The sequence below is a fragment of the Pseudomonas sp. PME37.24/025 genome, assembly GCF_055556615.1.
In genome coordinates, this window is record NZ_JBVHNK010000002.1 from 57,672 (window position 1) to 113,035 (window position 55,364).

53 protein-coding genes, 1 tRNA gene and 1 pseudogene (2 of these 55 cut by a window edge) are annotated in these 55,364 nt (G+C 59.3%); 35 read left to right on the forward strand and 20 right to left on the reverse strand.

The window, feature by feature from the left end; all coding sequences use genetic code 11:
- The 3 genes in view from pgaB to pgaD are tightly spaced (at most 1 nt apart) and all read left to right on the forward strand, a layout consistent with a single transcriptional unit that may run on beyond the window.
- On the forward strand, positions 1-50 hold the 3' end of the coding sequence (gene pgaB, locus ACZ3HH_RS03425) for a poly-beta-1,6-N-acetyl-D-glucosamine N-deacetylase PgaB (RefSeq protein WP_465802768.1). Its footprint begins 1,948 nt before the window's first position; the window shows 50 of its 1,998 coding nt (coding positions 1,949-1,998); its start codon lies off the left edge, out of view; it ends in the stop codon at positions 48-50.
- Between the two features lies 1 nt (position 51).
- Positions 52-1,410, forward strand: a complete 1,359-nt coding sequence (gene pgaC, locus ACZ3HH_RS03430) for a poly-beta-1,6-N-acetyl-D-glucosamine synthase (RefSeq protein ID WP_465802769.1) — start codon at positions 52-54, stop codon at positions 1,408-1,410.
- Positions 1,407-1,934 (forward strand): poly-beta-1,6-N-acetyl-D-glucosamine biosynthesis protein PgaD, encoded by a 528-nt coding sequence (pgaD, locus tag ACZ3HH_RS03435; RefSeq protein ID WP_465802770.1) that lies wholly within the window; start codon positions 1,407-1,409, stop codon positions 1,932-1,934. Before pgaC ends, pgaD begins: the two co-directional genes overlap by 4 nt.
- A gap of 155 nt (positions 1,935-2,089) precedes the next feature.
- Here pgaD and ACZ3HH_RS03440 read toward each other — a convergent pair whose 3' ends face one another.
- A complete protein-coding gene (locus tag ACZ3HH_RS03440; protein ID WP_465802771.1) occupies positions 2,090-3,619 on the reverse strand; it encodes an FAD-dependent oxidoreductase in 1,530 nt (509 codons plus the stop codon).
- Positions 3,620-3,758: 139 nt separating this feature from the next.
- Between ACZ3HH_RS03440 and ACZ3HH_RS03445 the strand changes: the two genes are divergently transcribed.
- The 5 genes from ACZ3HH_RS03445 to ACZ3HH_RS03465 all read left to right on the forward strand — a co-directional run bounded on the left by ACZ3HH_RS03445 (position 3,759) and on the right by ACZ3HH_RS03465 (position 7,662).
- Positions 3,759-4,319: a YbhB/YbcL family Raf kinase inhibitor-like protein gene (locus ACZ3HH_RS03445; protein ID WP_465802772.1), complete on the forward strand. Its 561-nt coding sequence runs from the start codon at positions 3,759-3,761 to the stop codon at positions 4,317-4,319.
- An 87-nt stretch (positions 4,320-4,406) separates the two neighbouring features.
- Positions 4,407-6,158: a vWA domain-containing protein gene (locus ACZ3HH_RS03450; RefSeq protein WP_465802773.1), complete on the forward strand. Its 1,752-nt coding sequence runs from the start codon at positions 4,407-4,409 to the stop codon at positions 6,156-6,158.
- 17 nt (positions 6,159-6,175) lie between these two features.
- Positions 6,176-6,757, forward strand: coding sequence for an RNA polymerase sigma factor (locus tag ACZ3HH_RS03455; protein ID WP_095054474.1), 582 nt, complete (start codon positions 6,176-6,178; stop codon positions 6,755-6,757).
- Entirely contained in the window at positions 6,754-7,374 is a 621-nt protein-coding gene (locus tag ACZ3HH_RS03460; protein WP_465802774.1) for a hypothetical protein, read from the forward strand. Before ACZ3HH_RS03455 ends, ACZ3HH_RS03460 begins: the two co-directional genes overlap by 4 nt.
- 21 nt (positions 7,375-7,395) lie before the next feature.
- On the forward strand, positions 7,396-7,662 hold the full coding sequence (locus ACZ3HH_RS03465) for a hypothetical protein (protein ID WP_465802775.1): 267 nt from the start codon (positions 7,396-7,398) through the stop codon (positions 7,660-7,662).
- 145 nt (positions 7,663-7,807) lie between these two features.
- On the opposite strand, the gene ACZ3HH_RS03470 is transcribed toward ACZ3HH_RS03465, so the two are convergent.
- A tRNA-Arg gene (locus ACZ3HH_RS03470) sits at positions 7,808-7,884 on the reverse strand.
- 349 nt (positions 7,885-8,233) lie between these two features.
- Here ACZ3HH_RS03470 and gabD point away from each other — a divergent pair.
- The 3 genes from gabD (at position 8,234) to ACZ3HH_RS03485 (ending at position 12,487) form a co-directional block, all read left to right on the forward strand.
- Complete coding sequence (gene gabD, locus ACZ3HH_RS03475) at positions 8,234-9,676, forward strand: NADP-dependent succinate-semialdehyde dehydrogenase (RefSeq protein ID WP_465802776.1); 1,443 nt, start codon at positions 8,234-8,236, stop codon at positions 9,674-9,676.
- Positions 9,677-9,860: 184 nt separating this feature from the next.
- On the forward strand, positions 9,861-11,138 hold the full coding sequence (gene gabT / locus ACZ3HH_RS03480) for a 4-aminobutyrate--2-oxoglutarate transaminase (RefSeq protein ID WP_008068635.1): 1,278 nt from the start codon (positions 9,861-9,863) through the stop codon (positions 11,136-11,138).
- Positions 11,139-11,272: 134 nt separating this feature from the next.
- Positions 11,273-12,487 (forward strand): HDOD domain-containing protein, encoded by a 1,215-nt coding sequence (locus ACZ3HH_RS03485; protein WP_465802777.1) that lies wholly within the window; start codon positions 11,273-11,275, stop codon positions 12,485-12,487.
- Between the two features lie 132 nt (positions 12,488-12,619).
- Here ACZ3HH_RS03485 and ACZ3HH_RS03490 read toward each other — a convergent pair whose 3' ends face one another.
- Entirely contained in the window at positions 12,620-13,609 is a 990-nt protein-coding gene (locus tag ACZ3HH_RS03490; protein ID WP_465802778.1) for a GGDEF domain-containing protein, read from the reverse strand.
- Between the two features lie 271 nt (positions 13,610-13,880).
- Positions 13,881-15,065, reverse strand: a complete 1,185-nt coding sequence (gene desA, locus ACZ3HH_RS03495; RefSeq protein WP_007899628.1) for a delta-9 fatty acid desaturase DesA — start codon at positions 15,063-15,065, stop codon at positions 13,881-13,883.
- Between the two features lie 147 nt (positions 15,066-15,212).
- On the opposite strand from desA, the gene ACZ3HH_RS03500 reads away from it, so the two are divergent.
- From ACZ3HH_RS03500 to ACZ3HH_RS03530, 7 genes and pseudogenes are all read left to right on the forward strand, one after another.
- Positions 15,213-15,377, forward strand: coding sequence for a hypothetical protein (locus ACZ3HH_RS03500; protein WP_465803405.1), 165 nt, complete (start codon positions 15,213-15,215; stop codon positions 15,375-15,377).
- Positions 15,371-15,578: pseudogene (locus ACZ3HH_RS03505) on the forward strand (hypothetical protein); the annotation flags it as partial. The gene ACZ3HH_RS03500 and the pseudogene ACZ3HH_RS03505, both read left to right, overlap by 7 nt.
- A 94-nt stretch (positions 15,579-15,672) precedes the next feature.
- Positions 15,673-15,855 carry a sulfur starvation response protein OscA gene (gene oscA, locus ACZ3HH_RS03510; protein ID WP_028943833.1) on the forward strand — a complete coding sequence of 61 codons (183 nt, stop codon included), beginning with the start codon at positions 15,673-15,675 and terminating at the stop codon, positions 15,853-15,855.
- A 92-nt stretch (positions 15,856-15,947) separates the two neighbouring features.
- Positions 15,948-16,961 (forward strand): sulfate ABC transporter substrate-binding protein, encoded by a 1,014-nt coding sequence (locus ACZ3HH_RS03515; protein WP_123719067.1) that lies wholly within the window; start codon positions 15,948-15,950, stop codon positions 16,959-16,961.
- 238 nt (positions 16,962-17,199) lie between these two features.
- Positions 17,200-18,018 (forward strand): sulfate ABC transporter permease subunit CysT, encoded by an 819-nt coding sequence (gene cysT, locus ACZ3HH_RS03520; RefSeq protein ID WP_033058556.1) that lies wholly within the window; start codon positions 17,200-17,202, stop codon positions 18,016-18,018.
- A 12-nt stretch (positions 18,019-18,030) separates the two neighbouring features.
- Positions 18,031-18,900, forward strand: a complete 870-nt coding sequence (gene cysW / locus ACZ3HH_RS03525) for a sulfate ABC transporter permease subunit CysW (protein WP_465802779.1) — start codon at positions 18,031-18,033, stop codon at positions 18,898-18,900.
- Between the two features lie 3 nt (positions 18,901-18,903).
- Positions 18,904-19,893: a sulfate/molybdate ABC transporter ATP-binding protein gene (locus ACZ3HH_RS03530; protein ID WP_007899637.1), complete on the forward strand. Its 990-nt coding sequence runs from the start codon at positions 18,904-18,906 to the stop codon at positions 19,891-19,893.
- Positions 19,894-19,982: 89 nt separating this feature from the next.
- Here ACZ3HH_RS03530 and ACZ3HH_RS03535 read toward each other — a convergent pair whose 3' ends face one another.
- A complete protein-coding gene (locus ACZ3HH_RS03535; RefSeq protein WP_465802780.1) occupies positions 19,983-20,501 on the reverse strand; it encodes an Mpo1 family 2-hydroxy fatty acid dioxygenase in 519 nt (172 codons plus the stop codon).
- A gap of 85 nt (positions 20,502-20,586) precedes the next feature.
- Here ACZ3HH_RS03535 and ACZ3HH_RS03540 point away from each other — a divergent pair, with 85 nt between their 5' ends.
- From ACZ3HH_RS03540 to ACZ3HH_RS03555, 4 genes are all read left to right on the forward strand, one after another.
- A complete protein-coding gene (locus ACZ3HH_RS03540; RefSeq protein ID WP_465802781.1) occupies positions 20,587-21,273 on the forward strand; it encodes a Crp/Fnr family transcriptional regulator in 687 nt (228 codons plus the stop codon).
- A gap of 119 nt (positions 21,274-21,392) precedes the next feature.
- Positions 21,393-21,758, forward strand: a complete 366-nt coding sequence (locus ACZ3HH_RS03545; RefSeq protein ID WP_218396824.1) for a response regulator — start codon at positions 21,393-21,395, stop codon at positions 21,756-21,758.
- 112 nt (positions 21,759-21,870) lie between these two features.
- The gene (locus tag ACZ3HH_RS03550) at positions 21,871-22,119 is read left to right on the forward strand and encodes a helix-turn-helix domain-containing protein (RefSeq protein WP_465802782.1); all 249 of its coding nucleotides are present in this window, start codon (positions 21,871-21,873) and stop codon (positions 22,117-22,119) included.
- Positions 22,112-23,344, forward strand: coding sequence for a type II toxin-antitoxin system HipA family toxin (locus ACZ3HH_RS03555; protein WP_465802783.1), 1,233 nt, complete (start codon positions 22,112-22,114; stop codon positions 23,342-23,344). Before ACZ3HH_RS03550 ends, ACZ3HH_RS03555 begins: the two co-directional genes overlap by 8 nt.
- A 127-nt stretch (positions 23,345-23,471) precedes the next feature.
- Here ACZ3HH_RS03555 and ACZ3HH_RS03560 read toward each other — a convergent pair whose 3' ends face one another.
- On the reverse strand, positions 23,472-24,476 hold the full coding sequence (locus ACZ3HH_RS03560) for an AraC family transcriptional regulator (protein WP_465802784.1): 1,005 nt from the start codon (positions 24,474-24,476) through the stop codon (positions 23,472-23,474).
- A gap of 100 nt (positions 24,477-24,576) precedes the next feature.
- Between ACZ3HH_RS03560 and ACZ3HH_RS03565 the strand changes: the two genes are divergently transcribed.
- The 8 genes from ACZ3HH_RS03565 (at position 24,577) to ACZ3HH_RS03600 (ending at position 32,370) form a co-directional block, all read left to right on the forward strand.
- Positions 24,577-25,650, forward strand: coding sequence for a fatty acid desaturase (locus ACZ3HH_RS03565; protein WP_465802785.1), 1,074 nt, complete (start codon positions 24,577-24,579; stop codon positions 25,648-25,650).
- 474 nt (positions 25,651-26,124) lie between these two features.
- A complete protein-coding gene (locus ACZ3HH_RS03570; protein ID WP_030131588.1) occupies positions 26,125-26,706 on the forward strand; it encodes an alpha/beta hydrolase in 582 nt (193 codons plus the stop codon).
- Positions 26,707-26,762: 56 nt separating this feature from the next.
- Complete coding sequence (locus ACZ3HH_RS03575) at positions 26,763-27,695, forward strand: sigma 54-interacting transcriptional regulator (RefSeq protein ID WP_465802786.1); 933 nt, start codon at positions 26,763-26,765, stop codon at positions 27,693-27,695.
- A 276-nt stretch (positions 27,696-27,971) separates the two neighbouring features.
- Positions 27,972-28,754, forward strand: a complete 783-nt coding sequence (locus tag ACZ3HH_RS03580; protein WP_465802787.1) for a MetQ/NlpA family ABC transporter substrate-binding protein — start codon at positions 27,972-27,974, stop codon at positions 28,752-28,754.
- Between the two features lie 653 nt (positions 28,755-29,407).
- Positions 29,408-30,073, forward strand: coding sequence for an amino acid ABC transporter permease (locus tag ACZ3HH_RS03585; RefSeq protein WP_465802788.1), 666 nt, complete (start codon positions 29,408-29,410; stop codon positions 30,071-30,073).
- Positions 30,054-30,713 carry an amino acid ABC transporter permease gene (locus ACZ3HH_RS03590; protein WP_465802789.1) on the forward strand — a complete coding sequence of 220 codons (660 nt, stop codon included), beginning with the start codon at positions 30,054-30,056 and terminating at the stop codon, positions 30,711-30,713. Before ACZ3HH_RS03585 ends, ACZ3HH_RS03590 begins: the two co-directional genes overlap by 20 nt.
- Complete coding sequence (locus tag ACZ3HH_RS03595; RefSeq protein WP_465802790.1) at positions 30,710-31,492, forward strand: amino acid ABC transporter ATP-binding protein; 783 nt, start codon at positions 30,710-30,712, stop codon at positions 31,490-31,492. The genes ACZ3HH_RS03590 and ACZ3HH_RS03595 overlap by 4 nt, the downstream gene beginning before the upstream one ends.
- Positions 31,489-32,370, forward strand: coding sequence for a transporter substrate-binding domain-containing protein (locus ACZ3HH_RS03600; protein WP_465802791.1), 882 nt, complete (start codon positions 31,489-31,491; stop codon positions 32,368-32,370). The genes ACZ3HH_RS03595 and ACZ3HH_RS03600 overlap by 4 nt, the downstream gene beginning before the upstream one ends.
- Positions 32,371-32,513: 143 nt before the next feature.
- On the opposite strand, the gene ACZ3HH_RS03605 is transcribed toward ACZ3HH_RS03600, so the two are convergent.
- On the reverse strand, positions 32,514-33,710 hold the full coding sequence (locus ACZ3HH_RS03605; RefSeq protein ID WP_465802792.1) for an AAA family ATPase: 1,197 nt from the start codon (positions 33,708-33,710) through the stop codon (positions 32,514-32,516).
- 270 nt (positions 33,711-33,980) lie between these two features.
- Here ACZ3HH_RS03605 and ACZ3HH_RS03610 point away from each other — a divergent pair, with 270 nt between their 5' ends.
- Genes ACZ3HH_RS03610 through ACZ3HH_RS03620 form a run of 3 tightly spaced genes read left to right on the forward strand, consistent with a single transcriptional unit; the run spans position 33,981 to position 39,195 of the window.
- The gene (locus ACZ3HH_RS03610) at positions 33,981-35,084 is read left to right on the forward strand and encodes an efflux RND transporter periplasmic adaptor subunit (protein ID WP_465802793.1); all 1,104 of its coding nucleotides are present in this window, start codon (positions 33,981-33,983) and stop codon (positions 35,082-35,084) included.
- Positions 35,081-36,148, forward strand: a complete 1,068-nt coding sequence (locus ACZ3HH_RS03615) for an efflux RND transporter periplasmic adaptor subunit (RefSeq protein ID WP_460143813.1) — start codon at positions 35,081-35,083, stop codon at positions 36,146-36,148. Before ACZ3HH_RS03610 ends, ACZ3HH_RS03615 begins: the two co-directional genes overlap by 4 nt.
- Positions 36,145-39,195 (forward strand): efflux RND transporter permease subunit, encoded by a 3,051-nt coding sequence (locus ACZ3HH_RS03620; protein WP_465802794.1) that lies wholly within the window; start codon positions 36,145-36,147, stop codon positions 39,193-39,195. Before ACZ3HH_RS03615 ends, ACZ3HH_RS03620 begins: the two co-directional genes overlap by 4 nt.
- Positions 39,196-39,307: 112 nt before the next feature.
- On the opposite strand, the gene ACZ3HH_RS03625 is transcribed toward ACZ3HH_RS03620, so the two are convergent.
- The 13 genes from ACZ3HH_RS03625 to ACZ3HH_RS03685 all read right to left on the reverse strand — a co-directional run bounded on the left by ACZ3HH_RS03625 (position 39,308) and on the right by ACZ3HH_RS03685 (position 52,891).
- On the reverse strand, positions 39,308-39,937 hold the full coding sequence (locus tag ACZ3HH_RS03625; protein ID WP_465802795.1) for a class I SAM-dependent methyltransferase: 630 nt from the start codon (positions 39,935-39,937) through the stop codon (positions 39,308-39,310).
- A 300-nt stretch (positions 39,938-40,237) separates the two neighbouring features.
- Entirely contained in the window at positions 40,238-40,594 is a 357-nt protein-coding gene (locus tag ACZ3HH_RS03630; RefSeq protein ID WP_465802796.1) for a DUF6124 family protein, read from the reverse strand.
- Positions 40,595-41,141: 547 nt separating this feature from the next.
- Entirely contained in the window at positions 41,142-41,786 is a 645-nt protein-coding gene (locus tag ACZ3HH_RS03635) for a methionine ABC transporter permease (protein WP_095054448.1), read from the reverse strand.
- Entirely contained in the window at positions 41,776-42,897 is a 1,122-nt protein-coding gene (locus ACZ3HH_RS03640; RefSeq protein ID WP_465802797.1) for a methionine ABC transporter ATP-binding protein, read from the reverse strand. The genes ACZ3HH_RS03635 and ACZ3HH_RS03640 overlap by 11 nt, the downstream gene beginning before the upstream one ends.
- 2 nt (positions 42,898-42,899) lie before the next feature.
- Positions 42,900-43,709: a MetQ/NlpA family ABC transporter substrate-binding protein gene (locus ACZ3HH_RS03645; protein WP_465802798.1), complete on the reverse strand. Its 810-nt coding sequence runs from the start codon at positions 43,707-43,709 to the stop codon at positions 42,900-42,902.
- Positions 43,710-43,837: 128 nt separating this feature from the next.
- Positions 43,838-45,196, reverse strand: coding sequence for an LLM class flavin-dependent oxidoreductase (locus ACZ3HH_RS03650; RefSeq protein ID WP_465802799.1), 1,359 nt, complete (start codon positions 45,194-45,196; stop codon positions 43,838-43,840).
- Positions 45,196-46,389, reverse strand: coding sequence for an SfnB family sulfur acquisition oxidoreductase (locus ACZ3HH_RS03655; RefSeq protein ID WP_465802800.1), 1,194 nt, complete (start codon positions 46,387-46,389; stop codon positions 45,196-45,198). The genes ACZ3HH_RS03650 and ACZ3HH_RS03655 overlap by 1 nt, the downstream gene beginning before the upstream one ends.
- Before the next feature lie 38 nt (positions 46,390-46,427).
- Complete coding sequence (locus ACZ3HH_RS03660; RefSeq protein WP_465802801.1) at positions 46,428-47,669, reverse strand: SfnB family sulfur acquisition oxidoreductase; 1,242 nt, start codon at positions 47,667-47,669, stop codon at positions 46,428-46,430.
- Positions 47,670-48,060: 391 nt separating this feature from the next.
- On the reverse strand, positions 48,061-48,819 hold the full coding sequence (locus ACZ3HH_RS03665; protein WP_465802802.1) for a hypothetical protein: 759 nt from the start codon (positions 48,817-48,819) through the stop codon (positions 48,061-48,063).
- 508 nt (positions 48,820-49,327) lie between these two features.
- Positions 49,328-50,077, reverse strand: a complete 750-nt coding sequence (tcyN, locus tag ACZ3HH_RS03670; RefSeq protein WP_008068688.1) for an L-cystine ABC transporter ATP-binding protein TcyN — start codon at positions 50,075-50,077, stop codon at positions 49,328-49,330.
- A 4-nt stretch (positions 50,078-50,081) separates the two neighbouring features.
- The gene (tcyL, locus tag ACZ3HH_RS03675; protein WP_007903115.1) at positions 50,082-50,747 is read right to left on the reverse strand and encodes a cystine ABC transporter permease; all 666 of its coding nucleotides are present in this window, start codon (positions 50,745-50,747) and stop codon (positions 50,082-50,084) included.
- Positions 50,747-51,541 carry a cystine ABC transporter substrate-binding protein gene (tcyJ, locus tag ACZ3HH_RS03680; RefSeq protein WP_007903114.1) on the reverse strand — a complete coding sequence of 265 codons (795 nt, stop codon included), beginning with the start codon at positions 51,539-51,541 and terminating at the stop codon, positions 50,747-50,749. Before tcyJ ends, tcyL begins: the two co-directional genes overlap by 1 nt.
- Before the next feature lie 351 nt (positions 51,542-51,892).
- Positions 51,893-52,891: a D-cysteine desulfhydrase gene (locus ACZ3HH_RS03685; RefSeq protein ID WP_465802803.1), complete on the reverse strand. Its 999-nt coding sequence runs from the start codon at positions 52,889-52,891 to the stop codon at positions 51,893-51,895.
- A gap of 190 nt (positions 52,892-53,081) precedes the next feature.
- Here ACZ3HH_RS03685 and epsC point away from each other — a divergent pair, with 190 nt between their 5' ends.
- Together epsC and betT are read left to right on the forward strand one after the other, a co-directional pair.
- Positions 53,082-54,008, forward strand: a complete 927-nt coding sequence (epsC, locus tag ACZ3HH_RS03690) for a serine O-acetyltransferase EpsC (RefSeq protein ID WP_008005160.1) — start codon at positions 53,082-53,084, stop codon at positions 54,006-54,008.
- A 425-nt stretch (positions 54,009-54,433) separates the two neighbouring features.
- A protein-coding gene (gene betT / locus ACZ3HH_RS03695) for a choline transporter BetT (RefSeq protein ID WP_465803388.1) crosses the window boundary here: on the forward strand, positions 54,434-55,364 show its 5' end (the start). Its footprint extends 1,025 nt past the window's final position; 931 of the gene's 1,956 nt are visible here — the first part of the coding sequence; it begins with the start codon at positions 54,434-54,436; the stop codon falls past the right edge of the window.

Below are 55,364 nucleotides of genomic sequence, written 5' to 3' on the forward strand. Positions count from 1 at the left end.
CGGACCTGAAAACCGTGCGGCCCGCGCTCTCCAACAAGTGGAATCCATAACATGCTGGACAGACTTTTAGCCCTGCTGGTTCTGGCGATCGTCCTTGGGGTTCCCCTCGGGCTGATCTTTCTGCTCACCGGGCAATTCCTGATGGACTTCGTGTTCTTCTATCCACTGTTCATGTCGGGACTGTGGATCGCCGGCGGCCTGTATTTTTGGCTGCATTGGGAGCGGCACTGGCCGTGGCAGGACAACACTTTGCCGCCACCGCTGGCCGGCGAGCCGCTGATCTCGATCCTGATCCCTTGCTACAACGAGGGCGACAACGCGGCTGATACCATCCACGCGGCGCTGGCCCAGCATTACCCGAACATCGAAGTGATCGCGATCAACGACGGCTCCAAGGACAACACCGCCGCGGTGCTCGATGCACTGGCGGCGCAGGATCCGCGTCTGCGGGTGCTGCACCTGGCGGAGAACCAGGGCAAGGCCGTGGCCCTGCGCATGGGCGCCATTGCGGCGCGCAGCGAGTACCTGGTGTGCATCGACGGTGACGCGTTGCTGGCGCCGAACACCGCGGCGTATCTGGTGGCGCCGATGCTCGACAATGCGCGACTGGGCGCCGTGACCGGCAACCCGCGAATCCGCACCCGTTCGACCTTGATCGGCCGCGTGCAGGTCGGCGAGTTCTCGTCGATCATCGGCCTGATCAAGCGCACCCAACGGGTGTTCGGGCGGATCTTTACCGTCTCCGGGGTGATTGTCGCCTTCCGTCGCACGGCGCTGAACCGGGTCGGCTACTGGAGCCCGGACATGATCACCGAAGACATCGACATCAGTTGGAAGCTGCAACTGGATCACTGGAGCATTTTCTACGAGCCCCGCGCGTTGTGCTGGATCCTCATGCCGGAAACCCTCGGCGGCCTGTGGAAGCAGCGTCTGCGCTGGGCTCAGGGCGGGGCCGAGGTGCTGTTCAAGAACATCCGTGGCATCTGGCAATACCGCCATCGTTACCTCTGGCCGCTGCTGTTCGAATATTGCCTGTCCACCGGTTGGGCGTTCACCTTTCTGCTGTCAGTGATTTTCTGGGGCGTTGGCAAGTTCGTCGAAATGCCGCCAGCCATTGCCGTTGATCACCTGATGCCGCCGGCGTTTACCGGGCTGCTGTTGGCAGTGGTGTGCCTGGTGCAATTCGCGGTCAGCATCCTGATCGACCGCCGTTATGAAAAGGGCCTCGGCAAGACCATGTTCTGGGTGGTCTGGTATCCGCTGGTGTTCTGGCTTATCAGCTTGTTCACCACCCTGGTCAGCTTCCCCAAAGTACTGTTCGGCCAACATCAGAAGCGTGCGCGCTGGGTCAGTCCGGACCGGGGCATCAAGCCGCTGAATGACGATGAAGAGGAGGAGGTCATCAAATGAAAATCATCAGAACCCGGCAGCGGCCCTTTCTGGTCGTGATCGATATTTTGCTCACCGTTCTCGCCTGGGTCGGTCTGCTGTATTTGCTGGCGCGGGGTTTGTGGCCGTTGATCGATACCCATGACGGCCCGCGCATTGATGCGTCATTTTTCGACGCCCTCGGCACGTTGCAGATTTACCTGTGGGTGGCGTTGTTGAATGCGGTGATCCTGATCACGTGGGCGCGTTATCAACAGCGCAAAAGCAAGAGCTTCGCCCAGCGCCGTTTGCCGGCGCCGGTGGTGGATGATCAGGGGCTCAGCAAAAGCTTCAAGCTGAGCGGCGACCGGCTGGCGAAACTGCGCACGCCGGGCTCGATGACCATTCATAACGATCAGGATGGCGATGTCAGTCATGTCGTTACGCACTTCTTCCCGGTCGACCCGGCCAAGCTGCCATCGCCTTTGGCGCCGCTTGAGCATCCGTTCGTGATTCGCTTACCGGCCGAAGATGACGACAATCGAGAGCCGGTGAGCCAGCTCTAGGCATATGTTCATCTCTGGCGAGGGAGCTTGCTCCCGCTGGAGGCCGAGGGATTCCCGATGCCATTAACCGCGCTGTATCTGATAGAGCGCGGTCACCGATTTTGCGTCTGCTTCGCAGACGAACGGGAGCAAGCTCCCTCGCCACTAAGTCGCCGTCAGCTCTGGTCACGAATCAGCCGCCAGGCCTCATCCACCGACAGCGGTTGTTTCATGCGTTCGGCGAGCATCGCCATCGCCCGCTCCTGATCGCAGGCAACGGCCGCCGCCACCACGCCGTTTTTGCCGAACAGGCCGATAAACGGTGGATGGTCAGGGTCGCCCTTGAACTCGACCTCGTCCCAGGCTTCGGCGTGTCCGAGGTAGTCGTAGTTTTTGCCAAAGTGCCAGGTCCAGAAATAGGGCACGTCGAGGTAGCGCTCGTCACCGCCGAGCATATTCGCCGCCGCAATCCGCGCCTGTTGTTGGGCCAGGCGCCAATGCTCAATCCGTCGGGGCTGGCCATTGAGCGGGAAGGTCGCAATGTCGCCGACGGCCCATAGCCTGTCGGTCACGCGCATTCCGCCGTCGACCTTCAGAGACTGATCTTTTTCTTTTGGCAGATCGGTAAACGGACCGGTTGCGGGGGTGACGCCAATGCCGACCAACACCAGATCCGCCGCAAAGCGCTGACCGTTGTCCAGCAGCACCGCTTCGACTTTGCCTGTGCCTTCGATCTGCGCCGCTTCGCCATCTGTATGAAACACCACGCCGTTGGCCTCGTGCAGGGCACGAATCGCCTTGCCGACGGCATCGCCGAATTGCGCCTGGAAAGGGATGGCATGGCGGGCCAGGACAGTGACCTCCAGGCCGTACTGACGCAGGGAAGAGGCGGACTCCATAGCAATGAAACTGTCGCCAACAATCACTGCCCGTTGACCGGGTTTGGCGGCTGAAAGAATCTGCTGCGCCTGTGCCTTCGAACGCAATACGAACACCTGTGGCAGATCGGCGCCAGGCAGTGAAAGATGGTTGGGTGCGCCGCCGGTGGCAATCACTGCGCCGTCATAGCTCAGCGATTGACCATCAGACAGGCGCAGAGTCCGGTTCGGTGCATCCAGGCCCATCACATCGCTGTTTATCCGTTCAATGCGCTGTTCGCTATAAAAACCTTCATCCCGCAGTGGCGGGATTTCGTCGGGCGGCATCTCCCCGGCAATCACGAATTTGCTCAACACCGTCCGGTCGTAACCGGCCTCGGGCTCACGGTCGATCAGCAATATCCGGCCACCGAAACCTTTCTCCCGCAACGCCGCCGCACAAGCTGTACCAGCGGCACCGGCACCGATGATCACAAAGGTTCGCTTATCGTCGGCCGGCGGTGTACTGGGGGTGGGCATCGGCTGGTCGTCGACCCAGACCTCGTCGTCGCGGATTTCGAGTGGGTAGCGTCGCAAACTGTCCAGAGACGGTGGCTCACACAACGCGCCGTCCTCGAGCCGGTAAGCCGCTTTGTGCCACGGACAGATCAGCCGTCCCTCACACAGCGCACCTTTGGCCAAGGGTGCCCCGGCGTGAGGACATTTGCCCTGATAGGCGCGCAATTGATCACCGACCCGCAGCAAGACGATTTTCGTCTTATCGATGCGGACTTCAAGGCCGCGGTCTTGGGGCACATCGGCGAAACGGGCGACTCGATGCAGTGCCATGATCGATCTCCAGGCAAGTGTTTCACTTAGGAGTTTGGCGCGTATTGCGAGGTTCAGCCAATTCCCGCTGCCAACGTACCAACGGTCCGGCTATAGTTTGCCAGCCGACCACGGCCCCACCCGCACAAGGTGCTCCGGTATGACCCGATTGACCTCTTTGAACCCTTGGCTGGCGGCCGTTGCAGTCGCCTTTTGCGTGCAGTTTCCGGCGCAGGCCCAGGAGCGTTTCACCCTCAGCATTCCCGGTGTTTCGGACAATCGTCTGTTCACGTCGGTGGCGGCCAGCGATGCCAACGGTTGCGGCGGCAAAAACCAGTCTCCAGCCCTGAGCTGGAACGCCGGCCCTCCCGGCACCCTCAGCTACGCCATCGTCATGCACGACCCGGATGGCCAGAAAGGCCTGGGCGTCGATCACTGGGTTCACTACGGCATCAAAGCCGCGACACGTCAGATCCCGGCTGGCGTCGGCGCCAAATCCGCCCTCGAAGGCGTGGGCGGCACCAACATCAAAGGCACTACCGGCTACATCGGCCCTTGCCCACCCGTCGGCGACAGCTCCCATCACTACATCATCCAGCTTTACGCCCTGGACCTGGCGCCAGACGCCTTGCCTGCCGGGCTGACCCGCGCGCAGCTGATGGAACAGATCAAAGGCCATGTGCTGAAAAACAGCAGTGTGGTGCGGCGTTATCACCGCTAAAGATTTTTCCTGGTGAGTTAACCCGAACCTGTCGGGCTGTCCGTCTCAGTGGATGAATGAGTCAATTTCCTCCTGAGGTCAGCCCCCATGTCCCTCCCTCTGCACTACCTCCGCCCGGCCGCCCAGGGTTTCGCCGCCGGGTTGTTGCTGGCCATCGCCGGTTGCGGCGCTTCATCCACGCCGGATTCTGCGACGGACGCCTCTGAGACAGATAGCCCGGCAGCGGTTGCGCCTCCGCAGGGTGCGCTGAAAACTGAAGCGTTGGTGCGTAGCGAGGTCATGAAGGACACCGCGCAGGCCAAGCGCAGCGCGCGACCGTCGGCCGCTTTCGCGCCCATGTCGGCCGGTGAGGCTTATCCACAGGGCTATCGGGACGAGCAGCGGGAGCAATATCAGGCGCTGGCCGATAACCCGATTCACAGCGTGGCCGAGGCGCCGGTCTCGACCTTCAGTGCCGATGTCGATACCGGCGCTTATGCCAACGTCCGGCGCTTGCTCAATCAGGGGCGCTTGCCTCCCGAAGGGGCGGTGCGGCTGGAAGAAATGGTCAATTACTTCCCCTACGATTACGCCTTGCCCACCGACGGTTCGCCCTTCGGCGTGACCACCGAGTTGGCGCCGTCGCCCTGGAACCCGCATACCCGCTTGCTGCGGATCGGCATCAAGGCATCTGATCGCGCAGTGGCGGAACTGGCCCCGGCGAACCTGGTGTTTCTGGTGGACGTGTCCGGCTCGATGGACCGGCGCGAAGGTTTGCCCATGGTCAAAAGCACGCTGAAATTGCTGGTCGATCAATTGCGCGAGCAGGACCGGGTTTCGCTGGTGGTGTATGCCGGAGAATCTCGCGTGGTGCTGGAGCCGACTTCCGGACGGGAAAAAGCGAAAATTCGTACCGCCATCGATCAATTGACCGCGGGCGGCTCGACCGCCGGTGCGTCGGGTATCGAACTGGCTTATCAAATGGCGCAGCAGGCGTTTATCCCCAAAGGCATCAACCGCATCCTGCTGGCCACCGATGGTGACTTCAACGTCGGCATCAGCGACTTCGACAGCCTCAAGCAGATGGCTGTGGATAAACGCAAAACCGGCGTCTCTCTAACCACCCTGGGTTTTGGTGTGGATAACTACAATGAACACCTGATGGAACAACTGGCCGATGCTGGCGATGGCAACTACGCCTACATCGACAACCTGCGCGAGGCGCGCAAGGTGCTGGTGGATCAGCTCGGCTCGACCCTCGCAGTTGTGGCGAAAAACGTGAAGCTGCAGGTGGAGTTCAATCCCGCCCAAGTCAGCGAATATCGGCTACTGGGCTATGAGAATCGCGCCTTGAAACGTGAGGATTTCAGCAACGACAAAGTCGACGCCGGAGAAATCGGTGCAGGGCATACGGTGACGGCGTTGTATGAAATTGTGCCCAAGGGCGAGAAGGGCTGGCTGGAACCGCTGCGCTATGGCAATCCTGCGGCTGATGCTTCCGCAAAAACCGGAGAATTGGCGATGCTGCGAGTGCGTTATCAGTTGCCGGAAGGTGGGAATAGTCGCTTGATTGAGCGGCCAATCTTGAGTGGAGAGCTGAGAGGGGAGGCCGGCAAACTCTCGACAGCCAGCAATGATCTGCGCTTTGCCGCGGCCGTCGCTGCCTTTTCCCAGCAACTCAAGGACGGGCGTTATACCGGTAATTTCAGCCTCAAAGACACCGAAGCCCTGGCCCGTGGCGCACGGGGTGATGATCAATTCGGCCTGCGCAGTGAATTCGTGCAATTGGTGGAGTTGGCGCAGAGCCTGCGAACCCCGACCGCCTCCAATCAACAGCCCAACGACAACCGGATAGAGTAAAAGAGGCCAGCGCTGACATGTCCGATTCTGCAATCAGCTCAGCCGCCAGCAGCGACGAATCGCTGCTGGCGCGCTACCGCTCGGGCGACGGGCCGGCGTTCGAAGTTTTGTACGCCCGCCACCGTCAGGGCCTTTATCGATTCCTCCTCGGCCTCAGCGGCAAGCCCGAACTGGCCGAAGAGGTGTACCAGGAAACCTGGCTGAGCCTGATCCGCAGCACCAGTCAGCCACAAGGCCGGGCGAACTTTCGTACCTGGCTCTACCAGATTGCCCGCAACCGACTGATCGATCACTGGCGCAAACACGGAATCCACAACCCCTTGCACGACAGCTATGACGAACAAACCCATGCCCTGATCGATGACGCGGCCGACCCCGAACAACTGCTGAGCCTGAGCCGCGACGGTCAACGCCTCGAAGCCGCCCTGCAAACCCTGCCCGCCGACCAGCGTGAAGTGTTCCTGCTGCGCGCCCACGGCGACCTCGACCTGCCGCAGATCGCCACCCTCACCGAAACACCGCTGGAAACCGTCAAAAGTCGCTTGCGCTACGCCCAGCAAAAACTGCGTCGGCTGCTGGCCGAGGAGGTACTGACATGACTGACGCCAAACAGACACCGCCATCGCCCGACGATGAAGTGCTCAAGCACTTTCGCGATCACAGTAGCGGTGAACCACCGGCGCATCTCGACGCCTTCATCCTGGCCACCGCACACCGCGAAGCCCCCGCACCGAAGCCGAACCTGTGGCAACGCTGGCTCCGCGCCTGCCAGCAACCCCGCTGGCAAGTCGCTTTCGCCAGCCTTGTCGGCGTGGCCCTGATGTTGGCGCTGGTGCAGCGCACGCCTGAGCAACTGCCGAGTTACGACTTCGCGCCTGCGCCCAAAGCGTCTGCACCCGCCGCCAAACCGGAAGCCGCTGCTCGCTCCCAGGCTGAACCGGCCGGCGCTTTAACTGCCCCCGCACCTGCTGCGCCGATGGCGGAGTTTTCTGCACCGTTGCAGCGCGAGTCGATCAACAGCGAAATGGCAGACGAAGCCAAAGTCAGCAAACGCTTAGCCGCGCCGGCCAAGTCACTGGATGATCAGTTACGTGAGGTGATACGTCTGCAAGACACCGGTCAAACTCAAGCCGCCGAGGCGTTGATGACCACATTGCACAAGCGCTTTCCCAAGGAAAACCTCACGGCCCGACTCAAGGATTTGCAGAAGAAATGAGCTGAACAGCGGTCGGCAAATTTGGCATCGACACCCGAAAGCGCGCACTATCAGTCCATAGCCGATGCGTTGGAGGATGCCGTGGCACAAAAAATCGACCGCATCGCCCAAATGCTCAACTGCCCGGTGAAGGGTGAGGAATTACGGCGAGCAGTGACTGAGAGTCGTAAGGAGTTTCTTCTGGCGAAGCAGGCAGAAGAAGCGCTTGAGGAAGATGTTCTTGATGATGAAGTGGTCGAGGACGAAGAGGATGATGACTACGACGAGTTTGATTGGACTACTGAATGAAAAAACCGCTTTGGCGGTTTTTTGATCAATGGCAGTTGTTCGGCTAATCCGAACAACTGCATCTCAGCAGGTCGCCTTGGGGCATGAAGAACGCCCACAAAAAAGCCCCAGACCTTAAGAGCTGAGGCTTTTTCGCTTCTACGTATGGTGCACCAGGCGGGATTCGAACCCACGACCCCTGCCTTCGGAGGGCAGTACTCTATCCAGCTGAGCTACTGGTGCAATGCGGGCGCCATGATACTCATATGCGTTGCGGGCGTCCATGCTGCTGAATCGTCTGCGTTTTTCCAAAGCGTAACCTACGATTGCTACGCTGATCTGAAAAAATAGGCAAATGCGGCGTTTTCGTTCTTTTTTTCGAACAGCCTATTGTCCTTTACCCCCTTTGATCCTAGGATTCGTTTGAGATTTCAAACGCTCTTGTCTGGGTGCTGAACCGCACGAGTTCGTTCCGTGCGCTATTTATGTGCTTCAGCCCGGTGAATGATTTCCCTGACGGCAGCCTATAAGGCGCCTTTCTACAATCATAATTCGCTCCGCGCGTGCCGCGGTGCTGTTAAGGAAAGCCGACATGCAGCTTAAAGACACCCAGTTGTTCCGCCAGCAAGCCTTTATCGATGGCGCTTGGGTCGATGCGGACAACGGTCAGACGATCAAGGTCAATAACCCGGCAACGGGCGAAATTCTGGGCACCGTGCCGAAAATGGGCGCTGCCGAAACCCGCCGTGCGATCGAAGCCGCTGATAAAGCGCTGCCGGCCTGGCGTGCACTGACCGCCAAGGATCGCGCGAACAAGCTGCGTCGCTGGTTCGAGCTGATTATCGAGAACCAGGACGACCTGGCTCGCCTGATGACTCTCGAGCAAGGCAAGCCATTGGCTGAAGCCAAGGGCGAGATCGTTTACGCCGCTTCTTTTATCGAGTGGTTCGCTGAAGAAGCCAAGCGCGTTTACGGTGACGTGATTCCGGGCCACCAGCCAGACAAGCGCCTGATCGTGATCAAGCAGCCGATCGGCGTGACCGCAGCGATTACCCCGTGGAACTTCCCGGCCGCGATGATCACCCGTAAAGCCGGCCCAGCCCTGGCTGCCGGTTGCACCATGGTGCTCAAGCCTGCTTCGCAAACTCCGTTCTCTGCATTCGCTCTGGCTGAACTGGCCCAGCGTGCCGGTATTCCGAACGGTGTGTTCAGTGTTGTTTCCGGCAGCGCCGGCGACATCGGCAGCGAGCTGACCAGCAACCCGATCGTGCGCAAATTGTCCTTCACCGGTTCGACCGAAATCGGTCGTCAGCTGATGGCCGAATGTGCCAAGGACATCAAGAAAGTTTCGCTGGAACTGGGCGGTAACGCGCCGTTCATCGTGTTCGACGACGCGGACCTGGATAAGGCCGTCGAAGGCGCGATCATTTCCAAGTACCGCAACAACGGCCAGACCTGCGTCTGCGCCAACCGTCTGTACATTCAGGACTCGGTCTACGACGCGTTCGCCGAAAAACTGAAAGTGGCCGTGGCCAAACTCAAGATCGGTAACGGTCTGGAAGACGGCACCACCACTGGCCCGCTGATCGACGAAAAAGCCGTGGCCAAGGTTCAAGAGCACATTGCTGATGCCGTCGGCAAAGGCGCCACCGTGCTGGCGGGTGGCAAGAGCATGCAAGGCAACTTCTTCGAGCCGACCATCCTGACCAACGTGCCGAATAACGCTGCTGTGGCCAAGGAAGAAACCTTCGGTCCATTGGCGCCACTGTTCCGCTTCAAAGATGAAGCCGACGTGATCGCGATGTCCAACGACACCGAGTTCGGTCTGGCCTCGTACTTCTATGCTCGCGACCTGGGCCGTGTGTTCCGTGTGGCTGAAGCCCTGGAGTACGGCATGGTCGGCGTCAACACCGGGTTGATCTCCAACGAAGTCGCGCCGTTCGGCGGCATCAAGGCGTCGGGCCTGGGCCGTGAAGGCTCCAAGTACGGCATCGAAGATTATCTGGAAATCAAATACCTCTGCCTGGGCATCTAAGCCCGGCAAGGCATTGCTTCAAGCGCAAAGGGCACGAGAGCGCTGTCCCTTTGCGACGCTTCAAACGGAATTTTCTCTGTGGCCGGGAAAGCTGTGGCAGTCGATCATCGCATGCTGCCGTAGTTGCCTCCCCGCCGCATTTTCCTTGAACCACGCCGCCCGATGAGCGGTGAATGAGGACACTATGAGCAAGACTAACGCATCCCTGATGAAGCGCCGCGAAGCCGCTGTACCGCGCGGTGTTGGCCAGATTCACCCGATCTTCGCCGAGTCCGCGAAGAACGCCACCGTGACCGACGTTGAAGGTCGCGAGTTCATCGATTTCGCCGGCGGTATCGCTGTGCTGAACACCGGTCACGTGCATCCGAAAATCATCGCGGCCGTGACCGAACAGCTGAACAAGCTGACCCACACCTGCTTCCAGGTATTGGCCTACGAGCCGTACGTGGAAGTGTGCGAAAAAATCAACGCCAAGGTGCCGGGTGATTTCGCCAAGAAAACCTTGCTGGTGACCACCGGCTCCGAAGCTGTGGAAAACTCCATCAAGATCGCCCGCGCCGCCACTGGCCGTGCCGGCGTGATCGCGTTCACCGGCGCTTACCACGGTCGCACCATGATGACCCTGGGCCTGACCGGTAAAGTCGTGCCTTACTCGGCCGGCATGGGCCTGATGCCAGGCGGCATTTTCCGCGCGTTGTACCCGAACGAACTGCACGGTGTGAGCATCGACGATTCGATCGCCAGCATCGAACGCATCTTCAAGAACGACGCCGAGCCGCGTGACATCGCCGCTATCATCATCGAGCCGGTTCAGGGCGAAGGTGGTTTCTACGTCGCGCCTAAAGAGTTCATGAAGCGCCTGCGCGCCCTGTGCGACCAGCACGGCATTCTGTTGATCGCTGACGAAGTGCAGACTGGCGCTGGCCGCACCGGCACTTTCTTTGCCATGGAACAGATGGGCGTTGCCGCCGACCTGACCACCTTCGCCAAATCCATCGCCGGCGGTTTCCCGTTGGCCGGTGTGTGCGGCAAGGCCGAATACATGGACGCTATCGCTCCAGGCGGCTTGGGCGGTACTTACGCCGGTAGCCCGATCGCTTGCGCCGCGGCCTTGGCCGTGATGGAAGTGTTCGAAGAAGAGCACCTGCTGGATCGCTGCAAAGCGGTCGGCGAGCGTCTGGTGACTGGCCTGAAAGCCATCCAGGCCAAGTACCCGGTCATCGGTGAAGTGCGTGCCCTGGGCGCGATGATCGCGGTCGAACTGTTCGTCGACGGCGACAGCCACAAGCCGAACGCCGCTGCTGTGGCATCGGTTGTGGCCAAGGCGCGCGACAAAGGCCTGATCCTGCTGTCGTGTGGCACCTACGGCAACGTTCTGCGCGTGCTGGTACCGTTGACCTCGCCGGACGAGCAGTTGGACAAAGGCCTGGCGATCATCGAAGAGTGCTTCGCCGAGCTCTGATTGATTTGTGACCTGATCGACAAAAAACCCGCTTCGGCGGGTTTTTTTATGCCGCTTGAAACCATCAGGGGCAATTGAGCTGTATCGAATGGCCATCATTGACTAAGGTGCAAGCATTGCCGTTGGAGTGTGCGATGACTGCTGTAGTGTTACCCGCTGTACCGCGTGTGCTGATTGCCGAGGCTGACCCTTGGTCCCGCGACCTGCTCAAGCAAGTGTTGTTGAATGTGCGCTGCGACGCGCGTCTGGACCTGTGTGCCGATGGCCAGGAGGCACTGCACCTGTTGGCGGAAAATCCTTACGACCTGGTGATCGTTGACTGGGAGTTGCCCGGCGTCGATGGCCTGAACGTCTTGCGCAGCGTCCGTCAGCGCAAACGTAATCCGCCGCTGCCCTTCATTCTGATGAGCAGCCGCAACGATAGCGCCAGCGTGCGTGAGGTCTTGCCCTTGGCGCCCACTGCGTACCTGACCAAACCCTTGAACATGGAAAGCCTGACCCAGCGCCTGCAGGATTTGTTGCTGCACGCCGGTGAAGAGGTGTCGTGCGAGGTGCCGTCATTGGCGCCTGGCATGACCTTGTCGGTATACCTGGAACGGCGTCGTGAGCTGGCGGACGGTGCGCCGTTGATGACCGATGTGCAGGTGGCGATCAAGCGTAGTCTTAATCCCGATGGCCTCGATCTGACAGTGCTGGAAGACGAAATCCGCACCGACCCGCACATTACCGCTGTCCTGATCGCCGCGGCGAACAGCGCAGCGCAGCATTATGGCGTCGCCGTGCAAACCCTGGCTCAGGCGCTGCACCGCCTGGGTGCCAGGCAAAGCATGAACCTGATTATGGGGCTTGCCCTCAAGCGCAGCGCCCGGCTTAGCGACCCGCAGCTGGCGGACTATGCCGAGCGTTATTGGGAGTTGTCGCTGCACACTGCCGAATACGCGCGGACGCTGGCGCGCTTGCTGGATCTGGATCAGGCGCGCTGTTATTGCGCGGGCATGCTGCATCGCCTCGGCGACCTGGCCTTGCTGCGCTGTTTGCAGGAGTGGAAGCAGGCCGGTGGTGAGCTGGATGAATGGGAGGAGGTTGGCGATGCATTGGCCGAATTCGGCGCGGCCTATGGTTCGGCGCTACGGACCCGCTGGCGCCTGCCCCTGGAGCTGCGAGAGCTGATTGCGGCGGTTTACCAGCTCGGTGGCGGGGTTTACTCCCGCGAAGCACTGGTGATGAACATGGCCGCACAACTGGCGCGCCTGACCGAGCATGAAGGGATCGAGGCGTTGTCCAAGAGCCGCACAGCGCGATTGCTCAAGATCGGATTGCCGGAGCTGATGCGTTTGCGCAAAAAATAAGCTTTATGCAATACCTGTGGGAGCGGGCTTGCCCGCGATGAGGGTCTGACATTCAGCATTGATGTAGGCTGATAGTCCGCCATCGCGGGCAAGCCCGCTCCCACAAGTTTTGCGTTGAATTTCGATTCGAGCTCAGCCAGAGATAATCCGGTTCTTGCCTTGGCGCTTGGCCTGGTACATCGCCGCATCGGCGCGGGCGAACAGGCTGTCGACGCTTTCGTCCTCCGGAGTGAGGCTGCTCAGGCCCTGGCTGACGGTGATGCCGAAGGTCTGGTCGTTACAGCTGAAGCTCAACCGCTGAATTTCCCGTTGCAGGCGCTCGGCCACTTGCATGGCCATGTCCGGTGCGCAGCCGGGAAACACCGCTGCGAATTCTTCACCGCCGATCCGTCCGAACAGATCACCACGCCGCAGGGCCGCGCGACCGCTCTCGGCGATGCGTTGCAGCACCTTATCGCCTTCCTGATGACCGTAGGTGTCGTTGACCACTTTGAAGTCATCGATGTCCAGCAGCAGGAACGCCATCGGCGCACCGTTCAATCGCGCCTGCTCGAATTCGTGATTCGCGCATTCGAAGAAGTGTCGACGATTGCTGCTTTGGGTCAACACATCGGTGCTGGCCAGGCGTTGCAGCTCGGCTTCCAGTTGCTTTTTTTCGGTGATGTCTTCGGCAATGCCGACGATGATCACCGGTTGGCCCGGTTCGGCCTGACGGTTGATGAAGCACTTGTCGCTGAGCCAGCGCACCTGGCCGTCGGCGGCGATGATGCGGTATTCACGATCTTCGACGGCGCCTTTGACCAGCACTTGCGCGAGACTGCGCTCGGCGTAGTCCAGATCGTCGGGATAGACGCTGTCGCGCCAGTGGTTGAAGTCGGACAGCAACAGGCCGGCGGGGCGGCCGAAAATCCGGTCATAGGCCGGGCTGACGTAGAGCACCCGACGGGTTTCCCAGTTGAAGGCCCAAAGCACGGCGTTGACGCTGACCAGCAGCGAGCTGAACAGCTGTTCGCGTTCGCTCAGGCGTGCCACTTCACCCTGGGCATGCATCAGCGCCATCAGGGTTTGCGCGGCCTCGGGCCACTGCGGAAGGGATGTGTCTTGTAGGCTTTTATTAACCATCGGCACAAATCTCAAAGGGCGTGCCGCTAAGTCGACAGCGGCCGAGAACAAAGCCCGCCTGGATGGCGAAGTGTCTTTGAGATAGGGGATTTGGAGCGAAGTTCCCGCCTTGGGGGCAGAGTCCCGCTGGGCGGTATGGCTGCTTGAATTGGCGACGCGTTTTTACGGGTAAAACGCGTCGTCAGAGTTTGCGTCTGCTGCGCAGCCGAGCGGGAGCAAGCTCCCTCGCCACAGGCAAGCCCCTCTTCAGGGGCAAGCTGTCACCAGAGGATCAGGCGTTGGCAGGGCGCAGGGAATAGGTTTTCAACTGGTCGGCGAAATCACGCAGGGATTGAATCCCGCTGGCCTCGGCCTCGTGTACCCAATCCTTGATGGCAGCCAGCATGTCGTGACCATTTGAGCTGGTCTTGACCCAGATCTGTTGCAAGGCCAGGCGTTTTTCGTAAATTACCTTCAGTGCCTGGCTGTGCTCGAGCATGGTCTGGATGCGCATATGGTGTTTGTCGTCCAGCAGGCTGGTTTCCCGCGACAGCAAACGCTTGGCCCGGTGGAACTGGTGGCGGACCGAGTGATCGACCTTTTCCAGCTCCTGCTTGACCAGCGGAGCGATCACCAACTTGCGGTACTGGGCCATGATCTGGAAGCGGTTGTTGAGGATCGCCATGGCGGTGTCCATGTCCAGGCTGCCTTTGCCTTCAACACGGTGAGCGATGGGTGCGACCCGCTGGACCTTGGCCAGACGCAGGAAGCTGAAGACCTGGATCCAGGCCCAGCCGAGGTCGAATTCCCACTTCTTCACCGACAGTTTGGCGGAGTTGGGGTAGGTGTGATGGTTGTTATGCAGTTCTTCGCCGCCGATCAGGATGCCCCAGGGCACCAGATTGGTCGCCGCATCGCGGCATTCGAAATTACGGTAGCCGATGGCATGGCCCAGCCCATTGACCACGCCGGCGGCCCACACCGGGATCCACATCATCTGGATGGCCCAGATGGTGATGCCGATGGTGCCGAACAGCAGCAGGTCGATGACGCCCATGATCGCGACTCCCAGCAGCGGGAAGCGGCTGTAGAGGTTGCGTTCGATCCAGTCTTCGGGGCAGTTTTTGCCGTAGATGCGCAGGGTCTCGGGATTTTCCGCTTCGGCGCGGTACAGCTCGGCGCCTTTGCGCAGAACGGTGGATAACCCCTTGATGACCGGGCTGTGCGGGTCATCGACGGTTTCGCATTTGGCGTGATGCTTGCGGTGGATAGCCGTCCACTCGCGGGTGTTCTGCGCCGTGGTCAACCACAGCCAGAAACGGAAGAAATGTTTCAGGCCGGCATTGAGCTCAAGCGATCGATGGGCTGAATAGCGATGTAGATAAACCGTGACGCCGACGATCGTCACGTGGGTCATCAGTAAGGTGACTGCCACCAGTGACCAGGGCGATAAGCCAAGAAAACCTTCGTACCACATAGCCTATAGGACCCTCGATAAAGAAAAAAACAGCCGTTGCATTATCACTTAGCCCACAGATAAAACCAGTCGCCCTTTCAGATAAGAGTGGCTGGATGTTTCTTTAAATTATAATTCCAGCATTTTTGTAGGGAAATGGGCAGTCGAATGCCGGCCACATATCGCAATGCCTTGCGCGCGGCGCTGCTCTATCTGGTGCTTTCCGTCGCCTGGCTCCAGTGTAGTGGTTATTTATTGAACAGATTCTTCGATAGCTCCATCGACCTGCTGCGTTGGCAACTGATCAACGGTTATGCCTGGGTGGGCGGGTAATCATTGCGCTAGCGCAGAGCATGGGGGATGCAAGTGCATGCCGAGGGGGGCGAACAGGTCGAGCAGGCGGCATTCCTGCTCGAACCCGACTGCGATTTGGGGCAGGGGTACTGCGATCTTTTGATCTTCAAACTAATAACGTCCCGCAATCCCTTGTGCCATCAAATAATACCTTCTGGTTATATAAACATTCTTAAATAGTCTTTTTAAGAATATCTGCGCCTATCTACTATTGCTCTCACGCCGTAAGCAGTGCCCGCCACTGCCAGGCATATCTCATTAAAGGAGCAGCACCATGAGCGCATCCCTACGTAGTGTTGACGGGCAGGACGAAGCCACTATTTTGCGTGAGATCCAGAGTGCCTTGCGCGATCTGCGCTTTGGTGCGGTGGAAATCACCGTGCACAACGCCCAGGTGGTTCAGATCGAGCGCAAAGAGAAATTCCGTTTGCAGAACCCGGGCAACAAACCGGGCTGAAGCGAAAGATCAAAAGATCGCAGTCAGGCAACCCGTTCCAGACCAGACCATAAGAAAAAGCCAACACATCAAGAATTCCAGGAGCTTTCACCATGTCGTCGATTCGTCATTTTGCTTTGGCCGCCCTGGCCAGTGCCCTTTTTGCTGGTTCCGCGGTTGCCAAGGATTACGAGCTGCTCAACGTGTCGTATGACCCGACCCGTGAGCTGTACCAGGAATACAACGCCGAGTTCATCAACTTCTGGAAGAAGGACCACGCTGGCGACAACGTGAAGATCCAGCAGTCCCACGGTGGTTCGGGCAAGCAGGGCCGGGCGGTGATCGACGGTCTGCGGGCCGACGTGGTGACCCTGGCCCTGGCCGGTGACATCGATGAAGTCGCCAAGCTTGGCAAGAGCCTGCCGGTCGACTGGCAGAAGCGTCTTCCGGAAGCGAGCACGCCTTACACCTCGACCATCGTGTTCCTGGTGCGCAAGGGCAACCCGAAAGGCATCAAGGACTGGGGCGACCTGACCAAAAACGGCGTGGAAGTCATCACCCCGAACCCGAAAACCTCGGGCGGCGCACGCTGGAACTTCCTCGCGGCCTGGGCCTATGGCCTGAAGGCCAACGGCGGTAACGAAGCCAAGGCCAAAGAATACGTGCAGACGCTGTTCAAACATGTGCCTGTGCTGGACACCGGTGCTCGCGGCTCGACCATCACCTTCGTCAACAACGGTCAGGGTGACGTGTTGCTGGCCTGGGAAAACGAGGCCTTCCTGGCGTTGAAAGAAGACGGCGGCGCCGACAAGTTCGACATCGTTGTGCCTTCGCTGTCGATCCTGGCCGAACCACCGGTGGCCGTGGTCGACAAGAACGCCGAGAAAAAGGGCAACACCGACATCGCCGAAGCGTACCTCAAGCACCTGTACAGCCCGGCCGGCCAGGAAATCGCGGCGAAAAACTTCTATCGTCCACGTGACAAGGACGTGGCGGCCAAGTACGCCAAGCAGTTCCCGACACTGGAGCTGGTGACCATCGACAAGGACTTCGGTGGCTGGAAAACCGCGCAACCGAAATTCTTCAATGACGGTGGCGTGTTCGACCAGATTTATCAGGCGCAGTAATCTGAAATGGATCAGTCAATGGACCTGATTCCAGTCAGTTAGGGTGCTGAACCTGTGGGAGCGAGCCTGCTCGCGATGACGGCGGTACATTCAGCATAAATATTGGCTGACCCGCCGCTATCGCGAGCAGGCTCGCTCCCACAGGGGCTGTGGTGTCCAAATACTTAACTGGCTGGCATTAGCCAACAGGCCCCGATTTCACCGTCGGGGCTTAGCGCGTTTTCAACCAAGGACTTTTATGTCGCGTCGTATCTCCCCCGTCATACCCGGCTTCGGGCTGACGCTGGGCTACACCTTGGTGTACCTCAGCCTGATTGTGCTCATTCCACTGGCGGCGATGTTCGTGCATGCCGCCCAACTGACCTGGGACCAGTTCTGGGCGATTATCTCGGCGCCACGGGTGCTGGCCGCGTTGAAGCTGAGTTTCGGTACCGCGCTCTATGCCGCGATCATCAACGGCATCATCGGCACGCTGCTGGCCTGGGTGCTGGTGCGCTACACGTTCCCCGGCCGCAAAGTCATCGACGCGATGATCGACCTGCCCTTTGCTTTGCCCACTGCGGTGGCCGGTATCGCGCTGACCGCGCTGTACACCCCCACCGGGCTGGTGGGTCAGTTCGCGGCGGACCTGGGGTTCAAGATCGCCTATACCCCCCTTGGCATCACGCTGGCGCTGACTTTCGTGACGCTTCCATTCGTGGTACGTACCGTACAGCCTGTACTGGCCGATATTCCCCGTGAAGTGGAGGAAGCAGCGGCGTGCCTCGGCGCCAAACCGTTACAGGTTTTCCGCCATATTCTGGTGCCGGCGCTGCTGCCAGCCTGGCTGACCGGTTTCGCTTTGGCCTTTGCCCGCGGGGTCGGCGAGTACGGTTCGGTGATTTTTATCGCCGGCAACATGCCGATGAAAACCGAAATTCTGCCGCTGCTGATCATGGTCAAACTCGACCAGTACGATTACACCGGCGCCACCTCCATTGGTGTACTGATGTTGGTGGTTTCCTTTGTCCTGTTGCTGCTGATCAACTTGCTGCAGCGGCGCATCGAAACCCCATAAGGAGGCGCGAACATGTCCCAATCGTCTATTGCAGCAGCCTCCTCGAACGCCGCCCGCCGTGGCAGTGCCACGTCGCGGCGAGTCTTGATCGGCCTCGGCTGGCTGGTCTTCGCGCTGTTTTTGTTATTGCCGTTGTTCATCGTGGTGTCCCAAGGCCTGAAGCTGGGACTGGGTGCGTTCTTCACCGCGATTTTCGAGCCAGACGCCTTGTCCGCGCTGAAGCTCACCGTGATCGCGGTACTGATTTCGGTGCCGCTGAATCTGGTGTTCGGTGTCAGCGCGGCGTGGTGCGTGAGTAAATACTCGTTCCGCGGCAAGAGCATGCTGGTGACCCTGATCGACCTGCCGTTCTCGGTGTCGCCGGTGATCGCAGGTCTGGTCTACGTGTTGATGTTCGGCGCCCAGGGGCTGTTCGGACCGTGGTTGCAGGACCACGACATCCAGATCGTCTTCGCCTTGCCGGGCATCGTGTTGGCGACGATTTTCGTCACCGTGCCGTTCGTGGCCCGTGAGTTGATCCCGCTGATGCAGGAACAAGGTACTCAGGAAGAAGAGGCCGCGCGCCTGCTCGGCGCCAATGGCTGGCAGATGTTCTGGCACGTCACCGTTCCCAATATCAAATGGGGCCTGATCTATGGCGTGGTGCTGTGTACGGCCCGGGCCATGGGCGAGTTCGGTGCGGTGTCGGTGGTTTCCGGGCACATTCGCGGGGTGACCAACACCCTGCCGCTGCACGTCGAGATCCTCTACAACGAATACAACCACGTGGCCGCGTTCGCCGTGGCGAGCCTGTTGCTGATCCTGGCGCTCTTCATCCTGCTGCTCAAGCAGTGGAGCGAAAACCGTATTAACCGCCTGCGCGCCAGCGCCGCGGAGGAATAAGTCATGTCGATCGAAGTGCGTAACGTCAGCAAGAACTTCCACGCGTTCAAGGCGCTGGACAACATCAGCCTGGACATTCAAAGCGGCGAGCTGGTGGCGCTGCTGGGGCCGTCCGGCTGCGGCAAGACCACGTTGCTGCGAATCATCGCCGGCCTGGAAACCCCGGATCAGGGCAACATCGTGTTCCATGGTGAAGACGTTTCCGGCCACGACGTGCGTGATCGTAACGTCGGTTTCGTGTTCCAGCACTACGCTTTGTTCCGGCACATGACGGTGTTCGACAACGTCGCATTCGGCCTGCGCATGAAGCCGAAAAACCAGCGCCCGAACGAAAGCCAGATCGCGGTGAAAGTCCACGAACTGCTGAACATGGTGCAGCTGGATTGGTTGGCCGATCGCTATCCGGAACAACTCTCCGGCGGCCAGCGTCAGCGCATCGCGTTGGCCCGGGCCTTGGCGGTGGAGCCGAAAGTTTTGCTGCTCGACGAACCCTTCGGCGCCCTCGACGCCAAGGTCCGTAAAGAGCTGCGCCGTTGGCTCGCGCGGCTGCACGAAGACATCAACCTGACCTCGGTATTCGTGACCCACGACCAGGAAGAGGCGATGGAAGTCGCCGACCGGATCGTGGTGATGAACAAGGGTGTGATTGAACAGATCGGCTCACCGGGTGACGTCTACGAAAACCCCGCCAGCGATTTCGTCTATCACTTCCTCGGCGATTCGAACCGTCTGCATTTGGGTGAAGACCGGCACGTGCTGTTCCGTCCACACGAAGTGTCGCTGTCGCGGCATGAACTGGAAGATCACCACGCGGCTGAAGTGCGGGATATTCGTCCGTTGGGCGCGACGACACGGGTGACGTTGAAGGTCGAAGGCCAGAGCGAGCTGATCGAAGCGGAAGTGGTGAAGGATCACGACAGCCTGGTTGGCTTGGCGAAGGGTGAGACGTTGTTCTTCAAACCGAAGGTCTGGCAGAAAGTCGCCAACATCTAAAGCAAAAGCATCGCGGGCAAGCCCGCTCCCACAGGGGATTTGTGAACGACACAGATCACTGTGGGAGCGGGCTTGCCCGCGATGGCGTCCTACACCGCTGCGTTTTTCTGACGCAAACGCACACCCCCCACCCGCGCCTCGATCTGCTCTTTCAGCTCATGCCGCATCCCGAGCAAAAACGCCAACTCAACCACCACAAACAACGGCCCGACAATCAACCCCGTCACGTCATCGACAAACGCCGGTTTGCGTCCCTCGTAATGATGGCCGACAAACTGAATCGCCCACCCCAGCACAAACATCCCGATGCCGCTGGCCAGCCAGACCAGCGTACTTTGCTGCGCGAGAACCTGACCCGCCCAAATGCACAGACCGAGCAACACGGTCATCAACACCCCAAGACGCACCTCCAGGCGCAGGTAAAACCACGCCGATGCCATCGCGACCAGCACCGCCGGCGAAACCCAGCCTGCGCCCCATTGCGGCCGAGACAGCAACACCGCGACCGCCACTACAATCAGCGGGATACCGATAAAGTGGCTGGCAATATTGCGCGGGTCACGGTGGTAGGCGGCGTATTGACTGAGATGGTCAACGAGGCTTTTCATTGTTATTCCTCCTGTAGGGTGATGGATGATGCCCCGGGCTTCATCTCTCGCTCTGTCAGCCAGGCGACAATCTCCAGGAGTTTTCATGGACATGCAGGTTTGGCGTTCGCGCCTGGATACGGGGCAGTGGTTCAGTCATTTACCTGTTCCCTTACAGGATAGTCTGCTGGCTGCGGCCCGAATTCGGCGCCTGCCGTCGGGGCAACTGCTATTCAAACGCGGTGATCCGCCGTGCGGGCTGTATGCAGTGCTCGAAGGTTCGGTGCGCATCGGCGCGGTGAGCGAGCAGGGCAAGGAGGCGCTACTGAGTTTGGTGGAAGCGCCGCACTGGTTCGGCGAAATCTGCCTGTTCGATGGCCAGCCGCGAACCCACGATGCCTACGCGGTTGGCCAGTGCATCCTGTTGCACATCCCGCAGGCGACGCTGCTGAAGTTGCTCGACCAACAACCGGAGTACTGGCGGCAACTGGCGTTGCTGATGAGTCACAAACTGCGCCTGACCTTCATCAACCTCGAACAGTTGAGCCTGATGCCAGCCTCGGCGCGCCTGGCCCATCGCTTGCTGATGATCGCCGAGGGTTACGGCGAAATCGATCCACCGCGCCGTGTTCTGCAACTGCCTCAGGAGCAATTGGCATCGATGTTGTCGCTGTCGCGTCAGACCACTAATCAGATTCTCAAGGATTTGCAGGGGCAAGGGATTCTTGGTTTGAGTTATGGCGAAATCGAGATTCTGGATGCCGAGCGGTTGCGAGCGTTGTCGGTGATATAAAAAAACATCGCAGCCCTCTGTAGAAGCTGCCGAAGGCTGCGATCTTTCAAACCCCACGGTATTGGTGGGCTTTATCCGCGAACGCGCCTAGCCTGTGACGACGATAATCGAGGTGTGCCATGCGTGTATTGCTAGTGGAAGACGAACCCGAGACCGCCAGTCTCCTGGCCAAAGGCCTGAGCGAGGCGAGTTACACGGTGGATGTGGCGCTCAATGGCATGGACGGCCGGCGCTTTATCGAGTCTGGCGAATACGAACTGATCATCCTCGACGTGATGCTACCGGGGCTCAACGGCTGGCAGTTGCTGCAGCAGATCCGCAAGCTCGGCGACACGCCGGTGCTGCTCCTCACCACCAAGGACGGCATCGAAGATCGCCTGCGCGGGCTGGAATTGCATGAGGATGATTACCTGCTCAAGCCGTTTGCGGTCAGTGAGCTGGTGAAGCGGGTGCGCAAGCTGTTGCGGCGTGATCGCGGGCGTTGAAAGCGAGTTTTGCCAAGAAAATTAGCTAGACTTTGGCTTATCTGTGCATTAAATACGATGCATAAGAATTTATTTATGTAAATTTGCACTGTATATGATGCGAGTGTCTCGAATGGAAAACCTTGGCGAGCTGATCAGGTTACTGCGCAAAGAGCGAAAGATGTCTCAACAGGATCTGGCAAAGCAGTACGGAATGAGCCGTGCCACGATTTCTGGCATCGAGAACAATACTGTTTCCGAGATCGGTATCCGCAAGGTTGAAGCGATCCTGAACGGCTTTGGATACGAACTCACAGCCGTGCCTCGGCAGTCGAAGCGCCCGACGCTGGACACCCTGAAAAAGGTCAACTTCCATGGCTGAACAGAGCGATCTGGATAGGCTGCGCATCAGTGTTTCCGGCACCACAGTGGGAGCCTTGGGGCGCGGACAGTCTCCTACCGATTCAGTGTTTACCTATGCGCAAGACGCACTGGAAGAAAATGCCGTCTCGCTGACCATGCCCGCTCGCCTTGAGAGCTACACGTGGGAGCGGGGTGTACCGCCGGTTTTTGAAATGAATCTGCCAGAAGGTTCTCTGCGCGATGAATTGGTTCGTCGCTTCAGCAAAGCGGTGCGGGGATTCGACGACTTCGCAATGCTGGCGATCGTCGGTCCGCATCAGCTTGGACGCGTGGGAATCGCAAATGCCCTGAGTGCTAATGAGCGGCCCCCTGAAACCAGCCTTGCGGATCTTCTGGTTCATGACGGTGCTCAGGGGCTGTTCGATGACCTGTTGCACACTTATGGTCAGTATTCAGGCGTTTCGGGGGTACAGCCAAAGGTGCTTGTGCGCGACAGTGCGACAACCATTGACCGCCTGACCCATCGAGGGGCAACGCATCTGGTCAAGTCCTTTCGTGCAGAGGAATACCCGGAGCTGGCCGCCAACGAGTACTTCTGCATGCGAGCTGCACTGCATTCGGGGCTTGAGGTGCCGAAGCTCGAACTCAGTGACCGGGGGAAATTTCTGGTCGTTGAGCGCTTTGATCTGAATGACAAAGGCTATTCGGGATTTGAGGATTTCTGCGTACTTAATGCCTGGCCTTCGAGGGCCAAATACGATGGTTCATACGAAGGTGCTGCCAGGCAAATCAAGGAATTTGTCTCCCCGCCATTGCTCCACCAGGCTCTTGAGTCTTTTTTCAAAATCGTTGCTCTTTCATCCGGTTTGAAGAATGGCGATGCTCACCTGAAGAATTTCGGCGTGCTGTACGAACATTGCGGTGCTGACGCGCAAATCAGTCTGGCGCCGGCCTATGACATCGTCACGACTTCGGTCTACATCAAGGCCGACAGCATGGCATTGCTGTTGGGCGGATCGAAGGCATGGCCCAAGTACAAAATGTTGATGCGTTTTGGTCGATCGGCCTGCAACCTGACAGAAGGGCGCTGCAATGAGCTGCTGCAACAGGTTGGTCACGGGATGGATGTGGCGATGGGGGAGATGGCTCACTATATCAGCGCCAATAGCGGTTTTGCCGAGGTTGGCGGCGCGATGATGGATCAGTGGAAATCAGGCCGAGCGCGCAGTCTGGTTAAAGGTTAAAAGATTTGCGGCGTTGCGATGGACGCCTTCGCGGGCAAGCCTCGCTCCTACAGGAATACGCGATCATCTGTAGGAGCGAGGCTTGCCCGCGAAGAGGCCGGAACATACAAAACACCTTCCGGATCTGTCACCGCAACCCATCCCGAAACTGCCCCGGCGTCATTCCGGTCCAGCGCTTGAACGCGCGGCTGAAGCTGCTGGTGTCGGCGAAACCCAGCAGATAACTGATCTCACCCAACGAGCACAGCGGGTCGCGCAGGTGCAGCAGCGCCAGGTTTTCCCGGCTTTCGTTGAGCAGCGTATCGAATCGACAACCTTCGTCCGCCAAGTGCCGTTGCAGGCTGCGCAGACTCAAGTGCAGGGCATGGGCGATGCACTCGGCCGATGGTTCGCCTTCGGGTAATTGCTCTTCAATGGCGTCGCGAACCTTGCGCTCCCAGGTCAGGGGTTTGAGTTGCGCCAGGGTGCGATTGAGCACGGTTTCGTTGTGCTCGGCCAGTTCCGGGTTGGCGTCGTCCAGGTGACTCTCGAAGTCCAGCAGGGCGAACTCCAGTCGGTCTTCATCGGCATTGAAATACACCGGTGCGCGGAACACTTTGTGCCATTGATGCGGGTCGGCAGGTTCCGGACGGCGCAGGTAGACCGCCAGCGGGGCGTAGTCACGGCCAAGACGATTGCGACAGGTGCGCACATAAATCGCCGCGAAGGCATCGATGGCCTCGAAGGCTGGCGCGGGATTGCCTTGGGGGATTTTCAGGCGGAAGCGGTAGCGATCCTCGGTGCGGATCAACTCAAGATCCAGTGCGTTGCTGACCACTTGGTGATAACGCACGATGCGCTCGAAGACTTCCCGCAGGCTGCCGCTGGCCACCAACGCATAACCCAGCGCATGAAACGTGGTGGGGCTGACGAAACGCGACACCCGCAAACCAATCGCCGGATCGCCGCTGACCTGCACCGCGATTTGCCACAGGCGCGTGGTAGCGGACAACGGGTAACGGGCGTTCGGGTCGTCCATCAACTGCGGGTCGAGCCCCGCCTGTCGGCACAGGGCGGTGCTGTCGAGCCCCAGCGCATCGAGCTGCTTGCGCAGGGCGCGGGTCCAGCTGGCGAGGGAGGTCGGTTCAGTCATGTTGATTGGCGCGTCCGGTCAACGGGTTGGCGTTCACGGCTACCGCTCTGTAAAGCATCACAGGGCAGGATGCGAACATCAATAACCAGAGGATGGAAGCATGGACGGTACTTCTGCAAGTCCCCAGCGACTGAATGCAGCACAGCGATCAGCGCATATTCGCGAGGCGGTATTGGCCAAGGGCGTCGAACTGCGTCAGCGCTACCCGATTCTCAACCATCAGGACGCCTTGGGCGCGGGCATTCTGGCCTTCGCGTTGGCCGGAATGGTCGGTTCGGCAGCGCTGTACATCACCGGATACATGGCCTGGTGGGTATGCCTGTTGCTCAACGCGTTTTTCGCCTCGCTGACCCATGAGCTGGAGCACGACCTGATCCACAGCATGTACTTTCGCAAACAGCGGGTGCCGCACAACCTGATGATGGGACTGGTGTGGCTGGCGCGACCGAGCACCATCAACCCCTGGATCCGCCGCCATTTGCACCTCAACCACCACAAGGTGTCCGGCACCGAAGCCGACATGGAAGAGCGGGCGATCACCAACGGTGAACCCTGGGGCATCGCGCGGCTGTTGATGGTCGGCGACAACGTGATGTCGGCGTTCATCCGCATGCTGCGGGCCAAGACCCGGGCGCACAAGTTCAGCATCATCAAGCGTTCTCTGAAAGTCTACGCGCCACTGGCACTGGTGCATTGGGGAGCGTGGTACGTGTTTCTCGGTTTTCACGCCGCCAATGGCATTGCGCATCTGTTGGGGGCGCCTATCGAATGGTCGGCGATTACATCGGCGGTGATGCAAGTGATCGATATCGCGGCCGTGGTGATCATCGGCCCGAACGTGTTGCGTACGTTCTGCCTGCACTTTGTCAGCTCGAACATGCACTACTACGGTGATGTGGAGCCGGGTAATGTGATCCAGCAAACTCAGGTGTTGAACCCTTGGTGGATGTGGCCGTTGCAAGCATTCTGCTTCAACTTTGGCAGCAGCCACGGGGTCCACCACTTTGTGGTGAAAGAGCCGTTTTACATCCGTCAGATGACCGTCCCGGTGGCGCATAAGGTAATGCGCGAGATGGGGGGGCGGTTCAATGATTTCGGGACGTTCGGGCGGGCGAACCGGTTTGTGCGCAAGGAATCCGTAGGGGCGCAGGAGGTGCGTTCCGCTCGGGTTTGAGAGAGGTGCTCGGAAACTCAGACGCTGGTCATAAATTTGACCCAAAGGAACGTTACGTTGTGACGCAAGCAGCGGTGGCTTGAGTGCATCGCAATGATTGGTATATGCGATTTTGACCTAATAAAGTAATTAAATATTCCTTTATTAGATAACCGTTTCAGCCAATCATCACATCTCAGCGATGTGGTTCGCGCTAACAGATTCTGAGTTTCCGGGGCCGTCTCCTTGGCAGGGTGCGGCCCCTTTTTTATTCCGGACAAACACCAAACCCTGTGGGAGCGGGCTTGCCCGCGATAGCGTCATTAGCTCCAACATCGTGGTGATTGATCCACCGCTATCGCGGGCAAGCCCGCTCCCACAGGGATTTGTTTTATATTCGATATAGGTCTTAATAAATAGCTTCTTATTCCTTAACGAATATAACTCTCCTCCCTATACTCGATCGGGAACAGACACGCAGCAGGAGAGCTCCCCATGCGCAACGAATCAATTCGCTACCTGATTGTGCCGGGCTGGCAAGGATCGCCAGAAGATCATTGGCAAACCCATTGGCAGAACAGCCTGCCCAACAGTGCGCGGGTGGAGCAGGCCGACTGGCTGACGCCTCGTCGTGAGGACTGGGTCGCGGCACTGGCCGAGGCAATTGCCGCCGACAGCACGCCAGTGATTCTGATCGCCCACAGCCTGGGCTGCATCACCGTCGCCCATTGGGCGGCCACGGCACCGCTGCCATTTTTGCGTCAGGTGCGCGGTGCGTTGCTGGTCGCGCCAGCGGACGTTGAGCGCCCGGCTTGTGCGCCGGCCCTGCGCAACTTCGCACCGATCCCGACCCATTTGCTGCCGTTCCCGAGCCAGGTCGTCAGCTCCGACAACGACAGCGCCGTGAGCGCGCCACGAGCGCTTGAACTGGCGCGTCAGTGGGGCGCCGAGGCGGGGATTTTATCGGGTGCCGGGCACATCAATGTGAAGTCCGGTCACCAGCGCTGGGAGCAGGGCTTTGCGTACCTCTATCGTCTGCAAAACCGCATGGAACAGCACGCCCTGCGTCGAGCTTGAACCTTTATTTTATTGAACGCCCCCGTCTCCCCGGCGGTTTTGGGCGGGAGTCTGCCATGAGCTTGCATGAAACATTCGGTCAGCCGCTGCTGACCTTTCCCGATGCGGAAAAAAGCCCGCTGAGCATCCGCGCCAAGGCGTTGGTGTTCGTCGATCCGCGTTCCCGGCAGTTGCGCCAGGAGCTGGAACAACTGGCGCCACGTTCGATTTCGGTATTGATCCGCGGTGAAACCGGCAGCGGTAAAGAACTGCTGGCGCGACACATCCATCGCGCCAGTGACCGTGGTGGATTGTTCGTGTCAGTCAACTGCGGGGCGATCAGCCCGACCTACGCCGATGCTGAGCTGTTCGGCTATGCCGCAGGCAGTTACAGCGGTTCGGCCAGCAGTCGCGCTGGCTGGTTTGGTTCGGCCAATGGCGGCACGCTCTATCTGGACGAGATCGGCGACTTGCCGTTGCCAATCCAGATCAAGTTGCTCGCAGCCCTGGAAAACCACGAAGTCACCCGCGTTGGCGCTCAGCAGCCAAGCCCGGTGGATGTACGGCTGGTGGCCGCCACCAGCATTGATCTGGCCCAGGCGGTGGCTGCCGGGAAATTCCATGAGCGGCTCTATCACTACCTCAGCGAAGGCCAACTCGAACTGCCGGCCTTGCGTGAACGGGTAGGCGATATTCTGTCGCTGGCCGAATACTTCCTCGGCATCTACAGCCAACGCCTCGACCTGCCGGTGCCATTGATCAGCGACGCCGCGCAGCATCTGCTGGAGCAGCACAGTTGGCCGGGCAACACCCGGGAACTGGAGAACGTCATTCACTTTGCGCTGCTGGTGAGTACCGGCGACGAGATTTTGCCGGAGCATTTGAATCTGCCGGAGGCGACTGTGTCGCTGGTGACGATCGAGCAGCAACTCAAACAGATTCTCGGCAATGGTTCCGCCGCCGAAAAAGATGCCTTGAAAAAACTGCTCAAAGACGCCGCGCTTTTGTAGGAGCTGGCGCAGCCTGCGATCTTTTGATCTTGGCAATGTTGGACTCACCGAAGATCAAGATCAAAAGATCGCAGCCTTCGGCAGCTCCTACATCGGGCGGGCGGTGTATGAACAAAATGGAATATGAAAGTGAATAAAAGATATTATTCGGGAATAAAAAATCCCGGTATTGTCCGCGTCACGCCAGCGATAGCACTTCAGTAGCACTTACAAAAACCACTCGTAATAAACAAGCCGTCGTCGATCACGACCGCGATTTTTCGATAAGGACACTGCATGAAAAAGGTTCTGTTGTTCACCGCATTGGCGGCTGCCCTGACCACGGGTCTGGCCCAGGCTGGCGAAAAACTGGTGGTTGCGGCGACGCCGGTTCCACATGCCGAGATTCTTGAACTGATCAAACCGACCCTTGCCAAAGAAGGCGTGGACCTGGAGATCAAAGTATTCACCGACTACGTTCAGCCGAATGTGCAGGTCGACCAGAAGCATCTGGACGCCAACTACTTCCAGACCCTGCCGTACCTGAAAAACTTCAACGAAGGCAAAGGCACTCACTTGGTGACTGTGGTCGGCGTGCACGTCGAACCGTTCGGCGGCTACTCGAAGAAAGTCAAAAGCCTGGCTGAGCTGAAAGACGGCGCAACCATCGCTATCCCGAACGAAGGCAGCAACAGCGGCCGTGCCCTGATCCTGTTGCAGAAGGCCGGCCTGATCGAGTTGAAAGACCCGAAAAACGCTGTGGCTACCCCGAAAGACATCGCCAAGAACCCGCACAATTTCAAGTTCAAGGAACTGGAATCGGCCATGCTGCCGCGTGTTCTGGACCAGGTCGACCTGGACATGATCAACACCAACTACGCGCTGGACGCGGGTCTGAACCCGGCTAAAGACGCGCTGGTGATCGAAGGCGCCGATTCGCCTTACGTGAACTTCCTGGTGGCTCGTCCAGACAACAAGGACAGCGTTGCCATCCAGAAACTGGCCAAGGCTTTGACCAGTCCTGAAGTGAAAGCATTCATCGCCAAGAAGTACAGCGGCGCGGTACTGCCGGCGTTCTGATTTACCGCAGTCTCGAACCCCTTCAAGGTTTCAACGCCGACGGCTAATACAGCGTCGGCGTTTTTATTGGGGTGTGTTTCACCTGTGGCGAGGGAGCTTTTGTGGCGAGGGGGCTTGCCCCCGTTCGGCTGCGCAGCAGTCGCCGATCAGTCCATGAGGTGTGTCAGAGGGAATCGGGGTACAGGTTATAGGGCCGCTGCGCAGCCCAACGGGGGCAAGCCCCCTCGCCACAACAAGTCCCCAGCCACAGGGAACCTGCTCACCTCAAGATCGTTCAGGCCACTCTGGCCTTCAGCGCCTTGCGCAACGCTACCAGCAATTTCACGATGTCCTGCGGATCCAGCCGCTGCGGCGCGTTTACGTCAGCCATTTTTCTCTTCCTTGTGATGGTTCGGCCCGGGGGAGTCTGGCCAAAAGCTGCACGTCCGTGGAGGGTATTTTGAAAAAAAGATCCTTCCTACAGCACAAAGAAAAATAGTCGTACTCCACTGCCGCCGCAAATCCGCAGAATAGTTTTTTGCGTGATATCAATATGCTTTAACGGTATTTAAATTCTTCTTTTTATACCTTTAAAGTCAGTGCCTGCCGGGTGGTTATCCACTGCCCATGGACTGCGCCATCGTCGCTTACCGAGCGGCGTCCAGGGATGTTCAATGACTTTCGATTACGCTTTTATCCTCAGCACCCTGCCGGCGTTTCTCAAAGCCGTGGGCGTGACGCTGCAGGTCGGCTTTATCGCCATCGGCACTTCGTTGCTGGTGGCGGTGATCAACGCGACGATTCTGGTGTTTCGCACCCCTTACCTTCAACGCCTGGTCGGGTTGTACGTGGAGTTGGCGCGCAACACGCCCCTGTTGATCCAGCTGTTCTTCGTTTACTTCGCCTTGCCGGCCTTGGGCATCAAAGTCTCGGGCTTCGCGGCGGCGATCATCACCATGACTTTCCTTGGCGGCGCCTACCTCACCGAAGTCCTGCGCGCCGGCGTGGATGCGGTGCCTCAGGCGCAGCTTGAGTCCGGCCGCTCCATCGGCCTGTCCCACGGGCAATTGCTGCGCTACGTGATCCTGCCGCAAGCCGGCATCCTCAGCCTGCCGTCACTGTTCGCCAATTTCATTTTCCTGCTCAAGGAGACCACCGTGGTCTCGGCGGTGGCGGTGCCGGAGATTCTCTACACCACCAAGAGCTACATCGCGCTCTACTACAAAACCTACGAAATGCTCGCCGTGCTGACGCTGATTTGCGTGCTGCTGTTTCTACCGCTGTCGCTATTGCTCAGCCGTCTGGAAAGGAGGCTCCAGCATGGCCAGTTCGGGTCTTGAGTTGCTCATGGTGTCGTTGCCGCAATTGGGCAAGGGCGCTGCGCAAACCCTGTCGATCTCTTTTCTGAGCATCGGCATCAGCACAGTGGGCGGCGTGCTCTACGGCGTGTTGCGCACGCTGAATTCGAAATGGCTGAACGCGATTCTGCGGGTCTATCTGGAACTGTTCCGGGCAATCCCGGTGCTGGTCTGGCTGTATTTGCTGTTCTTCGGCCTGCCGATTTTTTTCGGGCTGAGCATTCCAAGCTTCTGGTGCGCGGTGCTGGTGTTGTCGCTGTGGGGGGCCAGCGAAGTCGGTGAAGTGGTGCGCGGCGCCTTGCATTCATTGCCGCGCGGACAGCGTGAGGCCGGGCTGTCGATTGGCCTGGATGGCCCGCAACTCTACGGCTACGTGCTGCTGCCTCAAGCCTTGAAACGCATGACTCCGCCGACCATCAACGTTTACACGCGGATCATCAAGACCAGCTCCCTGGCGGTGCTGATCGGCGTGGTGGACGTGATCAAAGTCGGCCAGCAGATCATCGAACGCACCTACGAATCAGTGCTGATCTACGGCGCGCTGTTTCTGTTTTTCTTTTTCATCTGCTACCCGCTGTCGGCCGCCTCGCGTGTGCTGGAGCGGCGCTGGACGCAAGCATGAGCGCATTGATCGAGTTCAAGGGTTTCAACAAGTTTTTCGGCGAGCAGCAGGTGCTCGACGGCATTGATCTGAAGGTGAAACCGGGCGAAGTGATCGTCATTCTCGGCCCCAGCGGCTGTGGCAAAAGCACCTTGCTGCGTTGCCTCAACGGCCTGGAAGTGGCTCACAGCGGCAGCTTGAGTTTTGCCGGGCGCGAGTTGCTGGGCAAGGACACCGACTGGCGTGAAGTGCGTCAGCAGATCGGCATGGTGTTCCAGAGCTATCACTTGTTCCCGCACATGAGCGTGCTCGATAACCTGTTGCTTGGCCCGCTCAAGGTGCAGAAGCGCGAGCGCCGTGAAGCCCGCGCACAGGCTGAAGCGCTGCTTGAGCGTGTCGGTCTGCTGGACAAGCGCGATGCCTTCCCGCGTCAGCTCTCCGGCGGTCAACAGCAACGCATCGCCATTGTCCGTTCGCTGTGCATGAACCCCAAGGTCATGCTTTTCGACGAAGTCACCGCCGCCCTCGATCCGGAGATGGTCAAGGAGGTGCTCGAAGTGATTCAGGGCCTGGCCCGCGAAGGCATGACGCTGCTGATCGTCACCCACGAAATGGCCTTCGCTCGCGCCGTGGCTGACCGAATTGTGTTCATGGATGCCGGGCGCATCCTTGAGCAAAACCCACCCGAGTTTTTCTTTACGAACCCGCAAACCGCACGAGCGCAGCAGTTCCTGGAGAAGTTCTCCTACGTCGCCGCACTACCCAAAACGACTCAAATAAAGGAATTGGAACTGCCATGAAAACTGCCAAGTCTTCTCTGCTGCTACTCCCGCTGTTCGGCCTGGCGCTGCTCGCCGGTTGCAACAAAACCGAAGAACCGACGAAGCCGAAAGTCGCAAGTGTCAGCACCGCACCGGCCGGTTACCTGGAAAAAATCAAAGCCCGGGACAAGCTGATCGTCGGCGTCTTCACCGATAAACCGCCGTTCGGTTTTGTCGATGAAGCCGGGCGCTACGTGGGGTTCGATACTGACATCGGTCGCCAATTCGCCAAGGATCTGTTGGGCGATGAGAACAAGGTCGAGTTCGTTGCGGTGGAGCCGGCGAGCCGGATTCCGTTTCTGCAAAGCGACAAGGTCGACCTGATCCTGGCCAACATGACCGTCACCCCGGAGCGCAAGGACGCGGTGGATTTCACCAACCCGAATCTCAAGGTTGCGGTGCAGGCACTGGTGCCGCAGACGAGTTCGGTGAAGAACCTTGATGACCTGGCGACCCGCACCACTATCGTGACCACGGGCACCACGGCGGATATCTGGCTGACCAAGAATCATCCGGACTGGAAACTGCTGAAGTTCGAGAAAAACTCCGAGTCCCTGCAAGCCCTGGCCAATGGTCGCGGCGACGCTTATGCGCAGGACAATCTGGTGCTGTTCAGCTGGGCCAAGCAGAACCCGGGCTACCGCGTGCTCGAGGAAAAACTGGGGGCCGAAGCACCGATCGCGCCGGCGGTGAAGAAGGGCAATACCGAACTGCGTGATTGGGTGAATGGGGAGTTGGCGAAGTTGGGCGAGGAGAAGTTTTTGCTCAAGCTGTACGACCAGTATGTGCGTAAAGAATTGAGCGATGACACCAAGCCTGAGAGCGTGATTGTCGAGGGAGGGAAGTGGCAGGGGTGATTCTCTGACCTTTGCGGCGATCTCTCGGCCGTCATCGCGGGCAAGCCCGCTCCCACAGGGTTTGGTGTGGACACAGATTTTGTGTTCACTGAAGATCATTGTGGGAGCGGGCTTGCCCGCGATGGCGGTTTATCAGGCTCCCTCTAATCCGGCCAATGCCACGCCGGTTCATCCAGCATTCGCTGCCCGACCATCCCGGTCTGGCCGAAATTCTTTTCCAGCACAATGCAATTGCATTCCGGGTCTTGCTGCAGCGCCGAGATCAAGCGCCGCGCATGGGACACCACCCACACCTGACATTGCTCGGACGCTCGAATAATCAATCGCGCCAACGCCGGCAACAGGTCCGGATGCAGACTGGTTTCCGGTTCGTTCAACACCATCAGCGTCGGCGGGCGAGGGGTCAGCAATGCCGCGACCAGCAGTAGATAGCGCAACGTCCCGTCGGACAACTCGGCGGCGGACAACGGCCGCAACAACCCTTCCTGATAAAACTCGATCGCAAACCGTCCACCTTGCAGCGGTTCGATGTTCAGTCGCGCGCCGGGAAAGGCATCGCTGATAGCCGCCTGCAAGGCTTCGGGATCACCGATTTCGATGATGGTCTGCAAGGCTGCCGCCAGGTCGCGACCGTCGTGATGCAGCACCGGCGTGCGGGTGCCCAGTTGCGGTTGGCGAACCGGTGCGTCGGCGTCACTGCGAAAGTGATCGTAGAAGCGCCAGCGACGGATGAACTCACGTAATTCCAGAACCTCCGGCGAAGAACGCAAACTGCCGACCTGATCGAACAGGCTGTCGAAATTCGGCGTGTGCTGAGCCAGTACATCCCAGCTGCGATTGGCTCGGGCACGGATCATCGGGCCGTCGCGATCCACCAGCAGGCTGGCCGGCCGATAAATCGGTCCGGCCCAGACGCATTCACGCTTGATTTGCGGGTCGAGGTTGAAGCGTGACGGAATAGGTGAACTGTGTTCGGGCAGCATGAAGTGGCCGTTGGAATCGGGCAGCCCGAGGCTGATCGAATAGCTGAAATCCTCACCGGCAAACCCCAGTCGCAGGCGTTTGACGCCGTGTCTCACCGTAGCCTCGACCGGGACTTCACCATTGCGCATCCGTCGGCTGATATTTTCCGGCCCGGCCCAGAACGTCGAATCCAGCCCACCCTCACGGGCCAACGCATTGACCACCCCGCCCTGAGCGGTTTCCGCCAGCAGGCGCAAGGCGCGGTAGAGGTTGGATTTACCGCTGCCGTTGGGGCCGGTGATCAGGTTCAACCGGCCAAGCGGAATCACCAATTTATTGATCGAGCGGTAATTGGCCACCGCGAGGGTTTTGAGCATGGGTAGCTTCCTGCTGCAGGGTTCGTCATTCTGCCTCATTGTCGTGCTCGCACTGGGTTGCGAAGCGGCTCCAAAGTCATTCAATGTGTGTCAGGCAAAACGAGATAGCAGGTTTTGCGTCTGCTGCGCAGCCGAGCGGGAGCAAGCTCCCTCGCCACAGTCAAGCCCCTAAGCCACAAGTACGCAACAACCCCGTGCACCTGCTGAACCCTGTTCTAAGCTCACAGTCGTATCGTCACTGGCACGTTCGTACGACGCAAAGGAGTTTGCATGGCGGGTCCCGGATTGAAATTAATGGTTGGCCTAGGCCTCATCGCCTTGCTGACCGCCTGTGGCGATAAAAAGCCCGTCGAGAAGGACCGCCCACGAGTCTTCGTGCAAGAGGTCAAACCATCGGATTACGCCGCCGAGGTGACACTCACCGGCGACGTCCAGGCGCGAATTCAAACCGAATTGTCGTTCCGCGTGGGCGGCAAGATCATCCAGCGTATGGTCGATGTCGGTGATCGGGTTTCGGCCAAACAAGTGCTGGCCAAACTCGACCCGAAAGATCTGCAAACCAATGTCGACTCGGCCCAGGCTCAGGTCGTTGCCGAACAGGCCCGGGTCAAACAAACCGCCGCGGCCTTCGTTCGCCAACAAAAACTCCTGCCCAAGGGCTATACCAGCCAGAGCGAATACGATTCTGCCCAAGCTGCCTTGCGCAGCAGTCAGAGCGCATTGACCGCTGCTCAGGCGCAATTGGCCAACGCCCGTGATCAACTGAGCTATACCGCGTTGATTGCCGATGCGCCGGGGGTGATTACCGCGCGCCAGGCCGAAGTCGGCCAAGTGGTGCAAGCCACGGTGCCGATTTTCAGCCTGGCCCGGGACGGCGAGCGTGATGCGGTGTTCAACGTTTATGAATCGCTGCTGGCCGAGCCGCCGTCGGATAGATCGATTGTGGTCAGCCTGCTCGACAACCCGAAGATCAAGACCACGGGCACTGTTCGGGAAGTCACGCCGGCAGTGTCCGCGCAGACCGGCACGGTGCAAGTCAAAGTCACCCTGGCCAGTCTTCCCGAGGGCATGCAACTCGGGTCGGTGGTGAGCGCCACCGCCAAGCCAGTCGGCAAAACCGCAGTGGAGCTGCCCTGGTCGGCCCTGACCAAGAATCTCAGTGACCCGGCTGTATGGCTGGTGGACGCCGAGGGCAAGGCGCAATTGCACACGGTTACCGTCGGCCGTTACCTGACCAGCAAAGTCATTGTCAGCGCCGGCCTCAACGGTGGCGAAAAAGTTGTCACCGCAGGTGGCCAATTACTGCATCCGGGCGTGCGGGTGGAGATCGTCGAAAACACCTACAAGACACCAATGACAGGAGCCCAGCCATGAAGCGCCTGTTGCTGTTGTCCGCCGCGGCATTACTGGTCGCCTGCTCCAAAGAGGAAGCGCCGCCAGAACCGGTTCGGCCGGTGCTGTCCGTGGAGGTGAAAGCGCTCAATCAAGAAGACCTCGGCCGGTTTGCCGGCAGCATTCAGGCCCGTTACGAAAGCAACATCGGTTTCCGGGTGCCGGGGCGTATCGCCAGCCGTAACGTCGATGTCGGCGCCGAAGTCCAGAAGGGCGCCTTGCTCGCGACCCTCGATCCCACCGATCAGCAGAACCAGTTGCGCTCGGCTCAGGGGGATCTGGCGCGTGTTCAGGCGCAGCTCATCAATGCTCAGGCCAACGCCCGGCGTCAGCAGGAACTGTTCAATCGCGGGGTTGGCGCCCAGGCTCAACTGGACATCGCCCAGACTGATTTGAAAACCACTCAGGCATCCCTCGATCAAGCCAGGGCCGCAGTCGATCAGGCGAAGGATCAACTCAACTACGTTGAGCTGCGCACCGATCACAAAGCCATTGTCACCGCGTGGAACGCCGAAGCCGGGCAGGTGGTGACGGCCGGCCAGCAAGTGGTGACGCTGGCGCAGCCGGACATCAAGGAAGCGGTGATCGATTTGCCCGACACCCTGGTCGATCAATTACCGGCCGACGTGGTGTTTCAGGTCGCCTCACAACTGGACCCGAGCATCACCAGCACTGCCATCGTGCGCGAAATCGAACCCCAGGCCCAAAGCGCAACCCGTACCCGTCGCGCCCGCCTGAGCCTGACCGATACGCCGCCGGGCTTTCGCCTCGGCACGGCGATCAGCGTGACTCTCAGCTCTGCGATCAAGCCACGCCTCGAGCTGCCAGTGAGCGCGTTGCAGGAGGTCGACGGCAAACTGCGGATCTGGGTCGTCGATCCGCAGACGCAAACCGTTTCCCCACGGGACGTCAGCCTGATCAGTCGGACCGATGCCACGGTGGTCCTGGCCAACGGCGTGAAGTCCGGCGAGCGGGTGGTCAGTGCCGGTGTGAACAGCCTCAAACCGGGGCAGAAAGTGAAAATTGACGAGGACAGCCCGCAATGAAAGGGAGTTTCAACTTATCCGAATGGGCCCTCAAGCATCAGTCGTTTGTCTGGTATTTGATGTTCGTCGCGCTGCTGATGGGGGTGTTCTCGTACCTGAATCTGGGGCGTGAAGAAGACCCGTCGTTCACCATCAAAACCATGGTGATCCAGACCCGCTGGCCCGGCGCGACCCAGGAAGAAACCCTCAAGCAGGTCACCGACCGGATCGAGAAAAAACTCGAAGAACTCGACTCGCTCGATTACGTGAAAAGCTACACACGCCCCGGCGAATCGACGGTCTTCGTTAACCTGCTCGACACCACCAGCGCCAAGGACATCCCGCAAATCTGGTACCAGGTGCGCAAGAAGATCAACGACATTCGCGGTGACTTCCCGCAGGGCCTGCAAGGGCCGGGATTCAACGATGAGTTCGGCGACGTGTTCGGTTCGGTGTATGCCTTTACCTCCGACGGCCTGTCGATGCGCCAGTTGCGCGATTACGTGGAACAGGTGCGTGCCGAAATCCGCGAAGTCCCGGGGTTGGGCAAGGTCGAGATGGTCGGCGAGCAGGATGAAGTCCTTTACCTGAACTTCTCCCCCCGCAAACTGGCCGCGCTCGGCATTGATCGGCGCGAGGTGGTGCAGACCCTGCAATCGCAGAATGCCGTGACCCCGGCGGGGGTGATCGAGGCCGGTCCCGAGCGGATTTCAGTGCGGACCTCGGGGCAGTTTGCCTCTGAAAAAGATCTGGCCAACGTTAACCTGAAGCTCAACGACCGCTTCTACCGACTGGCCGACATCGCCGACATCAGCCGTGGCTACGTCGATCCGTCGACCCCGGAGTTTCGTTTCAACGGTCAACCAGCCATCGGCCTGGCGATCGCCATGAAAAAGGGCGGCAACATTCAGGACTTCGGCAAGGCGCTGCACCTGCGCATGGATGAGCTGACGGCGGACCTGCCGGTGGGCGTCGGTGTACACACCGTTTCCGACCAGGCTGTCGTGGTGGAAGAAGCCGTCGGCGGCTTCACCAGTGCGTTGTTCGAAGCGGTTGTGATCGTGCTGATCGTCAGCTTCATCAGTCTGGGTGTTCGCGCCGGGCTGGTGGTGGCGTGTTCGATTCCGTTGGTGCTGGCGATGGTCTTTCTCTTCATGGAATACAGCGGCATCACCATGCAGCGGATTTCCCTCGGTGCGCTGATCATCGCCCTCGGCCTGTTGGTGGACGACGCGATGATCACGGTCGAGATGATGGTCACGCGCCTGGAAATGGGCGAAACCAAAGAGCAAGCGGCGACCTTCGCCTATACCTCGACCGCATTTCCGATGCTCACCGGCACGCTGGTCACCGTGGCCGGTTTCGTGCCGATCGGCTTGAACGCGAGTTCCGCCGGTGAGTACACCTTCACCCTGTTCGCGGTGATCGCGGTGGCCATGCTGGTGTCGTGGATCGTCGCCGTACTGTTCGCCCCGGTGCTCGGTGTGCACATTCTGAGCGCCAAGGTGAAGCCTCATGACGCAGAGCCAGGACGCATCGGTCGGGCGTTCAATGGAGGCCTGCTCTGGGCCATGCGCAATCGCTGGTGGGCCATCGGCATCACCGTGGCGCTGTTTGTGCTCTCGGTGTTTTCCATGCAGTTCGTGCAGAACCAGTTCTTCCCGTCCTCGGACCGCCCGGAAATCCTTGTCGACCTGAACCTGCCGCAAAACGCCTCGATCGCCGAAACCCGCATGATCGTGGATAAGTTCGAAGCGACGCTCAAGGGCGACCCGGACATCGTGCGCTGGAGCACCTACATCGGCGAGGGTGCGATCCGTTTCTACCTGCCCCTCGACCAGCAATTGCAGAACCCGTACTACGCGCAACTGGTGATCGTCAGCAAAGGCAAGTCACGCACGGCCTTGACTGCTCGTCTGCAAAAACGCCTGCGTGAAGAGTTTGTCGGTGTCGGCAGTTACGTCCAGGCCCTGGAAATGGGCCCGCCGGTGGGACGGCCGATTCAGTATCGGGTCAGCGGTAAAGACATCGATCAGGTGCGCAAACACGCCATCGCCCTGGCCACCGAACTGGATAAGAACTCGCACATCGGCGAAATCATTTACGACTGGAACGAGCCGGGCAAAGTGCTGCGCATCGACATCGCCCAGGACAAGGCGCGGCAATTGGGGTTGTCGTCGGAAGACGTGGCGAGCCTGATGAACAGCATCGTCGTCGGTTCGCCGGTGACGCAGGTCGATGACGATATCTACCTGATCGACGTGGTCGGCCGCGCTGAAGATGCCGAGCGCGGAAGTCCGGAAACCTTACAGAACTTGCAGATCGTCACCCCCGGCGGCACCTCGATTCCGCTGCTGGCGTTTGCCACGGTGCGGTATGAACTCGAACAGCCGTTGGTGTGGCGTCGTGATCGCAAACCGACCATCACCATCAAGGCGGCGGTGCGCGACGAGATTCAGCCGACCGACCTGGTGAAACAGCTGCAACCGGACATCGATAAATTCGCCGCCAGTTTGCCGGTGGGCTACAAAATCGCCACCGGCGGTACCGTGGAGGAAAGTGGCAAGGCCCAGGGGCCGATTGCCAAGGTCGTGCCATTGATGCTGTTTTTGATGGCGACCTTCCTGATGATCCAGTTGCACAGCGTGCAGAAGCTGTTTCTGGTGGCCAGCGTCGCGCCGCTCGGGTTGATCGGCGTGGTGCTGGCGCTGATCCCGACGGGTACGCCGATGGGTTTCGTGGCGATCCTCGGGATTCTGGCGTTGATCGGCATCATCATCCGCAACTCGGTGATTCTGGTGACCCAGATCGACTCTTTCGAGAAGAGCGGCTACACGCCGTGGGACGCGGTGGTGCAGGCCACGGAGCATCGGCGCCGACCGATTTTGTTGACGGCGGCTGCAGCAAGCCTGGGGATGATCCCGATTGCCCGGGAAGTGTTCTGGGGGCCGATGGCCTACGCGATGATTGGCGGGATCATCATCGCGACTTTGCTGACGCTACTTTTTCTGCCGGCGCTGTACGTGGCCTGGTACAAGGTTCGCGAGCCGAAGAAAGAAGTGCAGTGAGGCGAGCGCTTCGCGCTCATCGCGGGCAAGCCCGCTCCCACAGTGATCGAGTCGTTCAGGCAAACTCGGTTCCCTGTGGGAGCGGGCTTGCCCGCGATGGCGTCCTGTCAGGCTACACCGGCTTACGCCAAACACTCGCCAACCAAGGCTGTTGCTCCCGCGGCAGTCCCGCCGGCCGGTAGTAATGCTCAAGCTCCACAAATCCCGCCTCAGTCAGTAACTCCTGCCACGCCTGAAGATCGTAATACGCCCCATAACGCGGCCCGTTCCAGCCTTCCTGATTCTCACCACGCGGATTGGAGCTGAACAACACACCACCCGGTTTCAACGCCTCGCGCAGCTGCTTCAACACCCGAGGCAATTCCTGACTCGGGATGTGGAACAGCACCGCATTGGCAAAAATCCCGTCAAACCGCCCGGCCGGCAGGTCGAGTTTCAGAAAGTCCTGCTGCCAGACTTCGCAACCACTGTCTTCCCGCGCCATCTGCGCAAGCTTTTCCGAACCGTCGAGGCCGACGGCACTGTGGCCCAGGTGCGTGAAGGTTTTCAGATCGCGGCCAGGGCCGCAGCCAAAGTCGAGAATGCTAAAGGGCGACTCACCCTGAATATGTCGTAGCAGGGCATCGATGTTCTGGCTGACATCGTGATCGCGAGTGCCTTCACGGAAGTCCTCGGCCACTGCGTTGTAATGGCCCAGAGTGGTGGAGGTGATCTGCTCCAGGTCGGCGGGAGTCTGTTTCATGGTCGGCTGCGCAGGTAATTGGGATTCGCCGAATATACGCCATGACGCCGGGGGCTGCTGCGCAGCCCATCGCGAGCAGGCTCGCTCCCACAGAGATTGTGTGAACACTGAAAATCCATTGTGGGAGCGAGCCTGCTCGCGATGGCGGTATCACTGACAACCAATGACTAAAGCCAGGCTCAAGGTTTGTTAAAGACCGATGTCAGTGAATTGTTGGGTGGCAGCTGTACGCAGGTTAGTAGGCCGGTCAATAGGAAAACCGGTGCACCCGAGGATGCCCAGCGCACAGCCACCAAATCCTCAGGTCTGTTTCATCCCCAGGCATTCAATGGACCGATCAACCATCGCCTTGGCAATCTCCAGCAAATGCCAAACGGAAAACACCAATGCCCGATCGGCCCCCGTGAGCTGATCGCCACACTGATACGCCGTGACCGAGGCACAGCGCAGCAGATCAGCGACGTAGAGCTGGGTATCCTCGAAGCTCACGTCTTTGCTGACGTTGTAGAAGCGAAATTCGTCGGGCGGTGAGGGCTGATCGCCGGTGAGGTAGAAATCAATCGCACGGTAGAGCGCCGATCGATCCCTGAGCGGGTCTTCAGTGGCGGTTTCGTTGGTGGGGTTTTCGGGAGGTGGATCGGGAACAGATCTTTTCATGGGTAAAACTCCTAGCGTTAATTGGAGCCAACCGATATCGCGACTAAACGAATAGGGGGTGGCGGCTGCACACAGGTTAGTCGACCGGTCGCCAGGCAACACCGGCGCACCCAAGGGTGCCCTGCGCACAGCCACCATAACTTTCAGGCAATAAAAAACACCTGACATGAGGTGGCGCTGTGCGCCTAGCGAAATCCGGGCGACTAAACCCGATCACTGATGAGCAGTGACGGACCGAGACTAGCCACGGAATTTGGCAGGCGCAAGCGAGCGGAATGATCTAGGAAACGTCCTGCAAATGAAAGGGATCTGGCCTGCTGGCACTCTGATTTTCTTGTGCGAAATGTTCCCCAGGAACTAGAGACAATACTTCTGGTGAGAGAGCTTTTCTGTGGCGAGGGAGCTTGCTCCCGCTCGATTGCGCAGCAATCGCAAAACCATTCGATGAGATTTATCTGACACTCCCTTATTGAATGGTTTTGGGGCTGCTGCGCAGCCCAGCGGGAGCAAGCTCCCTCGCCACAATAGCCCTTCAACCGCACCGAACTCAGCGCTTGTTGAGGCCCCGCGCCAAGCGATCGCCACCCAACTGAATCACCGCCACCAACACCACCAGCAACACAATCACCGTCAACATGATCTGGCTATCAAAGCGCTGATACCCGTACCGATAAGCGATGTCCCCCAACCCACCGGCCCCAATCGCCCCGGCCATGGCTGACGAGTTGATCATCGTCACCAACGTAATCGTAAAACCACCGACAATCCCCGGTAGCGCTTCGGGCAGCAGCACATGCCAGACAATGTGCCCGCGTCGGCAGCCCATCGCCTGCGCCGCTTCAATCAACCCATGGTCGACCTCGCGCAAACTGACTTCGGCAATGCGTGCGAAAAACGGCGTGGCCGCAATGGTCAGCGGCACCACGGCAGCCCAAACGCCATACGTGGTGCCGACGATCAACCGGGTAAACGGAATCAGTGCCACCATCAAAATCAAAAACGGAATCGAGCGAAACAGGTTCACGAACGCGCCCAATGCGCGGTTCAGCGCCGGTGCTTCGTAGATCCCGCCCTTGGAACTGGTGACCAGAATCACCGCCAGCGGAATGCCCGCCAGTAGCGCGATCAGTGACGACACTCCAACCATCAAGAACGTGTCGATAAAACCCTGGAGCAATCGATCAAACCACATAACCCAACACCTCCACCTGTTGCGCCCAGTTGCCAGCGCGCTGACGCAATTCCTCGGCGCCTAGGGACGAACCGTTCACCGCCAACAGCAATTGCCCGAGCGCATACCCCTGAATCCGTTCCACGCCCCCTTGCAGCAAACGCACGCGGCCACCGAGAGCGCTGAACAGCGCCGCCAGGTCTGGCTCGTCACTCGCGCTGCCGGTGAATTGCAAGCGCAGCACCACAGCGGCGTCCGAAGACTGCGGCTGCTCCCGCAAGCGGCTTTGCAGTTCTTCCGGCAGCCCGTGTTGCAGCGGCGCGAGCAAAGTCTTGCTGACCTCATGTTGCGGGTTGCCAAAGACTTCCCAGACCGGCCCTTGCTCGACGATTCGCCCGTGTTCCAACACCGCGACCCGATCACAGATCTCGCGGATCACCGCCATCTCGTGGGTGATCAGCACGATGGTCAAACCCAGCCGTTGATTGATCTCGCGCAACAGACCGAGGATCGATTGCGTGGTCTCCGGATCCAGCGCCGAAGTCGCCTCGTCACACAGCAGAATCTCCGGGTCATGCACCAGCGCGCGGGCGATGCCGACGCGTTGTTTCTGCCCGCCGGAAAGCTGCGCCGGGTAGGCTTTGTGTTTCTCTTGCAGGCCGACCAGTTCCAGCAGTTCGCGGACTTTACGCTCGCGCTGCTCCTTGGGCACGCCGGCGACTTTCAGCGGCAATTCGACGTTCTGCCAAACCGTCTTCGCCGACATCAGATTGAAGTGCTGAAAGATCATGCCAATCCGCCGCCGCAGCGCCACCAAGCGGTCTTCATCGAACTCGCCGATGTCCACCTGATCGATCAGCACCCGCCCGCTGCTCGGTTGTTCGAGGCGGTTGATGGTGCGGATCAGCGACGACTTGCCGGCGCCGCTGCGACCGATGATGCCGAACACTTCGCCGCGCTGGATCGCCAGGTCGATGCCGTGCAAGGCCGCCACCGGACCTTGCTGACCGTCGTAGGTTTTGCCCAGGCCGATGAAGCGCACGTGGGCGCGATTCAGGTCTGGGTGCAGTTCGGTGTGTGTGGCGTTATGTGGCTCTGGAAGTTCCAGTCGCCGTTGGATCGCGGCCGTCATGTTCAGCTTTCCCAGCCGGCTTGATAGAGCTTGCCATGGGCTTTATCCAGCGCCGCGCGAACGGCTGGCGAATGCTGGTAGATGTCGACGAATTTGATCAGGCGTGGATCGGTTTTGCTTTTCGGCTGGATCACGAACTGGATCACGTATTCCTTGTGATCGAGGCCGTCGAACAGCAGGGCGGAACTGGCATCGAAGGTCTTCGATAGGCGAATGTAGGCCGGGTAGCCCTGAACCAGATCAGCATCGTCGTAGGCGCGTACCAGTTGCACGGCTTCGACTTGAAGGATTTTGATTTTCTTCGGGTTGGCGATGATGTCTTCTTCAGTAGCTTTGTAGCCGACGCCCGGTTTGAGGGTGATCAGTCCGGCCTTGGCCAGCAGTTGCAGGCCCCGACCGCTGTTGATCGGGTCGTTGGCGATGGCCACGCTGACGCCTTCGGGCAACTCGTCGAAGCTTTTGTATTTTTTCGAGTAGAGACCGACGTTGTTGATGATCCCCGGGGCGAACGGCACCAGGTCAAAACCGGCGGCGGCCTTGGCGTTTTCCAGGAACGGGATGTGCTGGAAATAGTTCACGTCGATGTCGCCCGAGGCAAGGCTGACGTTGGGGGCGATCCAGTCGCTGAACTCCACCAGTTCGACTTTCAGGCCTTGTTTGTTGGCTTCTTCTACTGCTGCTTCCAGGGGAATGGCGAAGGCGGCGGTGGTGCCGACCTTCAGTGGTGCGTCGGCGGCGAAAGTGATGGAACTGAAGAGGCCGAGGGCCAGGGCCAGTGCTTTGACTGGGTGAGAGAGGTAGGTCTTTTTCATGATGGGGTTTCCAGTCAGTGCATTGAGTTTTTGGTGTCTGTTCGGGCCTCATCGCGGGCAAGCCCGCTCCCACAGTGTTCTCGGGTGTTCACACAATCCCTGTGGGAGCGGGCTTGCCCGCGATGCTTTTAGCGGCGGAACGCCGACCCGGTGTGTTGCTCGGGTAAATGCGCCTCGCCGTGAAACAGTTTTTCTCGCAGGCTGCCGCTGTCGTAAGCGGTCTTGTATGACCCACGCCGTTGTAACTCGGGGATCACCAAATCGATGAAATCCACATAGCTTTCCGGCGTAATAATTCGCGTCAGGTTGAAGCCATCCAGACCGGTTTCCGCGATCCACGACTCCAGCTCGTTAGCGACTTGCTCAGGCGATCCGACCACGGTGATGTAGCGGCCACCGAGGGCGTGTTGTTCCAGTAGTTTGCGACGGGTCCAGTCGTTGTTTTGCAGGTTCTTGGTGGCAGACTGGATGGCGTTGCTCTTCACGTACTGGATCGGTTCGTCGAGTTCGTACTCGGAAAAATCGATTCCGGTGGAGGCCGAGAAATGCGCCACGCCGGCCTCGGCGCTGGCGTAGCTCAGGTACTCGGCGTGCTTCTTCCAGGCCAGTTCTTCTGTCGCACCGACGATCACGTTCAAGCCCATGAACACCTTGATGTCCCAAGGGTTGCGCCCGGCCTCAATGGCGCTGGCGCGAACCTTGTCCACCTGAACCCGGGTCGCCGGTTTGTTCTGACCGCTGATGAACACACACTCGGCATGCCGACCGGCGAACAGCAGGCCGCGATCGGAGCTGCCGGCCTGGAACAGCACCGGCGTGCGTTGCGGCGATGGCTCGCAGAGGTGATAACCCTCGACCTGATAGAACTCGCCTTGGTGCTCAACCTTGTGCACCTTGTCTGGCTGGGCGTAGATCCGTTGCTCGCGGTCGTTGAGCACCGCGCCGTTTTCCCAGCTGCCTTCCCAGAGTTTGTAGAGCACTTGCAGGTACTCGTCGGCCTGGTCGTAGCGGCGGTCGTGCTCGACCTGTTCGCTCAGGCCCATGGCCTTGGCAGCGCTGTCGAGGTAGCCGGTGACGATGTTCCAGCCGACCCGGCCGCGACTCAGGTGATCGAGCGTCGACAGGCGTCGGGCGAACAGATACGGCGGTTCGTAGGTCAGGTTGGCGGTGAGGCCGAAGCCGAGGTTTTTGGTGACGGCGGCCATGGCCGAGACCAGCAGCAGCGGGTCGTTGACCGGCAACTGGATCGACTCTTTGAGCGGCACGTCCACCGAGTTTTGATAGACGTCGTACACGCCGACGATGTCGGCGATGAACAAACCGTCGAACAGTCCACGTTCCAGCAACTGAGCCAGTTCAGTCCAGTATTCGATGGTTTTGTATTGGGTGGAGTTGTCCCGTGGATGCGTCCACAAGCCGTGGTTGATGTGCCCGATGCAGTTCATGTTGAACGCGTTGAGCAGGATCTTCTTTTTAGCAGTGGCCATCAGATGGTCCCTCGCAATGGAGGGTTTTCATCGTTGAGGTAGTAGTTGCCGACAGCGTGATACTTCCAGCGCACCGGGTCGTGCAGCGTGTGTACCCGAGCGTTGCGCCAGTGGCGATCCAGACCATGTTCGATCAAGGTCGCCTGGCTGCCGGCCAGTTCGAACAATGTGCTGCCGGCCGCGAGGGAGATTTCGGTGCTGATGGCCCGGGCTTCGGCAACGGCAATCGACGCGGCGGCGACGGTCTCGGCATTGGTGTCGGTCTGGGCCAGGTCGAGGATTTCTCCAGAGCGTTCCAGCAAGGCTTCGGTGGCGTGCAGGCGAATGCTCAAGTGACCGAAACTCTTGATCGTCAGCGGGTCCTCGGTGGCTTTGTCGTTGCCGGAATCAATCCACGGTCGGGTCTTGGTGCGCACAAAATGCAGGGCATCTTCATACGCGGCGCGGGCGATGCCGGTGTCGATCGCGGCGTGGAGAATCTGCGCCAACGGGCCGACGGTGGTCGGGCGTTCGAAAGCGCTTTGAAACGGGATCACGTCCTCGGCGGCGACGTAGACATCCTCGAATACCACCGAACCGCTGCCGGTGGTGCGCTGGCCGAAGCCGCTCCAGTCGTCGATCACCGTCAGGCCTTTGCTGTTGCGCGGGACGAAAGCCAGTTGCTGCACGCCGTTTTCGTCCACCACTGACGTCGGGATGCGCTGGGCGTAAATGGCGCCGGTGGCGTAGAACTTGCGGCCGTTGATGCGATAGCCGTTGCCATCGCGAGTCAGGCTGGTGACGCGATCATGGGCGGTTTTGGTGCCCAGTTCCGCGAGTGCATTGCCGAAGCGCTGGCCGGCCAGTACTTCGGCGTAGAGACGTTTTTTCTGCTCATCGGTGCCGTTCACGCGCAGCACTTCAAGGGCGTAGAAATGGTTCTGTGGAATCTGTCCGAGGGAGCCATCGGCCTGGGCGATCAACGCGATCACCTTGGCCAGGGTGACGTTGGAAACCCCGGCGCCGCCGTACTCTTTTGGCACGCTGATGCCCCAAAGTCCCGAACGGGAAAACACTTCCAGTTCCGGGTACGGCAAACGACGCTCGCGGTCGCGCAGGGCGCTGTCACGTTTGAAATCGTCGGCCAGGTCACTGGCGACGATCAGGGCTTGCTCATCGCTGGTGATGACCGCGACGTGGTGAGAGAGAGTCATGTGTTTCTCCAGAGATCTGGTCAAAAAGGTTCTGGTCGTCAGATCCAGGAATGGCGAGCCGGCAGAGTGCCATTGAGGTGGTAGTCGCCTACGGCGTGATACTTCCAGCGCACCGGGTCATGCAGCGTGTGCACCCGGGCGTTGCGCCAGTGGCGGTCGAGGTTGAATTCGGCGAGGGTGGCGCGGCTGCCGGCCAGTTCGAAGAGCTTTTCGCTGGCCAGCAGCGAGATCTCGGTGGTCAGCACCTTGGCTTGCGCCACGGCAATCGAGGCGCGTGCAGCGGATTCGGCGGTGAGCGGCGCGGCGTTGACCTGATCGAGTACTTGCCCGGCCTTGCGCAACAGCGCTTCGGCGGCGTGCAGTTCGATTTTCAGCTTGCCGATGTCGGCGATCACGTAGAGGTCGTCGCTGGCGCGGTCGACCTTGGCGTCGATCCACGGTCGTGCGCGTTTTTGCACGAACTCGATGGCGTCATCGATGGCGCCTCGGGCAATGCCGGCGTCGATGGCTGCTTGAATCAACTGCGACACGGCGCCCTGGGTATTCGGGCTGTCGTTGATCTTCCAGTTATCCACCACCAACTCGGCGTCGACCCGCACGTTGTTGAGCAAAATGGTGCCGCTGGCGGTGGTGCGCTGGCCGAAACCCGACCAGTCATCAACGATGCGCAACCCCGGTGTTCCGCGACGAACGAAGGCCAGCACTTGCTTGCCATCGTCGTTCAGCGCCTTGACGGCCACCCAGTGAGCGAACAGGGCGCCGGTGGAATAGAACTTCTGCCCGTTGATGACGAAGTTATCGCCGTCGGCAGTGATTCGAGCCTTGAGCTCCAGGGTATTTTTGGTCCCGCGCTCCGGCCCCGCGTTACCGATTCGCCAGCCTTCGAGCACGCTTTTGAACAGCTGTTTTTTCTGCGGCTCGGTGGCGCTGCCGAGTATCAGGTTGAGAATCCCGAACTGGTTCTGCGGGATCTGCCCCAAGGCCGGGTCGGCCGCGGAAATGATCGCGAACACCGAGGCTAGGGTGACGAATGAAACCTGCGGGCCACCGTACTCACGCGGGATGGCAATGCTGCCCAGGCCGCTGCGGGTGAACTGTTCGATTTCCGACCACGGCAGCTTGCGCTGCTGGTCACGTTTGGCTGCTTGCAGGCGGGCGACTTGCGCCAGCTCATGGGCAGCCTTGATGGCTTGAGCGTCGTTGCGCAAGACCTGCGCGGGCAACAACAATGGGGCGATGTCCAGATCACTCTGGACGATTGCATCTGCCAGACTGGACATCAGTGCCGCTCCTTGGCTGCACGCAATGCCCTGGCGATTTGCACTGGGGTGATTGTGTTCCGGACCATACCTACCTCACATCTCATGAAAGCGCCGCAAGTTGCGGCGAACGAAAAACACGAATGTCCGGTGGTCCGGTGTATATACCCTAAACGCACATTAATAATTAATGAACTAACTTTTAGGAATATGTATAGAAGGTCTGCTCTGAACCCTGTGGCGAGGGGGCTTGCCCCCGTTCGGCTGCGAAGCAGTCGTAAATCCTGCCTATGCGGTTTGCCTGACACAACGTCGGGCGTTCAAGTTTCGGGGCCGCTTCGCGACCCAACGGGGGCAAGCCCCCTCGCCACAGAAGCCCCTCCCCACGAAGACGGTGTTACACCAAGAATCTTCACTTCTTTCGGGATTCAGCCGCCATGAGCGCTTCTTTCGGCGGCACCTTCAGGTAGGGATTGGCACAGCCGATTTTCAGTGTGCGTGCCGGTGCCCATCGCGAGTTGTTACCCACGCGGTCGAGGATGCAGTAGGTCACTTCCAGTCGAAGGTCTTCGCCGGCTTCGAGAATGATCGCAGGGGGCACCCAGACCTGAATCGGCTGTCCCACATCGCAAGCTTTGAGTTTGGGCAGATCCATGCGCACATCGCCCCAGCGCAGGGTGATTTCGTCGTCGACGGCCATGTTCAGGTACGGTTCGATGGTCAACGGGACACCGCGTTTGACCTGGTTCGAATTGACCCCCTGACGGCGAATGGTCTCTGGGATGAATACGGGCGCCAGACTCTGGTTTTCCTCATCGCAAAGAAGCAGGCCACCCGGGCAATCGAGTTTGATCTGGACGCGCGCCGCCGGTGATACCGCCGGCCCTTGCCCGACCTGCATGACCTTGTAATGGACGCGTGCAGAACCATTGGCAATGAAACTTTCCGGCACCCGCAGGCTCACGGCTTTGCTGTCGTGGTCGACCCCCAACACGCTGGAGGCGACATAGCAGTTGTTCCAGAACAGCTCGATCAGATCGCCTTCGTCCATGCCGGGGTAGGGCGGCACGTCGATCATCAGGTGAGCGGCCGAGGTGATGTTGATACCGGCCTTGTGGCTTTGCGCCAGGGTCGGGGCTGCGAGTTCGGGTTTGTTCGAAGTGCTTGTCATGGGGTTTCTCTCCTTGAAGCCTTGCCGCGAAGTCCATTTCTGAAAGATCGAAAGGCGTGAATTACCAAGCAACAAAACGATTCACTATTTGCGCGCTTAAACAATAATTGAGTGGGGTGGTTGTTGCCTGTTGGGGACTAGATAAGAGTGCAGTTGAATAGGTGTCAATAGCGTTGGTTGGTTAAAGGTTAGTTCTTGCGTGATTCAGAAAGCTCCTACGCGGCGTGGTTAATAAACCGCATCGCTCTGTCGAATATAGTTCGGTATTTGGTGGGTTTTATGCCTCCGAGGCAGCAACCCTTTGAGCGTGGACAGCGAGGTGTTTTATAGATTTTAGGCGATATGAATCTGTTGCAGGACATATATATGTACCGCATCGGACGGTGGGAAGTTATTTATGATGGAGGCGAATCATGTGAGTCGTTGAAAGCTGACATGCGATTTTTATAAAGCGGCGTTAATGCCACTTCCATCCATGGAAGTTGACAACTTTTCGAGTGGGGCGGCACTAAGCGTTATTAAGAAACTTGCTGAGAAACTGCTTCGTCCGTTCCTCTTTCGGATTGGCAAACAGTGCCTTGGCTTCGCCTTGTTCGACGATCACACCCTTGTCGAAAAACACCACGCGGTTGGCCACGTCCCGGGCAAAGCCCATTTCGTGGGTAACGATCACCATGGTGCGTTTCTCCTCGGCCAGGCCGCGGATGGTCGCCAACACTTCGCCCACCAGTTCCGGGTCCAGCGCAGAGGTTGGTTCATCGAACAGGATCACTTCCGGTTCCATCGCCAACGCTCGGGCAATCGCCACACGCTGTTGCTGACCGCCGGAGAGGCGTCGCGGGTAAGCGTCTTCCTTGCCCGCCAGGCCGACCTTGGCCAACAGCTTCTTACCCAGGGCAACGGCTTCGGCACGCGGGATCTTTTTCACCACCAACGGGCCTTCGATCACGTTTTCCAGGGCGGTGCGATGGGGGAACAGGTTGAAGTTCTGGAACACAAAACCCACATGCTGGCGCAAACGCCGTACCAGACTCTGCTGCTGGTTCAGGGGGCGGCTGCCATCGATCTCGATGTCGCCGACCTTGATCCGGCCGCTGCTAGGTTCCTCGAGAAAATTCAGGCAACGCAAGAAGGTGGTCTTGCCCGAGCCGCTGGGGCCGATGATCGCCACCACTTCGCCTTCCTTCACCTGCAGATCGATGCCGTTAAGCACCACCTGACCCTTGAACTGCTTTGTCAGTTTTTCCACGACAATCATTGGGTCAGGACTCCTGGTCGTGCCGATTGACCCGCGCTTCCAACTGGTTCTGCAGGTGCGACAGTACAGTCGCCAGAACCCAGTAGATCAGCGCAGCGGCAAGATACATGGTGAAAATTTCGAAGGTACGGGCGGTGATCAGCTGTGCCTGACGGAACAGCTCCGGCACCTGAATGGTGGCCGCCAGCGCGGTGTCCTTGACCAGCGAAATAAAGCTGTTGCCCAAAGGTGGCAGAGCTGTGCGCGCCGCTTGCGGCAGGATGGCCCGGCGCAGGGTTTGCGCGCGGGTCATGCCGATACTGGCGGCGGCTTCCCACTGGCCGCGCTCGATGGAGCTGATCGCGGCACGCAGGATTTCGCAGGCGTAGGCCGCCATGTTCAGCGAGAAGCCGATCAGGGCCGCCGGCAGCGGATCAAGTTCGATACCCAATTGCGGCAAGCCGTAATAGATCACGAACAGTTGCACCAGCAACGGCGTGCCGCGAAAGAACGACACGTAGATGCGGGCGATCCAGCTCACCAGTTTGAAGCGCGACAGCCGCATCAACGCCAGGCCGAAGCCCATCAGCAGGCCGAAGAACATTCCGCCCAGGCTCAGGATGACTGTGTAGTACGCGCCCTTGAGCAGAAAGGGCGCGGAGTCCAGCGCAAGTTGGAAAGCTTCTCCCATTATTGAGTGACGTCAGCGCTGAAGTACTTTTCCGACAGCTTTTTCAGCGTACCGTCGGCACGCAGCTTGTCGATGGCTTTGTTCACCGCGGCCAGCAGCTCAGGCTCGCCTTTGCGCAGGGCAATACCGGCTTCCTGGCGGGAGAATGCTTCGCCGGCGGCGGCAGTGTCCTTGGCCTTCCTGGCATATTCCAGCGCGGCCAGGCGGTCGATCAGAATGGCGTCGATGCGGCCGACGCGCAGATCCTGGAACTTGGTCGGATCATCTTCGTAGGTGCGGATGTCAGCCTTGGGCACATTCTCTTTCACCCACTGCTCGTAGTTGGTGCCCAGACCTACGCCGACTTTCTTGCCGGCCAGATCGGCGGCGGTCTTGATGGTGTCTTTGTTTTTGGTCAGGGTCAGCGCCTGAATCCCGGAAACGGTGTAAGGCGTGGAGAAGTCGTACTTCTTCTTGCGCTCTTCGGTGATGGTCACCTGGTTGATCACCGCGTCCAGACGCTTGGATTCCAGGGCTGCGAGGATGCCTTCCCATTTGGTCGGCTGCAGTTTGACCTTCACGCCCAGCTCTTTGGCCAAGGCTTCGGAGAACTCGACTTCGAAGCCGCTCAGTTTGCCGGCCTCGTCGACGAAGCTGAACGGTGGATAAGTGCCTTCCAGACCGACGTTGATCACGCCTGCGTCCTTGATTTTTTGCAGTTGCTCACCAGCCACTGCCTGCCCGAGCAGGCCGGCGCTCAGCGCCAGGCCCAGCGAACCCACGAGCAGATTTCGACGTAATGCGGAAAAATTCATGACAAGCCCCTGTGTTTTCTTATGGAAGACGCTTAAGGAAAGTTGGCAAATTCGGGATTTGAACGACTGCGATATCGTGCCCTAAAGCAGCTTATGCGTCTTGCTGCAAATTCGCCTGCGGCGTGACTATATGATATCGCTGTTAGATCTGAAAAATACTAAATACTAAGTTTGTTATTCTCTTATTGAATATAAGGTTGATGCGATCCCCTGTGGCGAGGGAGCTTGCTCCCGCTCGGCTGCGCAGCAGTCGTAAAACCATTCACCGCGATTCAACCGAAACACCTCGGCGCCGGTTGTGGGGGCGCTTCGCACCCCAGCGGGAGCAAGCTCCCTCGCCACAGAAATGCTTCATCCAATCAGAGAATCTTTATAGGCAAACAACGCCGGCGCCCCACCGGTGTGCAGGAAGATGATCGGGCCGTCATTGAAGCGCTGGCGCCCGATGCCGTCGAGCAAACCGGCCATGGCCTTGCCGGTATATACCGGATCCAGCAGCAACCCTTCCTGACTCGCCAGCAGCTTCAGCGCTGACAATGTCCCGGCATTCGGTTCGCCATAACGCGGGCCGAAATATTCGTCCCACAGTTCGATTTTGAAATGCGCCGGCAGGCTCACGCCCAGCAGCTCGGCTGTGCGTTCGGCGAGGCCCTGGACTTTCGGTCGTTGCGCTTCATCGCTGCGGGAAACGGTCACGCCGATCACTGGCAAATCCGGCAGTACTTCGCTCAACGCCAGCGCCAGGCCGCTGTGGGTGCCGGCACTGCCGGACGCCAGGACCACCGCGGCGAATTGCAGCCCGGTGTCCTTGATCTGTTCAGCCAGTTCCAGGCCTGCACGGACATAACCCAAAGCGCCCAATGCATTCGAGCCACCAATCGGCACCAGATACGGCTTTTTACCATTGCTGCGCAGACGCCCGGCCAGCGCCTCCAATTGCTCGTCGGCATTGTCGAGGTTTTCCACCAACTCGACCTTGGCATCGAACAGGTCCAGCAACAGCCGATTGCCGTTGCCGACATAGTTGCAGTCGTCGGTGCCGAGCGGATTTTCCAGCAGGGCCACGCAGCCCAAACCAAGCTTGGCCGCAATGGCGGCGGTCTGGCGCACGTGGTTGGACTGGATCGCGCCAGCAGTGATCAACGTATCAGCGCCCTGGGCCAAGGCATCGGCGGCCAGGTATTCGAGTTTACGCAGCTTGTTGCCGCCCAGTGCCAATGGCGTCAAGTCATCGCGTTTGACGTACACATCGCGGCCCAGCCAGGTCGACAGGCGTTCGAGTTTTTCCAGGGGAGTAGGGTGACCGAGCAGGTCGAGGCGGTTAAAGCGGGCAAGCTGTTGTTTGATCATGGGTCCGTACTGGCGGAGGAAGATGTCAGGACTATAGGCACGGGTATTTAGTGGGGCAACTGCCAATCGCTTATAGCCAAAAGTATTAAGCACAGCACTATTGGTTCTTAATTCGGCTGCAAGCCGTTGCCGTAAAGTAATCGCGGTTAACGCGGCCAGACAGTCCGGCCGCCCGTGAGGAGTTTTTACCGTGAGCGAGCGTTCCAGCCATTGGCAATTGCAGACCATCGTCAGCCAACTGCGTACGGCGCGCGACCAGTGGCGCGCACAAAACGGCCGTGCCAGCGGCGAGCAGGGCGGTCGCGAGTTGCCGTCCCGAGCGGCCATGGCAGACATTCTCGAAGCCTTGTGCGGTGCGCTGTTCCCGATGCGTCTGGGCCCGGTGGATTTGCGCGAGGAGAGTGAAGATTTCTACGTCGGTCACACACTCGACGTCGCACTGAACGCGTTGCTCGCTCAGGCGCGGCTCGAACTGCGTTATGCCGCGCGCCATAGTGCCCAGGCCGATACTGAAGTCGAGGCCAAAACCATTCAGATCATTCAGGATTTCGCCCTCGCTTTGCCGGGGCTGCGCACTCTGCTGGACACCGACGTACTGGCGGCCTATCACGGCGACCCGGCGGCTCGCAGTGTCGATGAAGTGTTGCTCTGCTATCCGGGGATTCTGGCGGTGATTCACCATCGCCTGGCCCATCATTTGTATCGCGCCGGCTTGCCGCTGCTGGCGCGGATCAGCGCGGAAATCGCCCACTCGGCCACCGGCATCGACATCCATCCGGGGGCGCAGATCGGTCGCAGTTTCTTCATCGATCACGGGACGGGTGTGGTGATCGGCGAGACCGCGATCATTGGCGAGCGCGTGCGGATTTATCAGGCGGTGACCCTGGGTGCCAAGCGCTTCCCGGCGGACGAGGACGGGCAGTTGCAGAAGGGCCATCCGCGGCATCCGATCGTCGAGGACGATGTGGTGATCTATGCCGGCGCAACGATTCTGGGGCGGATCACCATCGGCAAGGGCTCGACCATCGGCGGTAATGTCTGGCTGACCCGTAGCGTGCCGGCAGGGTGCAATCTGACCCAGGCGAATCTGCAGCATGATGATGGGACGCAGAAGTAAGCTCCAAAATCTCTAGTGGTCTTTCTGACGCCATCGCGGGCAAGCCACGCTCCCACAGGTTTTGTGTCGAACGCTAATTCCGTGAACGACACGAAACCTGTGGGAGCGTGGCTTGCCCGCGATGATTTCAGGCCAGGCCGAGATAATGGCATTTAGCTAATTTCCCGCCGAACGAATCCCGCAAACCCCGCGTCATCCCCTTCCTTGAGCTAGCGTAGGAAAGCTACCGCCGAGCCCTGCGATTAGTCCTTAGCCCCCTATCCATGTTTAACTTGAACGCTTATTCAAGTTAAACCACCGGTTTGCTGCCCGCTCACAACAGGAGGCTTGCCTTTGCCGAGTCCGTTATTGATTGTCCTGTTTCACCCCCTTGAGGTGCACCTTTCATGAGTGCATCGTCCACCCCCGCAAGCGGTCTGGTCCGCATGAATCCGCCGGTTTTTTATTTTGCGGCGACCTTTATTTTGTTGTTCGCCGTTGTGGTAATGGCGATGCCCGAGCAGGCCGGAGCCTGGCTGTTGCAAGCGCAAAACTGGGCGGCCAATACGGTCGGCTGGTACTACATGCTCGCGATGACGCTGTATCTGGTCTTCGTGGTGGTCACCGCCTTGTCTGGCTACGGCAAGATCAAGCTCGGTGCCGACCACGACGAGCCCGAATTCAGCTACCTGTCCTGGGCCGGCATGCTGTTCGCCGCCGGGATCAGCATCACGCTGTTTTTCTTTTGCGTGTCCGAACCGCTGACGCACCTGGCGCAACCGCCGCAAGGCGAGGCTGGCACGGCGGATGCGGCGCGTCAGGCGATGCAGATTCTGTTTCTGCACTGGGGCCTGCACGGTTGGGGCGTGTTCGCTTTTGTCGGTATGGCCTTGGCCTATTTCGCCTATCGACATAACCTGCCGCTGGCCCTGCGTTCGGCGCTGTACCCGCTGATCGGCAAGCGCATCAACGGCCCCATCGGTTACGCAGTGGACGGTTTCGGCATCATCGCCACGGTGTTCGGCCTCGGCGCCGACATGGGCTTTGGCGTATTGCACCTCAACTCGGGCCTCGACTACCTGTTCGGCATCGCCCATACACAGTGGATTCAGGTTGGCCTGATCACGTTGATGATGGGCGCGGCGATCATCGTCGCGGTGTCCGGTGTCGATAAAGGCGTGCGGGTGATGTCCGACATCAACATGCTGCTGGCCTGTGCGCTGCTGTTGTTCGTGTTGTTCGCCGGCCCCACGCAGCACTTGCTCAATACGCTGATCCAGAACCTCGGCGATTACCTCGGCGCCTTGCCGATGAAGAGTTTCGACCTCTACGCCTACGACAAACCCAGCGACTGGCTGGGCGGCTGGACGGTGTTCT

What these genes read in the sequence shown, in the direction of transcription:
- pgaC (WP_465802769.1), top strand. Translation starts at nt 52, where the DNA reads ATGCTGGACAGACTTTTAGCCCTGCTGGTTCTGGCGATCGTCCTTGGG.
- pgaD (WP_465802770.1), top strand. Translation starts at nt 1,407, where the DNA reads ATGAAAATCATCAGAACCCGGCAGCGGCCCTTTCTGGTCGTGATCGAT.
- ACZ3HH_RS03440 (WP_465802771.1), bottom strand. Translation starts at nt 3,619, where the DNA reads ATGGCACTGCATCGAGTCGCCCGTTTCGCCGATGTGCCCCAAGACCGC.
- ACZ3HH_RS03445 (WP_465802772.1), top strand. Translation starts at nt 3,759, where the DNA reads ATGACCCGATTGACCTCTTTGAACCCTTGGCTGGCGGCCGTTGCAGTC.
- ACZ3HH_RS03450 (WP_465802773.1), top strand. Translation starts at nt 4,407, where the DNA reads ATGTCCCTCCCTCTGCACTACCTCCGCCCGGCCGCCCAGGGTTTCGCC.
- ACZ3HH_RS03455 (WP_095054474.1), top strand. Translation starts at nt 6,176, where the DNA reads ATGTCCGATTCTGCAATCAGCTCAGCCGCCAGCAGCGACGAATCGCTG.
- ACZ3HH_RS03460 (WP_465802774.1), top strand. Translation starts at nt 6,754, where the DNA reads ATGACTGACGCCAAACAGACACCGCCATCGCCCGACGATGAAGTGCTC.
- gabD (WP_465802776.1), top strand. Translation starts at nt 8,234, where the DNA reads ATGCAGCTTAAAGACACCCAGTTGTTCCGCCAGCAAGCCTTTATCGAT.
- gabT (WP_008068635.1), top strand. Translation starts at nt 9,861, where the DNA reads ATGAGCAAGACTAACGCATCCCTGATGAAGCGCCGCGAAGCCGCTGTA.
- ACZ3HH_RS03485 (WP_465802777.1), top strand. Translation starts at nt 11,273, where the DNA reads ATGACTGCTGTAGTGTTACCCGCTGTACCGCGTGTGCTGATTGCCGAG.
- ACZ3HH_RS03490 (WP_465802778.1), bottom strand. Translation starts at nt 13,609, where the DNA reads ATGGTTAATAAAAGCCTACAAGACACATCCCTTCCGCAGTGGCCCGAG.
- desA (WP_007899628.1), bottom strand. Translation starts at nt 15,065, where the DNA reads ATGTGGTACGAAGGTTTTCTTGGCTTATCGCCCTGGTCACTGGTGGCA.
- ACZ3HH_RS03500 (WP_465803405.1), top strand. Translation starts at nt 15,213, where the DNA reads ATGCCGGCCACATATCGCAATGCCTTGCGCGCGGCGCTGCTCTATCTG.
- oscA (WP_028943833.1), top strand. Translation starts at nt 15,673, where the DNA reads ATGAGCGCATCCCTACGTAGTGTTGACGGGCAGGACGAAGCCACTATT.
- ACZ3HH_RS03515 (WP_123719067.1), top strand. Translation starts at nt 15,948, where the DNA reads ATGTCGTCGATTCGTCATTTTGCTTTGGCCGCCCTGGCCAGTGCCCTT.
- cysT (WP_033058556.1), top strand. Translation starts at nt 17,200, where the DNA reads ATGTCGCGTCGTATCTCCCCCGTCATACCCGGCTTCGGGCTGACGCTG.
- cysW (WP_465802779.1), top strand. Translation starts at nt 18,031, where the DNA reads ATGTCCCAATCGTCTATTGCAGCAGCCTCCTCGAACGCCGCCCGCCGT.
- ACZ3HH_RS03530 (WP_007899637.1), top strand. Translation starts at nt 18,904, where the DNA reads ATGTCGATCGAAGTGCGTAACGTCAGCAAGAACTTCCACGCGTTCAAG.
- ACZ3HH_RS03535 (WP_465802780.1), bottom strand. Translation starts at nt 20,501, where the DNA reads ATGAAAAGCCTCGTTGACCATCTCAGTCAATACGCCGCCTACCACCGT.
- ACZ3HH_RS03540 (WP_465802781.1), top strand. Translation starts at nt 20,587, where the DNA reads ATGGACATGCAGGTTTGGCGTTCGCGCCTGGATACGGGGCAGTGGTTC.
- ACZ3HH_RS03545 (WP_218396824.1), top strand. Translation starts at nt 21,393, where the DNA reads ATGCGTGTATTGCTAGTGGAAGACGAACCCGAGACCGCCAGTCTCCTG.
- ACZ3HH_RS03550 (WP_465802782.1), top strand. Translation starts at nt 21,871, where the DNA reads ATGGAAAACCTTGGCGAGCTGATCAGGTTACTGCGCAAAGAGCGAAAG.
- ACZ3HH_RS03555 (WP_465802783.1), top strand. Translation starts at nt 22,112, where the DNA reads ATGGCTGAACAGAGCGATCTGGATAGGCTGCGCATCAGTGTTTCCGGC.
- ACZ3HH_RS03560 (WP_465802784.1), bottom strand. Translation starts at nt 24,476, where the DNA reads ATGACTGAACCGACCTCCCTCGCCAGCTGGACCCGCGCCCTGCGCAAG.
- ACZ3HH_RS03565 (WP_465802785.1), top strand. Translation starts at nt 24,577, where the DNA reads ATGGACGGTACTTCTGCAAGTCCCCAGCGACTGAATGCAGCACAGCGA.
- ACZ3HH_RS03570 (WP_030131588.1), top strand. Translation starts at nt 26,125, where the DNA reads ATGCGCAACGAATCAATTCGCTACCTGATTGTGCCGGGCTGGCAAGGA.
- ACZ3HH_RS03575 (WP_465802786.1), top strand. Translation starts at nt 26,763, where the DNA reads ATGAGCTTGCATGAAACATTCGGTCAGCCGCTGCTGACCTTTCCCGAT.
- ACZ3HH_RS03580 (WP_465802787.1), top strand. Translation starts at nt 27,972, where the DNA reads ATGAAAAAGGTTCTGTTGTTCACCGCATTGGCGGCTGCCCTGACCACG.
- ACZ3HH_RS03585 (WP_465802788.1), top strand. Translation starts at nt 29,408, where the DNA reads ATGACTTTCGATTACGCTTTTATCCTCAGCACCCTGCCGGCGTTTCTC.
- ACZ3HH_RS03590 (WP_465802789.1), top strand. Translation starts at nt 30,054, where the DNA reads ATGGCCAGTTCGGGTCTTGAGTTGCTCATGGTGTCGTTGCCGCAATTG.
- ACZ3HH_RS03595 (WP_465802790.1), top strand. Translation starts at nt 30,710, where the DNA reads ATGAGCGCATTGATCGAGTTCAAGGGTTTCAACAAGTTTTTCGGCGAG.
- ACZ3HH_RS03600 (WP_465802791.1), top strand. Translation starts at nt 31,489, where the DNA reads ATGAAAACTGCCAAGTCTTCTCTGCTGCTACTCCCGCTGTTCGGCCTG.
- ACZ3HH_RS03605 (WP_465802792.1), bottom strand. Translation starts at nt 33,710, where the DNA reads ATGCTCAAAACCCTCGCGGTGGCCAATTACCGCTCGATCAATAAATTG.
- ACZ3HH_RS03610 (WP_465802793.1), top strand. Translation starts at nt 33,981, where the DNA reads ATGGCGGGTCCCGGATTGAAATTAATGGTTGGCCTAGGCCTCATCGCC.
- ACZ3HH_RS03615 (WP_460143813.1), top strand. Translation starts at nt 35,081, where the DNA reads ATGAAGCGCCTGTTGCTGTTGTCCGCCGCGGCATTACTGGTCGCCTGC.
- ACZ3HH_RS03620 (WP_465802794.1), top strand. Translation starts at nt 36,145, where the DNA reads ATGAAAGGGAGTTTCAACTTATCCGAATGGGCCCTCAAGCATCAGTCG.
- ACZ3HH_RS03625 (WP_465802795.1), bottom strand. Translation starts at nt 39,937, where the DNA reads ATGAAACAGACTCCCGCCGACCTGGAGCAGATCACCTCCACCACTCTG.
- ACZ3HH_RS03630 (WP_465802796.1), bottom strand. Translation starts at nt 40,594, where the DNA reads ATGAAAAGATCTGTTCCCGATCCACCTCCCGAAAACCCCACCAACGAA.
- ACZ3HH_RS03635 (WP_095054448.1), bottom strand. Translation starts at nt 41,786, where the DNA reads ATGTGGTTTGATCGATTGCTCCAGGGTTTTATCGACACGTTCTTGATG.
- ACZ3HH_RS03640 (WP_465802797.1), bottom strand. Translation starts at nt 42,897, where the DNA reads ATGACGGCCGCGATCCAACGGCGACTGGAACTTCCAGAGCCACATAAC.
- ACZ3HH_RS03645 (WP_465802798.1), bottom strand. Translation starts at nt 43,709, where the DNA reads ATGAAAAAGACCTACCTCTCTCACCCAGTCAAAGCACTGGCCCTGGCC.
- ACZ3HH_RS03650 (WP_465802799.1), bottom strand. Translation starts at nt 45,196, where the DNA reads ATGGCCACTGCTAAAAAGAAGATCCTGCTCAACGCGTTCAACATGAAC.
- ACZ3HH_RS03655 (WP_465802800.1), bottom strand. Translation starts at nt 46,389, where the DNA reads ATGACTCTCTCTCACCACGTCGCGGTCATCACCAGCGATGAGCAAGCC.
- ACZ3HH_RS03660 (WP_465802801.1), bottom strand. Translation starts at nt 47,669, where the DNA reads ATGTCCAGTCTGGCAGATGCAATCGTCCAGAGTGATCTGGACATCGCC.
- ACZ3HH_RS03665 (WP_465802802.1), bottom strand. Translation starts at nt 48,819, where the DNA reads ATGACAAGCACTTCGAACAAACCCGAACTCGCAGCCCCGACCCTGGCG.
- tcyN (WP_008068688.1), bottom strand. Translation starts at nt 50,077, where the DNA reads ATGATTGTCGTGGAAAAACTGACAAAGCAGTTCAAGGGTCAGGTGGTG.
- tcyL (WP_007903115.1), bottom strand. Translation starts at nt 50,747, where the DNA reads ATGGGAGAAGCTTTCCAACTTGCGCTGGACTCCGCGCCCTTTCTGCTC.
- tcyJ (WP_007903114.1), bottom strand. Translation starts at nt 51,541, where the DNA reads ATGAATTTTTCCGCATTACGTCGAAATCTGCTCGTGGGTTCGCTGGGC.
- ACZ3HH_RS03685 (WP_465802803.1), bottom strand. Translation starts at nt 52,891, where the DNA reads ATGATCAAACAACAGCTTGCCCGCTTTAACCGCCTCGACCTGCTCGGT.